50 protein-coding genes and 4 pseudogenes (1 of these 54 running past the window's edge) are annotated in these 57,671 nt (G+C 54.8%); 22 read left to right on the top strand and 32 right to left on the bottom strand.

The window, feature by feature from the left end:
• Both BR48_RS0101060 and BR48_RS0101055 read left to right on the top strand, forming a co-directional pair.
• Nucleotides 1-593: the final stretch of an alpha/beta fold hydrolase gene (locus tag BR48_RS0101060; RefSeq protein WP_027229634.1), read on the top strand. Its footprint begins 637 nt before the window's first position; only the last 593 of its 1,230 coding nucleotides appear in the window; its start codon lies off the left edge, out of view; the stop codon is at nucleotides 591-593.
• 47 nt (nucleotides 594-640) lie between these two features.
• A complete protein-coding gene (locus tag BR48_RS0101055) occupies nucleotides 641-1,120 on the top strand; it encodes a cupin domain-containing protein (RefSeq protein WP_027229633.1) in 480 nt (159 codons plus the stop codon).
• 275 nt (nucleotides 1,121-1,395) lie between these two features.
• Here the strand turns inward: BR48_RS0101055 and BR48_RS23415 are convergent, their stop codons facing one another.
• The 6 genes from BR48_RS23415 to BR48_RS0101025 all read right to left on the bottom strand — a co-directional run bounded on the left by BR48_RS23415 (nucleotide 1,396) and on the right by BR48_RS0101025 (nucleotide 8,503).
• Nucleotides 1,396-2,901, bottom strand: a complete 1,506-nt coding sequence (locus BR48_RS23415; protein ID WP_081815712.1) for an FAD-dependent monooxygenase — start codon at nucleotides 2,899-2,901, stop codon at nucleotides 1,396-1,398.
• A gap of 304 nt (nucleotides 2,902-3,205) precedes the next feature.
• Complete coding sequence (locus tag BR48_RS0101045) at nucleotides 3,206-4,531, bottom strand: amidase family protein (RefSeq protein ID WP_245273335.1); 1,326 nt, start codon at nucleotides 4,529-4,531, stop codon at nucleotides 3,206-3,208.
• A 22-nt stretch (nucleotides 4,532-4,553) separates the two neighbouring features.
• Nucleotides 4,554-5,021 carry a RidA family protein gene (locus BR48_RS0101040; RefSeq protein WP_027229631.1) on the bottom strand — a complete coding sequence of 156 codons (468 nt, stop codon included), beginning with the start codon at nucleotides 5,019-5,021 and terminating at the stop codon, nucleotides 4,554-4,556.
• A 96-nt stretch (nucleotides 5,022-5,117) separates the two neighbouring features.
• Entirely contained in the window at nucleotides 5,118-6,110 is a 993-nt protein-coding gene (locus BR48_RS0101035) for a hypothetical protein (RefSeq protein ID WP_027229630.1), read from the bottom strand.
• A gap of 14 nt (nucleotides 6,111-6,124) precedes the next feature.
• Nucleotides 6,125-7,642, bottom strand: coding sequence for an amino acid ABC transporter permease/ATP-binding protein (locus BR48_RS0101030; RefSeq protein WP_027229629.1), 1,518 nt, complete (start codon nucleotides 7,640-7,642; stop codon nucleotides 6,125-6,127).
• Nucleotides 7,643-7,711: 69 nt separating this feature from the next.
• Entirely contained in the window at nucleotides 7,712-8,503 is a 792-nt protein-coding gene (locus BR48_RS0101025; protein ID WP_197030314.1) for an ABC transporter substrate-binding protein, read from the bottom strand.
• A 300-nt stretch (nucleotides 8,504-8,803) separates the two neighbouring features.
• Here BR48_RS0101025 and BR48_RS0101020 point away from each other — a divergent pair, with 300 nt between their 5' ends.
• The 4 genes from BR48_RS0101020 to BR48_RS0101005 all read left to right on the top strand — a co-directional run bounded on the left by BR48_RS0101020 (nucleotide 8,804) and on the right by BR48_RS0101005 (nucleotide 13,039).
• Entirely contained in the window at nucleotides 8,804-10,144 is a 1,341-nt protein-coding gene (locus BR48_RS0101020; RefSeq protein ID WP_051614413.1) for an alanine racemase, read from the top strand.
• Nucleotides 10,145-10,174: 30 nt separating this feature from the next.
• Nucleotides 10,175-10,945: an aspartate/glutamate racemase family protein gene (locus BR48_RS0101015; RefSeq protein ID WP_027229626.1), complete on the top strand. Its 771-nt coding sequence runs from the start codon at nucleotides 10,175-10,177 to the stop codon at nucleotides 10,943-10,945.
• Nucleotides 10,946-10,950: 5 nt separating this feature from the next.
• Nucleotides 10,951-12,078, top strand: a complete 1,128-nt coding sequence (locus BR48_RS0101010; protein WP_027229625.1) for a M20 family metallopeptidase — start codon at nucleotides 10,951-10,953, stop codon at nucleotides 12,076-12,078.
• Nucleotides 12,079-12,160: 82 nt separating this feature from the next.
• Complete coding sequence (locus tag BR48_RS0101005) at nucleotides 12,161-13,039, top strand: LysR substrate-binding domain-containing protein (protein ID WP_027229624.1); 879 nt, start codon at nucleotides 12,161-12,163, stop codon at nucleotides 13,037-13,039.
• A gap of 145 nt (nucleotides 13,040-13,184) precedes the next feature.
• On the opposite strand, the gene BR48_RS23410 is transcribed toward BR48_RS0101005, so the two are convergent.
• Nucleotides 13,185-14,048, bottom strand: coding sequence for a helix-turn-helix transcriptional regulator (locus tag BR48_RS23410; RefSeq protein WP_155810775.1), 864 nt, complete (start codon nucleotides 14,046-14,048; stop codon nucleotides 13,185-13,187).
• 237 nt (nucleotides 14,049-14,285) lie between these two features.
• Between BR48_RS23410 and BR48_RS0100995 the strand changes: the two genes are divergently transcribed.
• Entirely contained in the window at nucleotides 14,286-15,455 is a 1,170-nt protein-coding gene (locus BR48_RS0100995; RefSeq protein WP_027229623.1) for a pyridoxal phosphate-dependent aminotransferase, read from the top strand.
• A gap of 990 nt (nucleotides 15,456-16,445) precedes the next feature.
• Here the strand turns inward: BR48_RS0100995 and BR48_RS0100985 are convergent.
• From BR48_RS0100985 to BR48_RS0100965, 5 genes are read right to left on the bottom strand one after another with little or no spacing between them, the layout of a single operon-like run.
• Nucleotides 16,446-17,837, bottom strand: a complete 1,392-nt coding sequence (locus tag BR48_RS0100985; RefSeq protein WP_027229621.1) for an FAD-binding oxidoreductase — start codon at nucleotides 17,835-17,837, stop codon at nucleotides 16,446-16,448.
• 40 nt (nucleotides 17,838-17,877) lie between these two features.
• Entirely contained in the window at nucleotides 17,878-18,573 is a 696-nt protein-coding gene (locus BR48_RS23405; RefSeq protein WP_051614406.1) for an ABC transporter permease subunit, read from the bottom strand.
• A gap of 4 nt (nucleotides 18,574-18,577) precedes the next feature.
• The gene (locus tag BR48_RS23400) at nucleotides 18,578-19,255 is read right to left on the bottom strand and encodes an ABC transporter permease subunit (RefSeq protein ID WP_081815710.1); all 678 of its coding nucleotides are present in this window, start codon (nucleotides 19,253-19,255) and stop codon (nucleotides 18,578-18,580) included.
• 24 nt (nucleotides 19,256-19,279) lie between these two features.
• Nucleotides 19,280-20,062: a transporter substrate-binding domain-containing protein gene (locus BR48_RS0100970; RefSeq protein ID WP_027229620.1), complete on the bottom strand. Its 783-nt coding sequence runs from the start codon at nucleotides 20,060-20,062 to the stop codon at nucleotides 19,280-19,282.
• A 26-nt stretch (nucleotides 20,063-20,088) separates the two neighbouring features.
• A complete protein-coding gene (locus BR48_RS0100965) occupies nucleotides 20,089-20,874 on the bottom strand; it encodes an amino acid ABC transporter ATP-binding protein (protein ID WP_051614404.1) in 786 nt (261 codons plus the stop codon).
• Nucleotides 20,875-21,398: 524 nt separating this feature from the next.
• Here BR48_RS0100965 and BR48_RS0100960 point away from each other — a divergent pair.
• The 7 genes from BR48_RS0100960 to BR48_RS0100930 all read left to right on the top strand — a co-directional run bounded on the left by BR48_RS0100960 (nucleotide 21,399) and on the right by BR48_RS0100930 (nucleotide 27,609).
• Nucleotides 21,399-22,220: an ATP-binding cassette domain-containing protein gene (locus BR48_RS0100960; RefSeq protein WP_051614425.1), complete on the top strand. Its 822-nt coding sequence runs from the start codon at nucleotides 21,399-21,401 to the stop codon at nucleotides 22,218-22,220.
• 40 nt (nucleotides 22,221-22,260) lie between these two features.
• A complete protein-coding gene (locus BR48_RS0100955; protein WP_027229617.1) occupies nucleotides 22,261-22,980 on the top strand; it encodes an ABC transporter permease in 720 nt (239 codons plus the stop codon).
• Nucleotides 22,977-23,786 carry an ABC transporter permease subunit gene (locus BR48_RS0100950; RefSeq protein ID WP_245273330.1) on the top strand — a complete coding sequence of 270 codons (810 nt, stop codon included), beginning with the start codon at nucleotides 22,977-22,979 and terminating at the stop codon, nucleotides 23,784-23,786. The genes BR48_RS0100955 and BR48_RS0100950 overlap by 4 nt, the downstream gene beginning before the upstream one ends.
• Nucleotides 23,787-23,808: 22 nt before the next feature.
• Complete coding sequence (locus tag BR48_RS23395) at nucleotides 23,809-24,585, top strand: aldolase/citrate lyase family protein (protein ID WP_051614402.1); 777 nt, start codon at nucleotides 23,809-23,811, stop codon at nucleotides 24,583-24,585.
• 102 nt (nucleotides 24,586-24,687) lie between these two features.
• Entirely contained in the window at nucleotides 24,688-25,461 is a 774-nt protein-coding gene (locus tag BR48_RS0100940; protein ID WP_027229615.1) for a transporter substrate-binding domain-containing protein, read from the top strand.
• A 96-nt stretch (nucleotides 25,462-25,557) separates the two neighbouring features.
• Nucleotides 25,558-26,067, top strand: coding sequence for an acetylxylan esterase (locus BR48_RS23390; protein ID WP_051614400.1), 510 nt, complete (start codon nucleotides 25,558-25,560; stop codon nucleotides 26,065-26,067).
• 384 nt (nucleotides 26,068-26,451) lie between these two features.
• Entirely contained in the window at nucleotides 26,452-27,609 is a 1,158-nt protein-coding gene (locus BR48_RS0100930) for a M20 aminoacylase family protein (protein WP_036812972.1), read from the top strand.
• Nucleotides 27,610-28,018: 409 nt separating this feature from the next.
• Here the strand turns inward: BR48_RS0100930 and BR48_RS0100925 are convergent, their stop codons facing one another.
• Nucleotides 28,019-29,533 (bottom strand): aldehyde dehydrogenase family protein, encoded by a 1,515-nt coding sequence (locus BR48_RS0100925; protein ID WP_027229613.1) that lies wholly within the window; start codon nucleotides 29,531-29,533, stop codon nucleotides 28,019-28,021.
• A 93-nt stretch (nucleotides 29,534-29,626) separates the two neighbouring features.
• The gene (locus tag BR48_RS23385) at nucleotides 29,627-30,385 is read right to left on the bottom strand and encodes a GntR family transcriptional regulator (protein WP_051614395.1); all 759 of its coding nucleotides are present in this window, start codon (nucleotides 30,383-30,385) and stop codon (nucleotides 29,627-29,629) included.
• 93 nt (nucleotides 30,386-30,478) lie between these two features.
• Here BR48_RS23385 and BR48_RS0100915 point away from each other — a divergent pair, with 93 nt between their 5' ends.
• From BR48_RS0100915 to BR48_RS0100900, 4 genes are read left to right on the top strand one after another with little or no spacing between them, the layout of a single operon-like run.
• Nucleotides 30,479-31,243 carry a 5-oxoprolinase subunit PxpA gene (locus BR48_RS0100915; protein WP_027229612.1) on the top strand — a complete coding sequence of 255 codons (765 nt, stop codon included), beginning with the start codon at nucleotides 30,479-30,481 and terminating at the stop codon, nucleotides 31,241-31,243.
• Complete coding sequence (locus tag BR48_RS0100910; RefSeq protein WP_027229611.1) at nucleotides 31,236-32,840, top strand: urea amidolyase family protein; 1,605 nt, start codon at nucleotides 31,236-31,238, stop codon at nucleotides 32,838-32,840. Before BR48_RS0100915 ends, BR48_RS0100910 begins: the two co-directional genes overlap by 8 nt.
• Complete coding sequence (locus BR48_RS0100905) at nucleotides 32,837-34,546, top strand: biotin carboxylase N-terminal domain-containing protein (protein ID WP_027229610.1); 1,710 nt, start codon at nucleotides 32,837-32,839, stop codon at nucleotides 34,544-34,546. The genes BR48_RS0100910 and BR48_RS0100905 overlap by 4 nt, the downstream gene beginning before the upstream one ends.
• Before the next feature lie 48 nt (nucleotides 34,547-34,594).
• Nucleotides 34,595-35,455, top strand: a complete 861-nt coding sequence (locus BR48_RS0100900) for a DUF1989 domain-containing protein (protein WP_027229609.1) — start codon at nucleotides 34,595-34,597, stop codon at nucleotides 35,453-35,455.
• A 201-nt stretch (nucleotides 35,456-35,656) separates the two neighbouring features.
• On the opposite strand, the gene BR48_RS0100895 is transcribed toward BR48_RS0100900, so the two are convergent.
• The 5 genes and pseudogenes from BR48_RS0100895 to BR48_RS23380 form a co-directional block, all read right to left on the bottom strand.
• Complete coding sequence (locus tag BR48_RS0100895; protein ID WP_027229608.1) at nucleotides 35,657-36,472, bottom strand: enoyl-CoA hydratase-related protein; 816 nt, start codon at nucleotides 36,470-36,472, stop codon at nucleotides 35,657-35,659.
• Between the two features lie 40 nt (nucleotides 36,473-36,512).
• The gene (locus BR48_RS0100890) at nucleotides 36,513-38,570 is read right to left on the bottom strand and encodes an acetate--CoA ligase family protein (RefSeq protein ID WP_027229607.1); all 2,058 of its coding nucleotides are present in this window, start codon (nucleotides 38,568-38,570) and stop codon (nucleotides 36,513-36,515) included.
• Nucleotides 38,567-39,508, bottom strand: coding sequence for an acyl-CoA dehydrogenase (locus BR48_RS0100885; RefSeq protein ID WP_027229606.1), 942 nt, complete (start codon nucleotides 39,506-39,508; stop codon nucleotides 38,567-38,569). The genes BR48_RS0100890 and BR48_RS0100885 overlap by 4 nt, the downstream gene beginning before the upstream one ends.
• 173 nt (nucleotides 39,509-39,681) lie before the next feature.
• Nucleotides 39,682-40,878, bottom strand: a complete 1,197-nt coding sequence (locus tag BR48_RS0100880; RefSeq protein ID WP_036812969.1) for an acyl-CoA dehydrogenase family protein — start codon at nucleotides 40,876-40,878, stop codon at nucleotides 39,682-39,684.
• A gap of 256 nt (nucleotides 40,879-41,134) precedes the next feature.
• Nucleotides 41,135-41,601 (bottom strand): annotated as a pseudogene (locus tag BR48_RS23380) (3-oxoacid CoA-transferase subunit A); the annotation flags it as partial.
• Between the two features lie 197 nt (nucleotides 41,602-41,798).
• Here BR48_RS23380 and BR48_RS0100870 point away from each other — a divergent pair.
• Complete coding sequence (locus BR48_RS0100870; RefSeq protein WP_027229603.1) at nucleotides 41,799-42,596, top strand: 3-hydroxybutyrate dehydrogenase; 798 nt, start codon at nucleotides 41,799-41,801, stop codon at nucleotides 42,594-42,596.
• Nucleotides 42,597-42,689: 93 nt separating this feature from the next.
• Here BR48_RS0100870 and BR48_RS0100865 read toward each other — a convergent pair whose 3' ends face one another.
• Both BR48_RS0100865 and BR48_RS23375 read right to left on the bottom strand, forming a co-directional pair.
• Complete coding sequence (locus BR48_RS0100865) at nucleotides 42,690-43,574, bottom strand: 3-keto-5-aminohexanoate cleavage protein (protein ID WP_027229602.1); 885 nt, start codon at nucleotides 43,572-43,574, stop codon at nucleotides 42,690-42,692.
• Nucleotides 43,575-43,766: 192 nt separating this feature from the next.
• Entirely contained in the window at nucleotides 43,767-44,687 is a 921-nt protein-coding gene (locus tag BR48_RS23375) for a LysR substrate-binding domain-containing protein (RefSeq protein ID WP_197030313.1), read from the bottom strand.
• A 147-nt stretch (nucleotides 44,688-44,834) separates the two neighbouring features.
• Between BR48_RS23375 and BR48_RS23370 the strand changes: the two genes are divergently transcribed.
• Nucleotides 44,835-45,785, top strand: a complete 951-nt coding sequence (locus tag BR48_RS23370) for a 3-hydroxyacyl-CoA dehydrogenase NAD-binding domain-containing protein (protein WP_051614392.1) — start codon at nucleotides 44,835-44,837, stop codon at nucleotides 45,783-45,785.
• Nucleotides 45,785-46,225: a thioesterase family protein gene (locus BR48_RS0100850; protein WP_027229601.1), complete on the top strand. Its 441-nt coding sequence runs from the start codon at nucleotides 45,785-45,787 to the stop codon at nucleotides 46,223-46,225. Before BR48_RS23370 ends, BR48_RS0100850 begins: the two co-directional genes overlap by 1 nt.
• A gap of 552 nt (nucleotides 46,226-46,777) precedes the next feature.
• On the opposite strand, the gene BR48_RS0100845 is transcribed toward BR48_RS0100850, so the two are convergent.
• The 9 genes and pseudogenes from BR48_RS0100845 to BR48_RS0100805 form a co-directional block, all read right to left on the bottom strand.
• Nucleotides 46,778-48,418 (bottom strand): Na/Pi cotransporter family protein, encoded by a 1,641-nt coding sequence (locus BR48_RS0100845; protein WP_027229600.1) that lies wholly within the window; start codon nucleotides 48,416-48,418, stop codon nucleotides 46,778-46,780.
• A 365-nt stretch (nucleotides 48,419-48,783) separates the two neighbouring features.
• Entirely contained in the window at nucleotides 48,784-49,599 is an 816-nt protein-coding gene (locus tag BR48_RS0100840) for an inositol monophosphatase family protein (protein ID WP_051614391.1), read from the bottom strand.
• Nucleotides 49,586-50,320 carry an ABC transporter permease gene (locus BR48_RS23365; protein ID WP_036812967.1) on the bottom strand — a complete coding sequence of 245 codons (735 nt, stop codon included), beginning with the start codon at nucleotides 50,318-50,320 and terminating at the stop codon, nucleotides 49,586-49,588. The genes BR48_RS0100840 and BR48_RS23365 overlap by 14 nt, the downstream gene beginning before the upstream one ends.
• Nucleotides 50,317-51,015 (bottom strand): ABC transporter permease subunit, encoded by a 699-nt coding sequence (locus tag BR48_RS0100830; RefSeq protein ID WP_027229598.1) that lies wholly within the window; start codon nucleotides 51,013-51,015, stop codon nucleotides 50,317-50,319. Before BR48_RS0100830 ends, BR48_RS23365 begins: the two co-directional genes overlap by 4 nt.
• 77 nt (nucleotides 51,016-51,092) lie before the next feature.
• Nucleotides 51,093-51,869 (bottom strand): transporter substrate-binding domain-containing protein, encoded by a 777-nt coding sequence (locus tag BR48_RS23360; RefSeq protein WP_051614390.1) that lies wholly within the window; start codon nucleotides 51,867-51,869, stop codon nucleotides 51,093-51,095.
• A 51-nt stretch (nucleotides 51,870-51,920) separates the two neighbouring features.
• Complete coding sequence (locus BR48_RS0100820) at nucleotides 51,921-52,691, bottom strand: ATP-binding cassette domain-containing protein (RefSeq protein ID WP_027229597.1); 771 nt, start codon at nucleotides 52,689-52,691, stop codon at nucleotides 51,921-51,923.
• 125 nt (nucleotides 52,692-52,816) lie between these two features.
• A complete protein-coding gene (locus BR48_RS23355; RefSeq protein ID WP_051614389.1) occupies nucleotides 52,817-54,295 on the bottom strand; it encodes a PLP-dependent aminotransferase family protein in 1,479 nt (492 codons plus the stop codon).
• 687 nt (nucleotides 54,296-54,982) lie between these two features.
• Nucleotides 54,983-55,126, bottom strand: a complete 144-nt coding sequence (locus BR48_RS26050) for a hypothetical protein (protein WP_155810773.1) — start codon at nucleotides 55,124-55,126, stop codon at nucleotides 54,983-54,985.
• 375 nt (nucleotides 55,127-55,501) lie between these two features.
• Nucleotides 55,502-55,690, bottom strand: a pseudogene (locus BR48_RS0100805) (methyltransferase); the annotation flags it as partial.
• Between BR48_RS0100805 and BR48_RS26540 the strand changes: the two are divergent.
• Nucleotides 55,691-56,255 (top strand): annotated as a pseudogene (locus BR48_RS26540) (LysR family transcriptional regulator); the annotation flags it as partial.
• A gap of 381 nt (nucleotides 56,256-56,636) precedes the next feature.
• Here BR48_RS26540 and BR48_RS0100800 read toward each other — a convergent pair.
• Together BR48_RS0100800 and BR48_RS23350 are read right to left on the bottom strand one after the other, a co-directional pair.
• Nucleotides 56,637-56,936: a UxaA family hydrolase gene (locus BR48_RS0100800; RefSeq protein WP_036812963.1), complete on the bottom strand. Its 300-nt coding sequence runs from the start codon at nucleotides 56,934-56,936 to the stop codon at nucleotides 56,637-56,639.
• A pseudogene (locus tag BR48_RS23350) lies at nucleotides 56,936-57,671 on the bottom strand (UxaA family hydrolase); the annotation flags it as partial. The pseudogene BR48_RS23350 and the gene BR48_RS0100800, both read right to left, overlap by 1 nt.

The raw sequence follows: 57,671 nt of genomic DNA, 5'->3' as shown, positions 1-57,671 counted from the left end.
GGGAGGCAGTAATTACACCTGTGGTTGATTTCCTTCTCCGACGAGACGACGTCGGTTCGCATCGCCTTGCTATATACGGTGTGAGCCAAGCCGGTTACTGGGTACCGCGTGCACTGGCGTTCGAGCATCGAATTACCGCAGCAGTCGTCGATCCTGGTGTCGTCGACGTCTCGACGTCCTGGATAGAACATCTGCCCTCAGGGCTGAAGAAGCTGCTTGCCGAAGGCAACGAGCGGCTGTTCGATATCGAGATGTCCGTCGGTATGAAACTGTCGGGTGCCACGTCCAGGATGTGGAATTTCCGCGCCAGGCCTTACCGGCAAGACGGATACTTCAAGACACTCCAGGAAGTCTTGCAATACAATCTGACCAAGGTCGTTGGTCGCATCCAGACACCGATGTTCATCTCTGATCCGGAGGACGAACAGTTCTGGCCGGGTCAGGCCAAACAGCTCGCTGCCATGCTGCCTGGCGAGAAAATGCTTTCATCTTTTACAGCTGCGGAGGGCGCTAATTTTCACTGCCAACCGATGGCGCGTGCACTTACCGAACAGCGCATTTTCGACTGGCTGGATGACATTTTGAAGCGTTAACCTGCAACCATGCGACGCTTTTCGCTAACGAAAACGAAGGTACGCCTATGACTATTGAATTTCGGTATTCCGATGCATCCGAACCCGTTCTTTCGATCCCCGCGATTGGACTTGTCCTTCACGTTCGCTTTCCACCCTCTGCAAGCGACGGCGCCTTCTCAATTATTGAGACGATCAATGATCCTGGCTTTGGCCCACCCCGACACCGACATCGCGAGGCCGAAATATTCAGAGTGCTGGAGGGGCGCTACTTGTACGAGGTCGACGGACGCCGCTTCTACGCCGAGGTGGGCGATGTTGTCAGCATTCCCGGCGGAGCCGAGCATGGATTTGTAAATGTCACTGACAAGCCGGCACGGCAGTACGTTCTCATCACACCTGCCTTGGATGCAGCCGCGTTTTTTACTGAGCTAGGGTTAGTCATGGCGACCGGAATACCCGACAAGGCCGCGCTGAACCGCTTCGGCGCGCAATGGGGGATGGAATTCCTTGGGGCACCGCTGAAGCCTACCGACATACCGACTTAGGCTTTAGATTCCAAGTCGCTTTGGTTCTGACAGGAGCCAGTTTCTGGTATGTTTTCGATCGTCCGCTTTTGGCATTCTGCAATTTTGTTACAATGTCTGCATCCAGGGCGCGAAGCAGCCGTTGTTAGTTTGGTCGCTTTAATTTCTGTTATTGTGCAAATTATCACTCGGAATGAGAGGGGAATGACAGGTCTGTAGTCCACCCCGTTCGAGACGTACCATAGAAATTAATCGGGATTGTAGACATTATCGCTGAAATCGGCTTATCGGCATTTTCAAAAAAAGGGTTCGACCTTAGCCCTGTTCTGAAATGCACTCAAATATCGCCGTGCACTTGCCAGATCACCGCTTTCAGTGAGCAGACCGACATATCCATCCGGACGGATGACACGAAGTCCTGAGTGGAAGGGCGAGCCATCGGAAGGGGTGCTCGTCATATGGGGATATTCTGCATGCAGAACCTGGGCGTCGTTTTCATCTGCTGCGATCATGAACCGCGCATTCTCACCGACTATCGCCTGGGATAGTCCTTCGAGGGCGGGGGAAACCCGTTCCCCCGCGGCAGGACCGTCATCCGCATTTCCGTTGAGGACGGTGACACTCAGGGGGCTTTTCGGATAGGCGATATCCGTTTCGGCAAAGGTGCGCACGGCGCGTCGCTGGACGCTCGAAAAGCTTAAAAGCAAATGGACGAGATCATTGCGGATTTCCTGGGCGACCAGGTTGCGCAATAGGGCTGCGGCGGTCATCCGGCTGGCATTTCGCAATACCATTTCGCCAACGGCACTGCGTTCAAGTGAGTAGGTAGCAAGCAGGTCTTGGTTGCCTGCGCCACTGCATACCAGTGCCAGTTTCCAGGCAAGATTAAAGGCATCCTGCATCCCTGTGTTCATGCCTTGACCGCCGGCAGGACTGTGAACATGGGCGGCATCGCCTGCGAGAAAGATGTTTGCGCGATTGTAGTCCTTCACCTTGCGCTCGTTGATGCGAAAGCAAGTAAGCCAGACGGGATCTGTAACCCTGATATCCCGGGGACCGCGCCGATTGATCAGCTCCTGAACGTCGCGGATGGTGGGGTCACCGCGTTTGTTTGTGCCCTGAACGGGCCCGAGATCGGCAATCACGCGAAACCGCCCCGACCCCATGGGGAATAGCGCGAGAATTCCATCGGAATGCCAGCCGATCTGAAGTGTGTCTGACGAGACATTGCCTTCGAGATGTACGTCTGCAAGCGCCCAGTCGCTCATCTGCGTGGACCCGGAGAATTCGAAGCCCAGGCTGTGACGGACAACTGAATGAGCTCCATCGCAACCGATAAGCCAATCTGCCTCGATTTCGCTTACCGAACCATTGGAGACGGTGCTTGCAGTGATTTTTCCGCCCGCTTCGGTGAACTTGGTAAGTTCGACGCCTCGCTCTACCCTGACGCCCAAGTGGTTGAGATGCTCTTCCAGTACTCGCTCGGTTTCGCTTTGCGGGATCATCAACGCGTAAGGATAGGACGTATCGAGCTCATCGAAATTAACCGAAGCAAGTTGTCGCTCTCCATTCATGATTTGTGCGGCCCGCACCTTGCTGCCGCCCGCCGCAATAAATGCCGGTGTTAGCCCCGAGCCTTCAAAAAGCTCGAGAGAGCGGCTCCAGAGCACAAGAGCTTTGGATTTGTCGGTACGCGTCGGTGACTTGTCGATAATCCTGACAGGAACGCCAAACCGGGTCAGCTCGATAGCCAAGGTAAGGCCCACAGGGCCTGCACCGCAGATTAGTATTGAAACAGTCATCGTCTTTCCCCCTCACTGACAGAGATTTTCGCCGGTGTTAAAACCAGTACCAAAATCACTTCCCATCACTCGTTGCAACGAGGCGGGAGGGTTGTCATAACGACATTTCTAAATTGCAAATACCGGACATTTTAACTTTGCCGCTACAGAACTTTGCGGCATAAGCTAAATTATGGAACTTTTCTAGCGCCAATGCGAATCTTGCACACCTTTACACGAACTCACATTCGCCAATCGGGCTGTGGTTGATGCCTGCTCGCACGATCATAAAAGACTTGGCGGGGTTACTTAAAGTAGACCGCAGTTACCTGATTTCGCGCTCGATCCGGCAGGCCAGGCGCAGAAGTCGCACGTCATCGCTGCGCCTGCCCATTAACATTAACCCTACGGGCGCGTCCGGAGGAACAGATATTGGGATTGAGATCGCCGGAACATCCAGAATACTGGCGATCAAAGTGTTTCTGAGAGCAGCGGCGTTCGCTACGAAGAAAGTACTGTCGTCGTCCAACTCCGCAAGTCTCGGGGGTAAGATCGAAACAGTTGGAAGCGCAATGGCGTCGACGTCCCGAGTCAGTTCGTCGTACAATGAACGAAGTCGAGAAATCTTCTGCTTAGCGAGCAGATAGTCAGTTGCTCTGACGGCCTCTCCCGCACGCATCCGAGCGACGACTCTAGGATCGTATTCGTCCGATCTGCTGAAAAGTGATCCATGATGAGCCAGCGCCTCCACAGCGGTGATCTGGCCTTCGCGCAATGCTGTGGACGGAGCTTCCCAGTCGTACTGACCGGTTTCCGATATACTTAGCCCTGCTCGGTTAAGCGTGTCGATTGCGTCGCTGAAGCTCTTCTCGACCGCAGCGTCGAGCCCCCCCATCGGCATACCCCGCAGTAGCCCTATACGTATTGAAGGGAAGTCAAGAATGGGTGCACTCCAGACCGAACGACCGGTTAAGATGCTGTCCAGCATTTGGCAATCGGCTACTGTAGCGGCCAAAACTCCCGGCGTATCGAAGCTGACGGCTAAGGCAAATGCGCCCTTTGTAGAGATTCGCCCCTGAGAGGGTCGCCAGCCGGCTATACCGCAAAACGCAGCCGGTATTCGCGTCGAGCCGCCGGTGTCTGTACCAAGTTCTGCAACTGACAGCCCGCTTGCCACCGCGACAGCTCCACCGGATGTCGATCCCCCCGGCGCGTGACCACGATCATTATCCGCGTCGCGGCGCCATGGCCCTCGCAGCGGTGGGCTGTGGAAATTCGTGCCCAACGCCGAGTAAGCAAACTCAGACATATGGGTTCTCCCAATGTTTACAGCGCCCGCGCTACGGAGCATACCGACAGCCTCCGCATCAGTTTCCGCCGGCTCATTCCCGCGAAGCACCGTTGAACCTGCAGTCGTAACTTGCCCGCTCACGTCGAAAAGGTCTTTCGTAGACACTGGCAAACCCATTAACGGGAGTCGACTACCGCGTCGCCGCTCACGGTCGGCAGACCGTGCTGCCGCTAAGACTTCGTCTGGGTTGAACCGGAGAAATGCATTTCGGTAGTCTGGTAATCCCTTCTCTACGCGATTGATGATTGATGAAACGAGCTCAACCGACGAAAGCTCGCCCCTTTCTAACTTGGACAGCACCGCAAGCGCTGAGATCGGGCCCTCACTCAAGAAGTTCAAAAATCGCCTCCACTTCTACGACCACGTTGCTTGGCAACGAACCGGCACCAAATGCGGAACGAGCGTGGCGTCCGGCGTCACCGAAAACATCAACAAAAAGATCTGACGCCCCATTCACCACATGGGGGTGGTCCGCAAAATCCGGCGTTGCATTAACCATGCCGCGGACATTCGTCACCGACAGCTTAGATAAATCTCCGACGGCTAGCTTTGCGACCGCTATTAGTTGTAGCGCGCAGACGCGCGCGCAAGCATAGCCTTCTTCGACAGAAACATCCTTACCTAACGTTCCTTTCAAAGCCACGCCATCCGCGTCATATGGCACCTGTCCCGAGAGGAAGAGGAGCGGTCCCGCCTTCTTGAAAGCGGTATAATTGGCGACGGGTTTAGGAGGAACTGGCAATTTAAGTCCCAGTTCCTGCAGTCGCAGTTCGGGGATTGATTTGGTCATAGAAGCGTTCCTTTCAAACCGGTGGCTTTCCACGCCCCTGTACTCGCAGACCTTAGATCAGAGGAAGCCACCGGAATCGGCAGCTCTTCCACATAATCAGCCTGACACTTTGTTAAGTCCGCGAGACTCTCTGACGCGCGCCCAAGCGAGGAGCGCGATGGCAGTATCCTGCACACCAAGCCCAGTCAGGTCCGCGACGGTAATGTCGGTGTCGCTTCCCCGTCCAGTTACAGATCCTGAGATAACGTCAGCCAGTTCCACTGCTGGAAAATCAGAAGCGATCACACCCGCTGCTATAGCCGCGCTTAGCTCCGATAGATTGCGGCACTGTTGCACTCGATCACAAACGTAACGCGTAACCGACGCTAAAACCTCGGGATGGAGTTCAGACTTGCCCGGAGCATCGGCACCCATAGCCGTGATGTGCTGTCCGGCCGAGAGCCATTCCGACTTAACTATCGGCTGTTTGGCTGGCGTCGCAGTAACGACAATGTCTGCGCCACGGACGGCGCTCTCGGCATCTCTGACTACTTCGACTTCGATGCCAAGCTGCTGGGACATAACGCGAGCGAATTGCCGATTTACATCGCTGTCTACGCTCCACACTCGAGCACGTTCGATTGGGCGAACCGTCTTCAATGCGGCGAGCTGAAGGCGAGCTTGTCTTCCGGCGCCTACAATTCCAACAATTTTAGATTCCGGTCGAGAAAGATGCCGAGCCACGACTGCTCCTGCAGCCTGCGTTCGTAGCGCTGTCAGGTATCCGTTGTCTAGCAAGATGCATTCAACCCTGCCGCTCGAGCCGCTGCAAATTAACATTAGCCCGCTGGCGCTTGGCAGGTTGAGATTGTGGTTTTTATGAAATGTGCTTGCAAGCTTGACGGCAAAATATGGTGCACCAACAGTGTACGCCGATTTGACACAAGTCTGACCGTGTACATCTTCAATGTTGATCTGCATGACCGGCGGCATAATGACAATGCTTTCTCCCGCAAGAGAAGCGAACGCCGCCTCGATCGTATTGACACAATCCTGGTCGAATTCCAGTGCGTGTCGAATTTCTTCTTCCGTAATGATTTCTGGTAGCATTAATTACCCTCATTTTAATGGGAAGATTGATGCAGGAAAGCAGCGATACGGTCGTCACTTTGGGTAAATAGTTGCTCAGGCGCCTCATCAGCCACGATACGCCCGCTATCCATGAACACGATGCGATCGGAGATCCGACGTGCGAAGCGCATCTCATGCGTGACGATCACCATCGTCATACCATCGAGCGCTAGCGCCTCGATGGTTCGCAGAACCTCATTGACAAGCTCGGGATCGAGCGCGGAGGTGGGCTCGTCGAACAGCATAACCCTTGGCTCCATAGCTACCGCCCTGGCGATAGCAACGCGTTGTTGTTGACCACCAGAAAGCTGATGAGGGTACTTCTGTGCATGATCGCGCATTTCAACGCGTCCCAGCGCTGACATTGCCCGTTCGCGTACAAAAGCACGATTGCCCCTGTTGTGATATCGAAGAGCGAGCGCGACGTTACCCAGGACGCTCATGTGCGGAAACAGATTAAAACTCTGAAATACCATACCAATGTCCGTGATTCTGGCATCAAAATCCGCGGCGCGACGGTAACAGCCGGAAACCGCACTGAGCCATTCTCCTCCATCAAAATTGATAACGCCTGCGTCGATGTCTTGCAGTGCATTGATCGTTCTAATAAGTGTGGTCTTTCCGGATCCAGACGGTCCAATGATTGACAATACTTCGCCTTTTCTGACTTTTAGCGAGACGTCCGAGAGAACACTCTTGGCCCCGAAGCTCTTTCCAACTGCTTCGATGGAAACGACGGTGGGCGCATCCGGTGCAATCGTAGATCTGCGCGAATTAACAGCTGGGAGCGTTTGCAAGCCCTCCATCGCTTCCTTCGGAGGTAGCACCGCGCGCCGCTGCGAGACATCAAGACGTCGCTCTAGTAGCGATATAAGCGCGTTAAAAACTGTCACGATCATAACATAGAAGACAGCAACAACGATGAGCGTATCGACTACTTTGAAGTTTTGAGTGTAAAGGCGCTGGCCAACCAATAGTATTTCATTGAGTGAAATTATCGAGACTAGAGACGTCAACTTCACGATCGTTATGAATTCGTTAGCCAAACTCGGCAGCGCAATCCGGAAGGCTTGAGGAACGATAATCAGACGCAGGCGGCCGACGAATCGTATTCCGAGGGCGCGCCCGGCTTCGTGTTGCCCTTTTGGCACACCAATCAATCCACCTCGATGGATTTCGGCAATGTAGGCCGTTTCGCTCGCGATAAGGGCAATCAAACCTGCTCTGAAGGGATCTGCAAGTACAGTCGTAGCAGAGGGCCATAACTGGGGGAGATTATAGACGAAAATCAGCAAAACCAGAAGCGGAAGGCTTCGGAAAAACCAAACATACACCGATGCACTTAGTCGTAACGCAGCAAAATTTGAATCTTTGCTTAGCGCTACCCCAAGCCCCAAGATCAGTCCGATGCCCCAAGTAAGCACAGAAAGTACTACTACGGTAAGGCTTGCCCACCAGAAGTCTGCGTCCAAAAAGAGTTGTATTACGTATTGCCAATCGATATTCGCCATATCTCACCTGCTCCCTCCGCGCAGTTTATTGGCGACACAACGCGCCACATAGCGCTGTGCCGCACTACGTCATTGGCCGATTGCTGCTTTGTATTGCGCTTCGGTAGGTGCACTGATGTTGTAAGCTGTAAGAAGCTTTTGATATGTCCCATCAGCTTTGATCTGATCGAAGGCGGCTTCGAGCGTGGTTTTCATCTCCGGATGAGATTTCGAAACTCCGATTCCCAAGACAACGGGATACAAAACTTCCTTCGTGGTTATGACCAACCGACCGCCGGTCTTGTCTTCAGCGACCTTTAAGACGGCCGCATCGTCCGCTTGAGCATCAACGTTGCCTGACAGAACGGCTTGGGACGCCTCCGCTGAACTAGGAAACTCACGGATGTCGACAGAATTGCCATTCTCGGAGCAAAGGTTCCTGATCATATCAATGTACGCAGCACCTTTGATGATCGCGATTTTCTTGCCGCAAAGCGCTGCAGCGTTTTCGGGTTTGAAATCCGATGTCGCCAGCGACGCAAACCCGAGGCCGGCGTTGCCATACGGTATGAAGTCAATCTGCTTGGCGCGTTCTGGTTTGATGAACATCGAAGATGCAATGACATCAAACTTGTCTGCCCCGATCCCCAGGATAAGGTTCTCAAATCGCGTATCAAGAAACTCAATTTTGAAATTACCTGCTTTACCAAGCAAAGACATGAATTCCGCGTCAAAGCCGGCGGGAAGCTTGTTGTCATCGAAATAGATGTAAGGCGGCGAAGTGATGTCGCTGCCAACGCGCAGGGTCCTAGGCAACTCACTGCTCTGGGCGTGACCGGCAAAAAGAATGGCGGCAAGTGCCGCTGTTAAAAAGGCTTTCATCGTGTTCCTCATCTGGTTGGTGCGGTTCTCGCGCCGCGGCCGACGTTCCGGCCAACGAGAAGTTCAAGACGAGACCCATGCTCAATGCAAACGGCATTTCCTCACAATGATGTTGCGATTTCTTACAGCTCGGGCGGCCGTTTGAATATTAAGGTTGGTGACGGCTCCCATATCTACAATGCGCGACATGTAAGAATTCGTGACAGATTCTAAGGATATTATTGCTACGCGGCGTTAGGTCGTGACCGTAGGATCGATGAGCCCTGCCCATGTCGGGCGGTCTTTTTGTTAGGTCTTGGTATGGATAATGATAGCCGAAGTGCCGGTGAAATAGAGCGACTGAAGGAGTGGCTGGGTCATTCTCACGAAGAGAAGCCCGATGCGCTTTGCAAGGGTCTCCCAAACAGCTTCAACGGCTCATATGCGGACATCGGTTCGCAAGGTTTCGCGCTCGGTGACGCACACCTTCCCATGCCATGCGCGTTTCTGCGGCAGGACATAGTTGCGCAGAACCGACGTTGGATGTCCCAATATCTGAGCTTGACCGGCGTAAAACTGGCGCCCCACGGCAAAACCACTCTTTCTCCGGAAGTCTACCTCATGCAAGTAGAAGACGGCGTTTGGGGTCTGACTGCTGCCAATGCGCAGCAGCTTGCATTTTTTGCACATATCGGAATCGAGCGTGTCATTCTGGCCAACCAGCTTATCGGTACTGGCAATATTGCGATCACGCTCGACTGTGCAGAACAACATCCCACTCTCGATTTCTATGTTCTGGTAGACAGCCATGCTGGCATCGCGCAGCTCGTTGCTGCGCTTAAAGAGCGAGCAGATCCACGCCCTATTAAGCTGCTGATCGAAATCGGCGTAGAGAAGGGCCGAACCGGCGTGCGGGATTTGACCGAGGCGCTCGCCCTCGCCAAGGCGATCCATGATGAGCCACTCGTTATCCTTGCCGGAGTCGAGGGTTACGAGGGTATAGCACCTGGACAAGACCATGCCTCTCGCGAGTCTGCCGTGGTCGCGATGATCGATAGACTTGTCGAGTTTGCTGAGCTTTGTGATGCGGAATGCTTGTTCGATGATAACCAAATTCTGCTAACGGCTGGGGGCACGGAATTCTTTGACTTGTGTAGTCGCAGACTTTCCAGTTTCGCTGGCTCGCGACAAAGCCAGGTCGTCATCCGGCCTGGTTGCTACATCACCAGCGACAGCATTGCTTACACCCGAGCGTTTCAGCGTATCTGCGAACGATCGCCAGACGCGGCGGCAGTCAATCAAGCTCCCCCGAAAGGAGCATTGGAAGTGTGGGCTGCTGTCCAGTCTCGACCCGAGGCGACGTTGGCCTTCGCAACATTGGGTAAGCGCGATGTGTCACACGACTGGGATTTGCCGGTACCGCTTAGCTGGTTTCGCCCGGGAAAAATGACGTCCGTTGAGCCTATACCGCAAGGCCATCGTGTGACGCGGCTAAACGATCAGCACGCGTATCTGGAAATTCCGAGAGACAGCCCGCTGATGGTCGGAGACCTAGTCGGTTTCGGGATTTCACATGCATGTACCACCTTCGATAAATGGCGCCAAATATACTTCGTGGACGAGAAGCACCGCGTCACGGGCACGCTGCGAACGTACTTTTAAGCGCGCAACGTTTAACCGGAGCATCACAATATGAATTATGTTTCACCAGTGCTTCATGAGACCCTTCTCGAACTCGGGGAGCCTTATGGCTGGCGCGCACGAATCGGGTTGATCGTGCTTTCAACCGACCCGGTGATAGAGCGAGACTTTCACAAGCTTACGCCAGACGATTCAGTCGCCGTCTTCTCAACTCGTATTTACCTGGAAACGCCAAACACCGATCGGACCTTTCTTGCTCTTGCAGAAGAGCTTGAACCGGCTGCCGGATTGATCATCCCGGATTCGCGTCTTGACGCTATCGTCTTCGGCTGCACCTCCGCCTCAACACTGATAGGACCCGACAAGATCGAGGCTCTCGTCGGACGAGGCCGGCCCGGGGTCAAAGTTACCAACCCGGCTACTGCCGTCTTGGCTGCTCTAAAGACCTTCAGTGCCAGGCGAATTGCGCTGGTCACACCCTATACTCTGTCAATGACGCAGAACGTAATGCGCTTCCTCGCAGATGACGGCATCACGTTTACATCTGTCCGTGCCGCAGGATATGACACCGATCATACCATAGGTTCCATCTCAGCAGATTTCTTCGTTGAAGCAGCCAAGGCGTCTGTCCTTGAGGGAGCAGATGCGATTTTTATCTCCTGCACCGGTACGAAAGCACTGAACGTTATCGAGACGATTGAATCTGCGACCGGTCTGCCAGTAATCGTTAGCAATCAAGCAGCCTTCTGGCACGCTCTGACCCTGACGGGATGGTCTGCGGCAGTTCCTGGCTTCGGCCAGCTCCTTCGTGAAAAATGGTAGAAAATATGACAGAGACACTTGACCTGACGAGGGCCCTGATTGCCCAGAATACTATCGACCCTCCCGGCAACGAGCGTCTAACCGCTATGATTGTTGCTGAGAAGTTACGATCTGAGGGTGTCGAAGCGCTTGTATATGAAGTTGCTCCAGGTCGAACGAACCTTGTAGCTCGTATCGCCGGGACTGGTGAGAGGCCTGCATTGGCGTTTTCAGCGCACTTCGACACCATCGGCGTCGAGCTGGATAGATGGAGTGTTGATCCGTTCGGTGGCGAGGTTCGCGGCGGTCGTTTGTACGGCCGAGGGGCAGCCGATATGAAGGGCGGCATGGCGGCTATGACGGTTTCCGCACTCAAGATCGTTCGATCGGGTGTTCGCTTGAAGGGAGATCTTCTTCTCACCTTCTCGGCCGCTGAGAACTCGAATTGCTTGGGCGCTCACCGTCTTGTTGAAGATGGTCATTTTGAAGGAGTGGGCGCCCTGCTGGTCTCCGAGCCGACAGGTAACCGTGCCTTTGTCACTGAAAAGGGTGCTCTTTGGTTGCGGGTTTCCGCTAAGGGCGAATATGGGCACAACGCATTTTCGGAGGACCGGTCGGGAGATAGGGGGAACGCAATAATCAGGCTGGCTCGCTATTTGGACAGGGCACACGATCTTAAGCTCTCCGCTCCTGCCCACCGTCATGTGAAGCCGCCTACGATCAACATTGGTCTCATCCGCGGAGGATTGTCGACACCCCTCATTCCTGGGGATGCTTCTGCGGATGTTGACGTCAGGTTGGTGCCTGGTCAGTCGTCCGAGCAAGTTCTTCAGGCGTTTCACGATATCGCCGATGAGAACATCACGATCGAACAGTTGGATCTAAAGTTGCCGGTCGATACGGCCGATGATCATCCCTTCGCAAGGCTTTGCGTTGAAGCCTGCCGAGCCGAGGGTACTGCTGATCCAGGCCCGGCCGGAGTTGCCTATTATTCAGACGGAGCGGTAATTGCACCCCGACTTGGATTGCCGATGGTCATCATCGGTCCCGGTGAGGTTGGAATGAGTGGTGCGATTGACGAATATGTCTATGTTGAGAAGCTTGAAAGCTCAACGCGTATTTTCGAGCGCGTTGCGAAAGACTATCTGTCTTAACAACTAAAGGCTTTAGCTCTGATCTGATTGCTTTCGCACAAGCCGAGCCATAGATTGGCTCGGCTGAAAATTCGGAGCATCAATGATACTGCCCCCGCTTAATACTTTACAAGCCTTCGAGGCAGCCGCGCGCTTGCAAAGCCTGTCCAAGGCAGGAGGTGAACTGAATGTCACGCACGCAGCGATAAGCGGCCAAATCAAGAAGCTTGAATTATGGATAGGACGGCGCCTTTTCGAGCGATCTGGCCGAGGTGTCATTCTTACTCCCGCCGGCGCAGAGTTTTTTCGGACCCTTCAACCCTCCCTTCTCGCAATTTCCACTACGGCCCAGTCGCTTCGAATTCGCCGGGAACGCAATAAGCTGATTGTCGCGTGTATACCCTCAATCGGTACCAGGTGGTTGATCCCGGAGCTGCCACGTTTCTCCGCCCTATATCCGGACATCACTATCGAGGTGCTTTATTCCCGGGCCCACGAGGTGTTCGATCCAGAACGCCAAGACGTTCTCATAACTCATCAAAATATCGTGTCTGATGAAATGTCATCCACCCTTCTTTTTTCCAGAATCGCTAAGCCTGTCGCCAGTCCCAGATATTTGGAAATGAGTAAATGTGATGAACACCTCAACAACGCTACCATTCTACACGACGAGGTCATCTCGTCTTGGGAAGACTGGTTCGAAAAGGCTGGGTATCGGCCAACCGGGCTGATACACGGGCCTGTTTATCAAGATTTCAATTTGCTAGCGACGGCGGTTATCGCGGGACATGGAGTGGCACTCTGCCCCATCGAGGTCTTCCGACGGGAGCTGGCCCAAGGGGACCTGGTAATTTTGTCGAACACCTCTACCCTTTCTGACCAAGGCTATCTTTTGATATGTGACAAGAATAGCAACCGAGCAACCAAGGCGTTCAGCGACTGGTTTATTAAGGTATGTGCGCAATATAGCGGCTCGAAATAGTAGCGCTTGCTGTTCCGAGAGTGCGTAAGCTGGAAACACAGACTCGATTTTTAATTCTTCCGTTCCCTTGTGAGAAACTCAAACCGGTCAGAGCTGGCGTGGAGAACCTGGATTGCTAGCAATGGCGGTGTAATGATTTCGGCAGTTAGAAAGTGGCGGGGCCACGCTCGGCAGTTTCCAGTGAAAGTGCGTAGAGTTCGTACTGGGTCGCAATACCTAGCTTCGCATAACTATTCTTCCGATGAGTTTTGACCGTCGTGGGCGAAATATCCAATTGTAAACTAATCGACAGGGTCGAATGACCTTTCAAGAGCAACCCCACCACCTCACGTTCACGAGGACTGAGTTCAGCGAAGCGGTCAATTGTTCGCGCGGGGAGTTCTTTTCGTTCCACGCGACGCTGAATATCCGCCCCGACCGATTTCCAGTACCGGTTCATCGCGGCCTGCAGGAATGGAACAACTAGCACCAGTCCCTCTACTTCGGCCCGCGAGAATCCCGTCTCGCTCCATGGACGAGAAAGCGAGATTTCCCCGCACAGATGCTCTGGGAGGCTCAAGGCAATGCTAACCTCTTCGCGTGCGGCCGGCCAACCGCGCGTCAGATAACCTATCTCCTCGGCCTCGCTTCGCAAAACCGGGTACGATGGAAGGACGTTGTTATCATCCACGGTGCGAGCAAGATCACGCATGCGATATGCGCCAGGATGGATCCCGGAACGGTAGCGACGATAAAACGGATCAATCGCATAAGTTTTACTAATGTAGTTCTGGAACCCGACGGCGTGATGCTGTCGAAACGCTCCTTCAAAGAGATTGATCGGCCTTGAGTCCCGACTGTAAACGAATTGTATACAGCTATCGAACGGCAGCAAGGTGCTTAGCCCTTTAACGAGTAATTCCGGTAGGTTTGGTTCATCGACCCGCTCCATGATTTCAGCGCTCGCAAACGCCCAATCAGCCGGAAGATAGCGCTTTGGTGTGTTAGTAAACTCTACTGCCAGGGTCACGGCGATACCTCTGCAAGAACGCAAAATCTTGCTTCGATGTTAGACTGTTTGAATGAAAAAGACCAACACGTGACCAATTAATCGGTACGCTCGAAAGCTAATTTTTCAAGAAATCGTTCGATTTTTCAATTTTATCCTCTCTTAGGAGGATGGCGCCCTATAGGTCGACAATTCTAGGTAATTGACGAATAGGGCTGCCTGAACATTGATGCAGGCCGAAAAGACTGGAGGATCCATATGTTACTGACATCCGCTCTGAGAAGAGAAGCTCGCGAAGCTCCCGTAAGCGATCTAGAAGCCGTTTCGAACTACGGTCGCGAGAAGCCCGGCCTCATCCCGATGTGGTCCGGTGAAAGTGATCTCACGACACCCGACTTCATTCGCGATGCCGCGCATAAGAGTTTGGCGGCTGGCGAAACATTCTATACTTGGCAAGCGGGATTGCCTGAACTTCGTCAGGCGTTGTCTGACTATCACCTCCGGCATTTCGGCAAGAAGATCGATGCCGAGGAATTTGTGGTTACGAGCGGCGGGATGCACGCCATCACTTTGGCACTTCAGGCGACAAGCGGGCATGGAGACGAGGCGCTCTATTTGAGCCCTGCTTGGCCTAATTTTGCAGGCGCAGCAGGCCTTGCCGGTGTCCTTCCTGTGCCGGTCCCACTTGTCGAAGACGACCTCGGATGGCACTGCGACATTGAGAGGCTCGAGGCCGCGATCACGCCGCGCACGCGGTCTATATTCTTCAACTCGCCCTCCAACCCGACGGGTTGGACAGCCGACGTCGACACATTACGGGCGATACAAGCGCTCGCGCGTAAACATGGTCTCTGGATCATCGCTGACGAGGTCTATTCTCTCTTCCATTTTGATGGAAATCGCGCTCCGTCATTTATGGATATTCAGGATCCGGCTGATCAGATTATTTATGTCAATACCTTCTCAAAGAATTGGGCTATGACAGGCTGGCGTGTTGGGTGGATGCGGGGCAACACCGAGTTGTCGCGCACATTCGAAAACCTTATCCAGTATTCCTCATCAGGTGTAGCGGAATTTCTGCAACGGGGCGCAATCAGTGCGCTCGAGCATGGTGACGGATTTTTGAAAGAGCAGATCACGCACGCTGAAGTGGCTCGCGACATGGCGTGCAGAATACTTGGTGAGTCCAATCGGGTGCGATTTTCCATGCCGACCGGCGCCTTCTACCTCTTCTTCCAGGTCGAGGGCGTTAAAGACTCCAACAGAGCCGTTTTTGACATCGTCGATAAGGCAAATATTGGCCTAGCGCCTGGTCGCGGTTTTGGCGCGGCTGGCGAAGGATACTTGCGAATGTGTTTTCAGCGCAGTCTTGGACAGGTCGAGGAAGCCTGCGATAGGCTCTATCATTGGATTGCGCACAATTCTTGAGGGACCGTGAGCTTGCGAACGAAGTTAAGGATTTCGAACGCTGACAGGTTTAGTCACGTGGTTATACTCTTGCCGCGATGAAGAGTTCACTTGCATCGTGGCGGAAGTCGGCGACCTCAACCGCGCTAGATCCACAATTCGACGGCGAAGGGGTGGTCTTACCAGACGGCTTCTCATACCCCCATCCGAGGAATGGTCTCTTCTGATCAACTGCAGATTTCAGTTCCGCAATAAGCGTGGCGGCCGATCCGGATTGACGTTCGCCAACTTCAGGCCCTCTTCTTAATAGAATCCGCTGAATCGCCCATCCAGTCAGCTGGGCGCGTCGGCATAACGGCCAAGCGGAGCCGTATCCCCGCTCTCCAGCGATTTTGTGCAGTCAGAATTTTTGAAGGCGGTCCAATCCGGCAAGCCCGGGGCAGAACTTTAGCAGTTCTTTCGTGTACCACCAGCCTTCGACGACCTTCCCACCCGTCGGCCCGTAGCTCTGAACCTTTCCGGTGGCGGGAGCAGCGTTTGTCAAATCGGGTACCGTCTTCCACGCACTAAGCGTGATATCTAAGATTCCGTTTTCCACTGCAATAAATTGCGCAGAGGAATCCGACTGAATACTTCTCCCCATAACTGTATTCCTTGATGACTTCGCCATAGACTGCGTTGATGAAATCGCTGTTTGAAGAGCCGATCGTTGAGCCTTTCATCGGCTCGCGCGTCTCCGGAGCAGACTGGGCTTCGCTTGATCGCATCTCTTTACATCTGACTTACGCGCAAAGCTTACGGAACACTTAGGCTAACGACAATCAATGGGCGCAAACCAAAGTATAACCAAAAGTTACAGTGATTCAATCTTGATCTCCGATAATCAGGAAATGAAACGGCTGTAGCGAGATCCGTGGCTTCGGTCGCATCGGTTCAGGTTTGGCGGTTGCGTGCTTTAGGCAGTGCGGGTGGGCGATGGGCGTCTCGGAAGACGTGCGAGCGGAGCACCCGTTACAATACGGGTTTCGCAGTGAACACCCTGTCCCGGTTCAAAATTGCATGAGGGTCGAGCGCGGTTTTAATCGTTCGCATGAGTTGCAGTTCCTCTTCCGAACGGGTGTGCAATAAGTGTTTAAGTTTGGCGACACCGATGCCATGCTCGGCGGACACACTCCCACCACATGCTTTCACCGCGTCGTAGAACGCTGTCTCAAAGGGGATGATAGCCTGAGCGGCGTCGGCAGGATAGATAGCAACGTGCAAGTTGCCGTCACCAAGATGACCATACACGACGATTCTACTGCCAGGCAAAGTTTGGCGGGCACTGGTTTCAGCGAAGTCGACGAACCCGGCAATACGATCGAGCGGGACGGCGATGTCGTAATGGATTTCCTTCGAAGCATGACGATAATATTCGTAGTTTGCTTCACGCAGTTGCCAAAAACGAAGGCGGTCACTTTCCGACTGGGCGATCAGTGCATCGTGCAATAAACCGTCCTCCAACATTTCGAAAAGTGTGGTTTCAAACAATGCCCGAGCAGCCTCGTCCATCCCTAACGCAGCCTCAACCAGTAGCGTTATATCTGGAGCCGTGTTGAAGGGAGCAGTCAACAGACCCCAATGCTCGCCAGCCTCCATGTAATTGCGCCACATCGCCTCATAGGTAACCAGTTTACCATCAAACTTTTCCTGCAGCCGGCGGCAAACCAGAAGTGCGTCTTCAATCGAATTTGCGGCACACAAAGCGGTCAACAAGGGCTTGGGGGCGACCATCAGGTTTAGGCAAACGCGCGTGATGACCGCCAGCGTCCCTTCGCTACCCGCCATTAGCTGCGGCCAATCGTAGCCCGTATTATTCTTCATGACTTTGGACATGGAGGATATCACCGTACCATCGGGGAGCACAGCCTCAACGCCAGCGATGTGCCTACGCGTCGTCCCATACCTCAGAACCTGTACACCGCCTGCGTTAGTCGCGACGTTTCCACCGATTGTGCAGGAGTTCCGAGCACCAAGGTCGACGCCATAAAAAAATCCAACGCCCGAAGCTGCCTCTTGGACCTGCGCCAAGGTCGCGCCAGCCTGCACGGTAATCGTGCGATTGACGACATCAATTTCCCCAATGGCGGACATGTTCTCCATGGTGATGGCAATTTCATCACCTTTCGGGTGTGCCCCACCGACAAGACCAGTCAGTCCACCCTGTACGACAACTGGCTGCCGAGCAGCATTGCAGAGCCTTAGTATATTGGAGACATCCAAAGTCGTGGACGGTCTGACAAGGGCGATTGGCACTGTCGGGGGAAAAAGAGAGGCGTCTGAGAAGTGTTTGGCGGGGATCTGCTCTCCAACGCTTACCTTGTTTTCACCCAGTTGTTCGGTGAGTGTCTGAAGCAAGGTCATAGAAAACTCCTGTTGTCGCGCGCGATACTCAATGGGGTGCTTATACCGTGCTGGGGATCGCTAAATGCTTTTGGACTCGAGTGACGGCGTAATCGATAAGCTGGACGATGACCACATACACAACGCCGACAGCAAGCAGCGGCGTGAGAGGATCAAGGTATACCTTACCCACCACGGTTGGCCCGCCCATCAAGTCGTGGACCGTAATGACACTCGTGATCGCCGATGCCTTCAGGACCGCGACAGTTTCGTTCCCAAGGCTTCCGAGCAGCGAGCGGACGGCAATCGGTGCATGGACTCGGAAGAATGCCCGGCGCCGGGTCATTCCGACCGCCGCAGCTGCTTCCAGCATCCCGGGGGAAACCATTCTCAGGCCCCCCCTTATCATCTCTCCGAGATAAGCCGCATTGTTAATGCTCAGAACAAAAACTGCGGTCCGAAAAGGGGAGGAGAGAACCAGATCCCAGAACAGGCTTCCACGAAGCCATCCGACACGCGGCAACCCGTAGTAAAACAGAAATAATAAAATTAGGAGCGGAACGCCGCGAAAGATAAAAATGTAAAGCTTAGCGAACAATTTAGCGTATAAACCACCGTATTCGTGCATCGCGGCGAGTGCTCCGCCAAAAATAAATCCGAATACCATGCTAAGAAGCGTGAGCGCGACAGTTATGACGAGCCCGTTGGCGACAGCCGACCAAAACTCGTGTGTGGTGAGAATCGCGAAATTTAGCATCGGTTCACCCTTGGTTGGCGGTGGCCTCTAGGCGGTACTGGATCACGCCAGCGATTGCAGAAATTCCCAAATACATCACCGCGGCCACCAGATAACAGGTCAGTGGCTCACGAGTGGATCCGGAGATAATACTGGTGGCCCTGCTTAATTCCTGGACACCGATGAGCGACGCGAGAGCTGAGATTTTCAGCATAACGAGAAACAGATTCCCAAGGGCGGGCGTCGCCGACTTCAAAACAATTGGAACTACGATACGTCGACGTATCTGGAAACGTGTCATGCCGATCGCAGAACCCGCCTCGGCATAGCCCTTGGGCAGTACCGAAATCCAGTCCCTGAAAATCACCGCTGCATAGGATCCAAACTGAATGGCAAGGGCAGCTACGGCCGCAACCACTGGATCCGCACCTCCAATTCGGAGGCCAATGAGCGACCCTAAGCTGCCCAAGAGTATGTTTGAGCCGTAGAAGATGATGAAAATCACCATTACCTCCGGTAGCCCGCGGAACACGTTGATATAAGCGGCCCCCATGAGGGCCACTGACCTTGTTGTTGAGAAGCTGGCGAATGCAACGGCAAGGCCGATAATGATGCAAATCGGAAATGCGATCGCAGACAGTATCACCGTGAGGGCTGCGCCCTTCAACCAAAAACTCATATAAGGCGCAAGGATATCAATCATTGCTCGTCACCTTGCGCTAGAGACCTATTGAGATGTGAGATTCGTCTTCAGGTACTTTTGTCCGAGCTCGTTGAGCTTTCCAGACGCAATAACGGTATCCAAGCCCTTGTCGATTTTGGCAACGAGTTCCTTTGAGCCTTTGCGGAAAAACCACCCCCTGCCCTCACCCACGAACCGCTTGTCGAAGCTGGGTTCAGCGACGAGCTTGTATTTGCCTGTGCTTACGAACTGCTGCTGGAGTTGCAGATTGTCGTTCTGGAACGCAGCAATACGCCCTGCATCCAGATCAAGCACAGCAGCATCAGGGCTGTCATATCCCTGAATTTGCGTGTCGTTGCCAAGAGTAGCCTTGATGAAATCGTAATAGGACTGTGTACCCACAATAGTGCCGATGGATTGCCCCTTCAAACCCTCGATCCCCTTCGAAATGTCGGCGCTTTCCGGGACAAGGTAGGCATAACCGACTTTGTAAATAATACGTGTCGCATCGTACTTCTCCAGGCGCGGCCCAGTTTCGGTTACGGTGGTGCCGATCATGTCGATCGTTCCTGTTTCCAAGGCTGTCCAAATGCCGTCCCACGGTACATTCGTAATTTGGCAGTTCAGTTTCGCCTCGGCACAAACCGCCTTCGTGAGATCGACTTCGAGACCTGCCAGCTCGCCATTTGTGTCAACGTACGCGAACGGCTTGTAAGCAGCGTCAATGCCCACTTTGACGACTTCGTCCGCATATGCATTCGATACCGTCAAAACGCTTGCGCTCGTCAGAATGACGGCGGCGGCAGATAGGATTTTGATCATTTTCATTTTTGATTCCCCTTGTATGTGGTTGATTATGATCGGTAACGTTTTAGAAAAGCCGCAAGCGCTGGCGACTGCGGCGCTCCTAAGACGTCATCGGGCCTGCCTCTTTCCGCGATGCTGCCCCCTTGGAGGTAAACAACCTCTGAGGACACTTCTCGTGCAAAGTGCATCTCGTGGGTGACGATCACCATCGTGCGCCCTTCTACGGCCAGATCTTGCATCACAAGCAAAACCTCGCCGACGAGTTCTGGGTCGAGAGCCGAAGTCGGCTCATCAAAAAGAAGGATTTCCGGCTCCATTGCGAGCGCACGTGCTATCGCCACGCGTTGCTGTTGTCCGCCCGACAGCTGAGACGGGTAATGGCGGCTTCGGTCTGCGAGGCCCACCTTTTCCATGTACCCTTCGGCGCGCTGTGCCGCTTCCGCCTTCGACATACCGAGGACCTGAATCGGACCCTCCATGACGTTCTCGATTGCGGTCCGGTGCGGCCAGAGATTGAAGGACTGGAAAACCATCCCAACCTTCCTGCGCAGAGCGACCAGATCAGCTGACTGTTTTCTGGTGCGTTTTCCACCGGCAACAGCCGGAAAGACTGCCCCGTCGAGTATGATCTCGCCATGGCTTGGTTCCTCGAGGAAATTAATGCAGCGGATCAGCGTGCTTTTCCCGGACCCAGAACTCCCGATTAGCGTGAGGATGTCGCCTTTGCTGGCATGTAATTCGATCCCCTTAAGTACTTCCAGCGGACCGAACGACTTCCTTAGATTGCGGACTTCCAGGAGGTATTGTGGCCGTACCGCGCTGTCTGTATTCATATCGGGTTTCCAAGGTGAGAATGCTCGTAATCTACACTGGCGGCATCAGCTCGGCGAGTGATTGCAAGGGCTGTGCCAAGAGACATTTCGTGTAGGCCATGCTTGAGCATAGCGACCCCCACAACAATTGACTCTTTCGCATGATATGTGAGTATTATTTACGTAAGATGCTGTTGATGGTTTCCTCCCTATAGCTCCATTCGCCTGATGGACGATCGGTGTCCTCACATATCAATAACATTTAGAGGGCTGCGCCACTGGGCCTCTTGGATACTCGTACTAAGCAAAGCGTATGTTGGTTTCGTTTTGGTATCTGATCGGCATCGTCGTGGCTTTGGTCCCGAGAGATCTAACTGTCGATATAATTCACGTTTCATTCCGCAAAGTACCGGGTGATCTTCGGCAACGACCTTACAATGAACCCAAAACCTATGCGGTGCCGAAGGCTATCCTCCCCGAGGAGGATGGTTGATCGCCGCCAGACAGAATAGATAGGCCAAATAAAAACGATGGGAGGTGGAATGATGTCACGGGGTCAAGTCAAAAAAGATGTTCCAACCTCTTTAGTGCCCACGGAGGCGCGCGATCAGAACGCGATCCATCTCATCGATCTGCATAAAAGATTCGGCCCCCTGCACGTCTTGAAAGGTGTTTCCTTGTCCGCAAAACAAGGCGACGTCGTTGCGATCATTGGAGGCAGCGGGTCTGGCAAATCGACAATGCTGCGCTGCATTAATTGCCTGGAAACACCGACTGAAGGAAAAATCGTTATCGGTGGCGAGGAGGTTCATCTACGGCGCGCGCATCAAGGGCTTGTACCTGGCGATACAGCGCAATTACGTCGGATTCGATCTCGCTTGGCTATGGTATTTCAAGGCTTCAATCTTTGGAGCCACATGTCGCTGCTTGACAATGTCACGTTGGCACCGGTTTCGGTGCTTGGGATGCGCCGGGATGAAGCGGTAGTACGTGGCGAACAACTCCTCGATCGTGTGGGCCTTAAAGACAAGAAGGACGCGTATCCTGCGTTTTTATCGGGCGGCCAGCAACAACGTGGGGCAATCGCTCGCGCGTTGGCTGTCGATCCGACCGTCATGCTGTTTGACGAGCCGACATCAGCCCTAGACCCAGAGCTCGTGGGCGAGGTTTTGAAAGTTATTGGAGACCTGGCTCGAGAAGGTCGAACGATGTTGCTGGTCACACATGAAATGAAATTTGCGCGTCAAGTTGCCACGCATGTCGTGTTTCTTCATCAGGGCGTTATCGAAGAGGAGGGTCCGCCGGAAGCCGTGTTCGGGACGCCGAGATCTGAACGTCTGCAAAAATTCCTCGCGACGGTTAGATAACTGCCGCTCGGTGACCGAGAGCGGGAATAGGACACATTTCATGCAGTCAACAGTAGCTGACCTTTTATCACTCAGTCCGCCTGGCTGGGGCACACCGATGCTTTGGGCACTCTTTTCGTCGCTTCAAATCGCTATCGGTGCGTTCAGCCTAGGTTTGAGTCTCGGCATTTTTGGAGCTTCCGCGAAGATTTACGGAGGACCAGTTCTCCAGGACATCCTCAAACTCTACACGACAATCGTAAGGGCTGTGCCTGAGTTGGTCCTCATTCTCATCCTGTACTATGGCGGCACAATTAGTCTGAATGCAGGTTTGGAGGCGCTTGGATACCCCGCAATAGACATCAATGGCTTGGTCGCAGGTATCATCGTGCTCGGCTTTGTCCAGGGCGCCTATGCTACGGAAATTATTCGGGGGGCAATCCTTGCGATCCCCCATGGAGAGATAGAAGCCGCCCGATCATTCGGTATGACGTCAAACACGATCTTTCGAAAAATCACAGCGCCAGCCATGCTGCCAAATGCGCTTCCTGGTCTTTCCAATCTTTGGCTGATGGCGACAAAAGACACCGCCCTTCTCGCGGTGGTCGGCTTCCAGGAGTTGACGTTGCAAACCCGTCAGGCAGCCGGATCGACAAAAGCGTACTTCACTTTCTTCATCGTTGCAGGCGCCCTCTACTTGGCAATTACCGTGATTTCGAGCGCGCTGTTTTCTCTCGCAGAAAAGCGGGCCCGACGTGGCATGCCAATGAAAGGCCGATGATCATGACCGATTTACTTTCTGCTGCTCACGGCCCAAGGTTGAGGCGGGTCTCGCTCCACCACTTTGCGTTTGGTGTTTTCGTCGCGGCACTATTAGCTTTCATAGTTATCACGATGCGCTGGGACTGGATCCCGGTTTATTGGGAGTTGCTCCTGCGGGGTCTCTGGACAACCCTGTGGCTCCTCTTGGTAACGTTTGGACTTGGGTTCAGCCTGGCTATCATGCTCGGATTAGCGAGGAATTCTGGCCGGCTTTGGATGTCGCTACCTGCGCAAATTTACTGCACAGTCATCCGCGGTACCCCACTTCTCCTTCAGCTTTGGCTACTTTACTACGGCCTTGGATCACTGTTTCCGCAGTTCCCGGCGATCCGACAGTCGGAGCTTTGGATTTATCTCAGGCAAGCATGGCCTTATGCCGTTGTCGCTCTCACCCTCTCCTGTGCCGGCTACCTCGGTGAAGTTATGAGAGGTGCGCTGGCAAACGTACCCGCTGGTCAATTGGAAGCGGCCAAAGCGTTTGGTCTAAAGAAGTCAACGATCTTCTGGAGAATTCATCTACCACAAGCAGTCTACCGCGCTCTCCCAACGATTTCAGGAGAGGCAATTCTGCAGCTCAAGGCAACGCCACTCGTTGCGACGATTAGCGTTGTTGATATTTTCTCGGTGGCCAGCCGCATACGGCAAGAAACATACCTCACTTATGAACCGCTGCTCTTTGTCGCCTGCATTTATATGAGCATAACAGCCGTCCTTGTGCTCGCGTTCAATTTGATCGAGCGCCGGATCCCACGCCGCGTCGGTTGAATAAATTTTTTGGAGAACTACAATGAACACAATGAATATCGCCGGGAAAATTCGTTCCCGTGAAACTACCTTTGGCATTTGGATGAGCATACCCCATCCGATCGTTGCTGAAACGCTAGCCCACACCACCGCGGACTTCCTGCTGGTCGATGGAGAGCATGCACCGATTCCGCCCGACAGTCTCATGCAGATACTTCCAGCGACGGAGCGGCATGGCATGCCTGTTATCTACAGGGTGCAAGGAAAGTCTCCTGAACTGATCAAGGCAGCTCTGGATCACGGCGTGAATGGCGTGATGGTACCTATGATAAACTCCGCCGAGGAGGCTCAAAAGTGCGTTGCTGCTGCAAAGTATCCACCCCTTGGGATTCGTGGTGCTGGCGCATGGCGGGCTTCAAAATATTATATGGACCAAGCCTCTTACCTCTCACGTGCTGACGCCGAGACAGTCGTCGTTCTTCAGATTGAGTCAAAAGACGCTATTGGAGATATCGAGGCAATCTCGAAAGTGAAGGGCGTTGACGCGCTTTACGTCGGACCAGCAGACCTGTCGCTTTCGTTGGGCGTGACGCTTGGAGAGCTTCACCCGGAACTGCTGGCGGCATGCCGGCGCGTTGCGGACGCTGCTAAACGCAACGGTGTGGTTGCCGGTATTGACATTGTGTCGCTGGATTTCATCCCCGCATTTTATGCGCTGGGTTTCACCCTCTTTACCTACGGTGGGGATGCGGGCTTCGTAATCGAAGGTGGACGCGCAGCCATGGCAGACGCTCGTGCTCAATGCGCCAATAAGCACTAGGCAGCTTGTACGGCTGGCAAACCCTCTCCTCCCCCAGGAGGATGTGCAGCGGGTTTAACATCGGAAACGATGATAGTTGTCGATACCAACATGGGAACTGAAATGAAAAAAGTACGAACGCTTATAACAGCTGCTATTGTCACGCTCGCCGCTACTGGGTTGGCGTATGCGCAGAATTACAAAGTAGGGGTCGCCGCCGAGCCGTTCCCGCCGTTCTACGCCCCGGATTCTAATGGTCACTTCACCGGCTGGGAGATTGATTTCATCAATGCCGTATGTGCGAAAGAGAAATTGGAGTGCACCATCACTCCCGTTACTTGGGATGGCATCATTCCCGCCCTTCAGGCAAAAAAGATCGATATGATCGTCAGCTCTATGTCGATCACCAACGAGCGAAAAAAAATCATCGACTTTTCAAACAAGTACTATGATTCGCCAATTGGCATTTTGGGCCCCAAAGGTCAGTCGTTCGGCGTGACGGCTGCGGATATGAAGGGCAAGATCGTCGGGGTACCATCGGCTTCGACACATTCGGCCTACGCCAAGAAGCATTTTACTGAGGCCGCCGAAATCAAGGAATACCAAACCGTCGACGAGGCGTTGCAGGACCTAGCTGCCGGCCGTATCGACGCTGTTCTTTCCGACCGGTTTGGCCTTGATGATTTCACGAAGACAAGCTCGGGGGCATGCTGTGAGCTAAAGGGGGAGGTCCCGACCGATCCGGATGTTTATGGTCCTGGTGTTGGTGTTGGACTTCGACAGGAAGATACCGCACTGAAGGCAAAAATCAACGAAGGTATCAAGGCGATCCGCACAGACGGCACCTACGACCAAATTACCAAGAAGTATTTCCCCTTCAACATTTACAAAGAATAAAGCCACTATCGATCTGGCGCAGGCTTTTGCTGCGCCAGATCCTCACCGGAACGTCAAGGCGAGGCGAAAACCCTTCGGAGTAGAAAATCTTACAGCATGCGCGCGTATAATACTCACTGGGAAGTGTCGGATCCCGCTACGCTGCGGTGGCCTCCATCAGACTTTGTCGACTTTTGGGAAGACAGCCTTTTAACAGCACGACGGATCACGGCTGAACCGATATTTGTTTCGATCGTCTCTCCGGTCAAGTTATTGGAGGTCTTTGACGTCACCTTTCCAGGTTTTGGCGGCCATCCGATAAAAGGATGGCTCGTGTTGCCGAAATATTCCAAGGGTCGGCTACCCCTGGTGGTTCACTTTCTCGGCTACGGACGCGGACGGAGCGTCGGCACGAGCAACTTCATTGGGCGGCATCCGGCCTTGCATATTTTCGCACGGATAATCGCGGAAGGAAGCGATCTGAGCGTCGGAAGCACACCAGATCCAGTTGGGGCTGGTCCATCTACGATGGGAATGTTCACAAAGGGCATTCACAGCCGGGAAGACTATTACTTGCGACGCATTTTTGTAGACGGGGTCCGTGCAATTGATCTCTTGTCGGATTAAATCGTATCGATGCCTCGTGCATAGCGGTCTGCGGAACAAGCCAGGGTGGCGGCATTCGCTGGCTGTTGCCGCTCTAGATAAGAGTGCGCGCCGCAATGATTGACATACCGGCGCTTTGCGATTTTCCGGCTGCGCTCAAACTCACCCGACTGGATCCTAATGGTGATCCTTCGTTACCTTGCCCAACACAGAGGGCCAGGGCGTAGGCGTGGGGCTGCGCAAAGGCGACACGGAGCTGAAGGCTAAATTAACGCCGGCATAGAAGCAATTAGTAAGGATGGGACCTACGATCGGATCTAAAAGAAGTATTTCGCCTTTAGCATCTATTATTAGTGGGCCTCCTCAGGCGGCCTTTTCCCCACCTGCATTAGAAAGCAAGGCCACATGATCGATCTTGGCTCTCATATGGACGACCTGGTCATGATCCGTCGAGACCTCCATGCTCACCCGGAACTTGGTCTTGAAGAGGTCAGGACGTCAGATCTAATCTCACGGGAACTCGATAGACTTGGTTTTAGAGTCCACCGAGGCCTTGCGAAGACGGGCGTTGTCGCTACCCTCACAAGAGGTACGAGTCAGCGCGCATTGGCACTGCGCGCGGACATCGATGCATTGCCTATCAGCGAGGAGACAGGCGCGGACTACCAAAGCCGAACGCCCGGTCTGATGCATGCGTGCGGCCATGATGGTCACACCGTGATGCTTCTTGGCGCTGCTCGATTAGTTGCCGAAAGAGACAATTTTGACGGCAGTCTACATTTGATCTTTCAGCCCGCAGAAGAAAATTTCGGTGGCGCGCGCATGATGGTCGAGGAAGGGCTGTTTGACCGCTTCCCCAGTGATGCGGTATTTGGCATGCACAACGCCCCGCATCTGCCATTTGGAAAATTCGCGACCCGCCCCGGCCCGATCTGTGCGGCTGTTGACGAAGTGTTCGTCACAGTCGACGGGAAAGGTGGTCACGGCGCAGAACCGCAGTCAACGGCGGATCCCATTTTGTGTGGCGCGAGCATCGTCACCGCCCTTCAGTCAATCGTCGCACGTAACATTAGTCCGAATTCCTCCGCTGTCGTTACGGTCGGTGCGTTTAACGGCGGCTCAGCCAGCCATATCATTCCGTCCAAGGTGAAGCTCATCATTGGTGTACGATCGTTCGACCCAGTCGTTCGTGGCGAAGTGGAAAAGCGAATTCGTCTCATCGTCTCCTCCCAGGCGGAGAGCTTTGGAATGGGAGCGTCGATCGACTATGTGCCATTCTATGACCCGACTGTTAATCACCCTGACGAAACCGCATTTGTCGCCTCCATCGCACAAAACATGCTAGGTCATGAAAACGTTGTGGAGCTTAGCGCCCCTTGGATGGCTAGCGAAGATTTTGGCTACATGCTCAAAGCCTGCCCCGGCGCGTATTTTTTCCTCGGAAGTTCAGAATCGACCGATACTCCACCGCTCCACCACCCCGCTTATGACTTTAACGACCGTCTACTGCCCGTGGGCGTTTCGCTGTGGACTGAGCTTGTCGAGAATTACCTGCGCAAATAGTTCGCCCCCCTCGTTATAACTGAAGTCGCAATCTGGAACGATACCAACTAAGACGGGCCAACAGTCCGCCCCCTTGTTGCGGACAAAGTCAAAAAACTAAGTGCGCGTGGCGCCGGCCCTAACGCTGCTTTCGAACTCAAGTTTTGGCGCGGGTTGCTTCGACAATACTGCAGAAGGTTATCAGGTTATTCGGCTGTCGACGGATTCGCGTCTCTATCCATCTGGTCTTAAGCTACCCACTTGGTAGCTTTCGCCTCTTCGAAGATCGTCCCTTCGATTTTTGTGTAACACACGCGGATGAATACTGGTGAGAATGCAAATCCGTCCGTCAAGTTCGCACACGTGACAAAAAAGGCTGCCGGTCATCACAACCAACTGCCCGCCGCGGTTTCATAAAATGATGTCACGCTTAGCCTACACCGACACCCGATACGAGAAGCGTCTTCGTTTCAAGGTATGCATCCATTTGTTCGGCGCCCATGTCTTTTCCAAAGCCCGACATGCCGAGCCCACCAAACGGAAATGATGGGTCGAGAAAGCCGTGCCCATTTACATATATCGTGCCGGCATTCAGCGACCGTGCCGCTCCAAGGACACGCTGGATATCGCGCGAATAGATTGCCGCAGCGAGACCATAGCGCGTGTCGGCCGCTTGACGGACAATATCTTGGCTGTCTTGAGCGCGACTAAGCGCAAGAACGGGGCCGAATACTTCATCGCGCCAAACGGCATGGTCGTGTGGTGGGTTTTCGACAATAACTGGTCCTACGAAATAACCCGAATTCTGCGTTTGCGCTTGGTCAAGAGCGAGCGTCAGTTTGTCAGCGCGAGCGAGGTTCACAAATCGCATGACAGAATCACGGTGCGTGCTAGATGCCAACGGTCCCATACCACTTTCCGGGTCGAGGCCCGGCAGAATGCGGACTGATTTGGTTCTTTCGACGAGCCGGTCAAGCACCTCATCGAAAATTGAGGCATCAACGATAGCACGGGATGTCGCGTCGCAGACCTGTCCAGTGTTGAAAAATATTCCGTTGTAAAGTCCCTCAACGACGACGTCGATGTCACTATCGGCGAAGACAAGCGCCGGCGATTTCCCGCCGAGTTCAAGCGTGAGGCGCGTCATATTTTGTAGTGCTGCTTCGCCGACTTTGATGCCTGTTGGGGTCGAGCCGGTGAAGCTGACTTTATTGATCCCTGAGTGCGCAACCAGTGCCGCACCAGTATGGGATCCTTTCCCGTTTACGACGTTGAAAACACCATCGGGGAATCCTGCCTGCGTGATTAGCTCGGCGAGCCGCAGGGTGCTTACCGGCGTGGTGTCGCTTGGTTTGGCGACGATCGTGCACCCAGCTGCCAACGCAGCGCCGATCTTCCAGACAAGTGTTTGGAACGGGAAGTTCCAAGGCGCGATGGCCGCCACTACACCAACGGGTTGGCGAAGCGTCATTCCCAGAAACTGTTGATCATAAGCGACCATATCTCCGGTGCGGCCTGAGATCTTCGTCGCCCACCCAGCAAAATACCGAATCACGTCAATGGCGCCGCCAATGTCGATAGGAACCGCCTGCGACAACGGTTTGCCGACGTCAATAGATTCAAGCAGGCCAAGCTCTTCCTTGTGTGTCTCCATCAAATCGGCAAGTCTGAAAATGAGGCTCTGCCGATCGAGCGAGCGCATCGCACTCCATTCTCCCTCGAAAGCTCTGCGTGACGATCTTACAGCTTGCTCGACAATTTCAGCTCCACCATCGAATGTATCAGTCAACGTCGCACCCGTGCTCGGCTCGTAAACCGGTATGCGTTCACCCAATTCCACCGGCGCACCGTCGATCCAATGAGCGATGGGCCTCGTTACGAGCTTGACAATTTCTCTCGAGACGCCCCACTTTTCTAGATATTGCAAAACAATTTCGTCGGCCATAACGGTTCCATTCGTGAATTCGATCGTGGGGGATCTTGCGGATTGGTCTTAGAAAAAAAACCCAAAATTGTGGTACAATTCTGAAAGAGAAACTTACATGTCTTTTGATGCTGGATATGAAATCTTCCCAAGACTACGCCGTCTCCGTTCGGCGCCGACCGCCGCGTCCGTGTGTTCAAGCCCGCCGCGTACACGCTGAAGCGCCGCCAGAACTCCTCTTTCTGATTTGAAAAGGTAGGCATCAAGCTGTAAAATCGCATCGTTGAGATCGCCTTCGGCGAGAACTCTCGTCAGACTATCATTGAGATCGAGATACGGCTCGTGGAGATGAGCGGTATCTTCTAGTTGGCCAAATACAAGCCGCAGTTCTGCCAAAACCAGATCGAAACTGGCACTCAGCCGAGGACTATCACAAAGTTCCACCATTGTCCTATGGTACTCCATGTTGTTCGTCCCAACGGAGCGCCAATCGCCAGCGGCGCCGAGTTCCTTGCCTCGGTCTGAAAGCATCCGCATCCTCTTCAGGGCCGGATGCCCCTTTGTTGCCGCTCGAATAGCACCTGTCTGGATGACGGTTCTCACGCGATAAATATCGATAACAGCGGCTTCGTCCGGTGCTGCGACAAATACACCGCGGTTTGGAATGTAAGTCAGCAGCCTTTGGGTCGTCAGCAGCCGAAAGACTTCGCGAAGCGTATTTCGCGAGATCCCAAATTGTCCCGCAACATGATGTTCCGACAGCTTCTGGCCAGGCTGAAGTTCGCCAGCGGTCAAGGAGTCACGCATGCGTTTTGCCGCGCTCTCCACAAGCGAACGATCATTTGTGTCCAGATTCGGCTGCTCAATAATCATGCGACCACCGTTTTGAAGCTGATTCCATATTGTTGAACAATACACGGTATGCTATCCAACAACAATAGCCACATTAGCGGACAAGGTTCGGACATGCCCAGCATTGATCTCAATAGTGATCTCGGTGAAAGTTTCGGCTCTTGGCCGATGGGTGACGATATCGCTATGCTTTCAATTGTCACCAGTGCGAACATCGCTTGCGGCTTCCATGCTGGCGACCCTGCTGGCATCTTGAAGGTTCTCAAAGAAGCCAAACAGCGGGGCGTTTCAGTCGGCGCACATGTGGGCTACCGTGACCTCGTGGGTTTTGGTCGGCGCAACATGGACCCGACGAGCGAGGAGCTGGTCGGCGACACGATATACCAGATTGGCGCCTTGCTCGGACTTGCCACTGCGGCGGGAATGAACGTGACCTATGTCAAACCCCACGGAGCGCTTTACAACACGATAGCGAGTGACACGCGGCAAGCCGCCGACGTCATCGCCGCAATCAAGGCGATCAATCCTTCTCTAGTTCTGGTAGCCCTTTCGGGCGCTCCGATCGTGCAGCAGGCTCGCTCGGAGGGTTTAACCGTCGTATGCGAAGGGTTCGTAGATAGAGCATATAATGCAGATGGAAGCCTTGTCAGCCGTCGCCTGCCTGGCGCAGTCATTCACGATCCTAGCGCGATTGCCGCCCGGATGCTCCGTCTTGTAAAAGAGGGAACGGTCACAGCAATTGATGGGACGCAGATCGCACTCGATGTTCAGTCGATATGCGTGCATGGCGATACGCCTGCGGCCGTAGTCATTGCTCAAGCGGTTCGCCAGGCGCTCCTCGCCGATGGCGTCGAACTGAAGAGCTTCACCAATGCTTGAGTTTCTTCGCTTCCTTCCCGCCGGCACTGCCGCGATGCTCCTAGAACTGCCCAATCTCGAGGCGACCATTACTTTGCTCGATGCTCTGCAGACCAGGCCCGTGCCGGGAGTGGTAGAAATTGTGCCTGCAGCTCGCACACTCCTAATTCGGTTCGACGCTTTCGAAACGGACCGATCCGCTCTGATAGACGCCATCTCCAAGATTGATCTCTCCGTCCGATCCATCCGCCAAGGGAAGTTGTTTGAAATACCCGTAGTCTATGATGGCGAGGACCTGAACGAAGTGGGGGATTTGCTTGGCTGGTCGGTCGATAATTTGATCGATCGTCACACTGCCGCTACTTACACAGTTGCCTTCACGGGGTTCGCGCCCGGCTTTGCTTATATGGCATGCGATGATCCGGCGTTCGATGTGCCTCGGCGCAAGAGCCCGCGAGCTCGGATCCCAGCCGGCGCCGTCGCTCTTGGCGGCAAATTTGGTGGTATTTATCCGTCGGAAGGCCCGGGGGGTTGGCAGCTACTGGGGCGGACACCACTCAAGATGTGGGACGTGGGCAGGTCACCGGCAGCGTTGCTTGCTCCTGGAGACCGCGTGCAGTTTCGAAATGTGACAAGCGAGGCAGCGGTTCTCTCACCAAAAGAGATTTTTGGGGTTGAGACCGTCACAAGAAAATTGAGTGCAGAAGGCCTACTCATCACGCGCGCAGATCGACCAGCACTTTACCAAGATCGCGGTCGGCTTAAGCAAGCGAGACAAGGTGTATCGGAATCAGGCGCGCTCGACCGTAAGAGCTTCATCGAAGCAAACCTCTGTGTCGGAAATCCGCGAGGTGCGACTGTCGTTGAGATTGCATACGGTGGGTTTGCTCTCAAGACAGATCGACCGGTGACGCTTGCACTCTGCGGCGCAACAACGCCTGCGACGATCCGAACAAATTCCGGGAAAAGTGTTTACGCTCCCATTGGACAACCTTTCGCTCTCGATGCAGGCGACGAGGTAACTCTGGAATTTCCGCCCGAAGGGACGCGCACCTATCTGGCAATTCGTGGCGGGTTCAAGGTCGAAAACGTTTTGAATTCGGCAGCGTCAGACACCTTGGCGAAAGTGGGGCCGCCACCAATCTCGGTTGGTGATGTTCTGGTGCCTGCGCTTGAGGTGGTCTCAGCCGTTGACCCCTATCTCATGAAATCGAACAGGCTACCAACCGCCGATGAGGTCGTTAGTCTCGATATCGTGCTCGGTCCGCGAACCGACTGGTTTGCCGCTGCGGGGGTATCTACTCTTACTACGCAGCAATGGCAGGTGACGCAGGATTCGAGTCGCGTGGGTGTGCGTCTTGCTGGTGAGAAACCTATACAGAGATCAGATTCGGCCGAATTGCCATCAGAAGGAACGCCGCTTGGCGCTATCCAGGTCCCCCACGATGGGCAGCCTATTCTGTTCCTTGCCGACCACCCACTCACAGGTGGTTATCCGGTGATCGGCGTCGTTGCTGATCATCATCTCGATCTCGCTGGCCAGGTCCCGATCGGCGCGAAGATTCGCTTTAATGTAATCGCAGCATTCGACCCGAGCACCACGGAAACAGAACGATGAAGAAACTCCTGATTGCCAATCGTGGCGAAATAGCCATCCGCATCGCACGCGCCGCCCGCGACTACGGTGTCGCTTCAATTGCTGTTTACTCCGACGCGGATGCAGGTTCGCTCCATATTGAATTAGCAGACGAAGCATTTGCTCTCGGCGCTGGCCGACCAGTGGATACTTATTTGAACATAGAGAAAATACTGGAAGTCGCACAAAGGGCTGAAGCGGACGCTGTTCACCCTGGATACGGCTTCCTATCGGAACGCGCCGAATTTGCCCAGGCCGTGATCGACGCCGGCCTCATTTGGGTCGGGCCAGCACCGCATGTGATCCGCGCCCTTGGCGACAAGGTTGAAGCTCGCCGGATCGCCGCCAAGGTCGGGGCTCCACTTGTTAAGGGGTCAGACGGCCCGCTGGCGTCAGGGGCGGAAGCTGTGGCATTCGCAAAACAGGCGGGATTGCCGATTGCGATTAAAGCTGCATTTGGCGGCGGCGGAAGGGGAATGAAGGTCGCGTGGAAGCTCGACGAAGTCGCTGAACTGTTCGAGTCGGCTGTACGGGAGGCTACCGAAGCTTTCGGCCGTGGTGAATGCTACGCCGAGCAGTTTCTCGATAAGCCTCGTCACATCGAAGCACAGGTCATTGCGGACACCCATGGCAATACAATCGTGTTGGGCACCCGAGACTGTTCACTTCAACGTCGCAACCAGAAGCTCGTCGAGGAAGCCCCAGCTCCGTTCATCACGGAGGGGCAACGAACCCGGATTCACGATGCAGCCCGCATGATTTGTGCCGAGGCCGGATATACGAATGCAGGCACAGTCGAATTCCTTCTCTCCGGAAACGGAGTAATCTCCTTCCTCGAAGTTAACACGCGCCTCCAGGTCGAACACCCGGTAACCGAGGAGACCACTGGCGTTGATATCGTCATTGAGCAATTGCGCATTGCCGATGGCCTTCCGGTCTCGGTGAGTGAAACACCGCCGATCCGCGGGCATGCATTCGAATTTAGGATCAATGCAGAGGATCCCGGCCGTGGTTTCCTCCCGACGCCGGGACTGGTCAAGCGTTTTCGGGCGCCGGCCGGTCCGGGCATTCGAGTCGATGCTGGCGTTGAGACCGGTTCCGAAATCCCTGGCCTCTACGATTCCATGATGGCAAAGCTAATTGTGACCGGCGCTACCCGCGAAGAAGCTTTGGTTCGAGCACGACGTGCACTTGCTGAGTTTCAAATCGAGGGTGTCCAGTCTGTCATTCCATTCCATCGAGCCGTTGTTGAGGAACGGGATTTTACCGGAGAAGACGGTTTCAATGTATATACAACGTGGATTGAGACCGCGTTCCGCGGGATTGAGCCTGCTCCGCGTGTCGATCCGATCGAAGTCGGTATCATCAAAAGTTTCATTGAAATTGATGGGAAGCGGCACGTCATTGGCCTGCCAGCCACAATTTTCTCCAATGTCGCGAACCCAAACACTGCAGTGCAATCGGCTGCGGTCGGCAATACAAATGCTGTTACAGCGCCGATCCCGGGCACGCTGCAGAGATGGCTTGTCGAGGATGGAGCTCAGGTATCAGACGGCGAAACCGTCGCTGTGATCGAAGCCATGAAAATGGAAACACGGGTACAAGCGCATAAGAAGGGACGACTGCGTGTTTCGGAGCAAGCCGGGACGATGGTCGCGCTGGGAGCGGAACTTGGGACCATAGAGTGACATAGTCATCGCCCTCCATGTTAATTATTAGATGAGACCGACAACACAATGAAGCCCAACTCCATTACTTTGGCACCCCTTGACGCGCAGGCGCGCAAGTCAATAGAGCCTGTGATCTGCTATCCTACTAACAGACTGCCCCGGCCCGACCTCTCGAAGTATGCGGCACTCCGGGATGATTTAAAGCTTATAGAGACCGTTACGATCCCGCCGCGCGACGCGGCAACTTGGGAAGTTCCGGCCGGTCATTTCTGTCGCCTGGTGTGCTCTGACGGTTCGCAGGTCGGCGACCTTAACCTCTTCAATCTCCGTGACATCAATGAGCGTTTCTACAGCGGCAAAACACGCGCCCTCAATGGCACCCATGTCGGGCGCGGAGATCAGCTGTTTTCCAACTTTCCCTATCTCCGACCGATCGCGACAATTACCCACGATACGCTTGACTGGTATGGGTTCGACGAATTTGGCGGCTCCGTGCATGACGTGATTGGGACGCGCTGTGACCCCTACACGCATAACCTTTTAAGTAATGGTGGCCAATACCACTACTGCTGTCACTCGAATCTTACACGCGCCCTTGCGAAAAAAACCGGCCTGCCACTTAACGAGGCGGAAATTCACGTTCATGACGTCCTAAATGTCTTCATGTGCACCGGGTTCACCCGCGACTCTGGCGAGTACTTCATGAAGGCGAGCCCGGTTCGTCCTGGCGACTACCTTGAGTTCTTTGCCGAGATCGATCTCCTTGGATGCATGTCAGCTTGTCCTGGAGGCGACTGCTCCGCAGAGCACTCCTCCAATTCGGCTGCATGCTATCCACTGGTCGTGGAAATCTACCGAGCGAAGAATCTGCCGGAGGGATGGGAGCAGCCTTCAGTCAATGGCTACGACCGAACCCATGGAATGTGAGGTAAGTTCGTAACGATAGACGTCGATGACCACGATCGCGGGCCGGACCGCTCACATAGCATTTACGTCCCGCATCTACGGTAGCAGGCCCCGCCTCTCGCTCGCGGAGCAGAATCACAAAGGCACTCGATCCTAAATCTGAGGCGGTAAGGCATCATTGGAACGCTAAGAAAGTCTCATCATTCAGCACGCAGGTGACTCCTATTTGCCCTTCCAAACAGGAGCTCGCTTCTCCAAAAAAGCGCGAGGGCCTTCGACAAAGTCTTCCGAGCGCGACATGCGCTCGTACATCTCAAGGCCGCTCTTACCGGGTTTTGTTAATGCCATGGCATCGCTGGTGGGAAGCGTTTCAATGTGTGTCAGAACCTCTTTCATGGCCTGAAGCGCCAGAGGAGCACCTTTACCGATAAGGGTAGCTAAATCGAGTGCGGCCTGCCGCAGTTTCTGGGGTTCGTGAACAGAAGATACCAGGCCCCACTTCTGCGCCTCCTGAGCCGACATCCGGCGGCCTGTAAGCAGCATCTCTTTCGCGACATTATAAGGGATTCGTCTCGGAAGTCGTTGAATTGCGCCGCTATCTGCAAGAAATCCCCGCTGCATCTCCGGCAACTCAAAATAAGCATTTTCGGCAGCGATGATCACATCGCAGGCCAAAGCTATTTCAAAGCCACCGCCGACGGCGGCGCCGTTGATCGCCGCAACCACGGGCTTATGCAATCGTCGAAACTCAGTAATACCCGCGAACCCGCCTGGCCCGTGGCCTAATTCATGGTTCGCCTCAGACGTCGGGTCGAATCCAACCGCCGCAACATCTTTTAGATCCCAGCCTGCCGAGAAAATCCGCTCGCCCAATCCGACAATGACACCGACACTGAGTTCGGCGTTGTCCTGAAGCAACTTTAGAGCAGCGTAGATCGCCCTGCTCATTTCTGGATTGATCGCGTTGACAGGTGGTCTGTTGAGCACGATCTCAAGGACGTTCCCACTCTTGTTTGTTTGGACTAGAGCTTCTGGCATAAGTGACTCCCTCGATGGAAAGTTCTGAGAAGAGGACGCGCTAAATCGAACTGCGGGAAATTAGCGCATCTACCGCAAAGACACCTTCCGGTGTCGCGATGAGTGGGTTGATGTCAATCGCTGTAACAAACTGCGGGTACTCGCTAATGAACCGTGACAAATTTGAAATCGCTTTAGCGATCTCCTGCCTGTTGACCCCCGGTTTGCCCCTATAAGGCTCGAGTGTCGAACTTATGTTTAGAGACCGAATCATGTCGGCAGCCTCTTCCTCACTGACCGGAGCGAGAGCAAACTGGCGATCAGCCAGAAGCTCTGCTTTGACGCCGCCTGCTGCGACCATCACCATTGGCCCTGCGACGGGATCGATGAGTGCGCCTAGGGCCAGTTCAACTCCGCCTTTGAGCATCGAGGCAACCAGCACTCTCGGCCCGATTCGGGTCTCCAAGTCACGGTAGGCTGCTTTAAGCCCTGCATCGTCTGCAATATCTAAGCAAACCCCCGCCACCTCGGTTTTGTGAGCAACTGCTTCAGCGGTTTTCAAGACGACCGGATAACCAATTGCGTGCGCGGCGTGTAAGGCGGTTTCCAGGTATGCCACCGCCTTACGAGGGACTGTCGGTATTCCCGCGGCGTCGATAACGTCCAGCGCACTTGCCTCGTCATTATCCGACATCCTTGCAAGAGCCGCTTCGATCGAGGGCTTTAAAGCTCTTTCCAACCCGGTTGCGGGTGGGTAGATCTTCTTGGAGCTGTACTGACGAAGCTGCGCTAATGCTACAAATGAGGTCTCAAGCCCATCAAGGACAGGAACACCTGCGCGCTCCAAGGTCATTATGCGCTCGGAGACGAAATGGCGGGTCGAAAACCCGATTGCGAATACTGGCTTTGAGCCATTCGATACCTTGGCCACACCCTCAGCAACCCTGGTGGAGAACGTATCCGAGGCCGGCACTCCGAATTCTGTCACGAACGCTCCGATTGCCACGTCATCGTCGGCCATCACGGTAGACATGCAGTTTGCGACATGGGCGGAGATATCTTTTTCGCCGGCCCATATGTCTACTGGGTTGGTCGTCGATAACTCTGGCGCGAGAATTTTTCGCAATGCTCCTTGAGTTTCGTGAGAGAGTTTTGCGAGCGGTAGCTTCGACCGACTGGCTGCGTCCAGCGCCATGGCCCGCTGCGCTCCTGAATCGGTGACGACTCCGACTCCGCCACGATCGAATTTTATACCGGTCGACAGCAAATGAAGCGTGCACCAAAACTGGTCGAGCGTTATACATTCGATCAATCGATAGCGACGGATTATAGCTTCGAGAGCCGCTTTGCCGCCGGCCATTCTACCAGCGTGAGTGGCAATGGCTTCCGCAGCTTCAACTGTCGATCCCGGCGCAAGGACTACCACGGGGACACCTTTGCAGGCGGCCTGCGCGAGCGCTTCGCCTAAAAGTCGGCTGTCGCTGACGCTTTCAAGATAAACGCCTATGACACGCGTCTGCTTATCCGCGAGCGCTTGATAAATCATATCGACCAAATTCACGTCGAGTTCTCGACCAAGATGCACTGTCAAGCTAAACGTCAAACGCGGATCGATGGAATTGGCGTAAGAAAACAGTGCGCCCGATTGCAAAATCAGCGCAATACCACCTGCTGTTCGGTGGTTTTCAGGGGGCATGGCCCAAGTTGAAGCGAAGCCGCCAGTAAAGTCGACATATCCAATGGAGTTGGGACCAAGAAGGACCGCTCCGGCGTCCGTCGCGAGCGCTGCAAGGCGAAGACTGTCTTCCGGTCCGACATCACCGATGACATGAAGTGCGCGAGCACCAACCGAGATTGCACTTAAGGCATCGTCGATGACACGAGGCGCACCACTCGCGATAATGCCAAGATCAATTTTTTCGGGAATGTCACCGACACTGGAGAAGCATTTGATTCCATCAATGTCTTTGTAGTTAGGTGTCACCGGATAGAGGCGAACTCGGCGCGGGAACGACCGCAACGCTTTAATGATTTCGTAACCAGGGCGACCTTCTCGGCCGCTCGCTCCGAAAATTGCGATAGCTGCCGGCGAAAATAGAGGTGTTAAATCTCGTTTCATTGGCCGGTATCCTGCATCTCTTGAGACAGGCGCTCTAGGTGCCAATCGCTGCCCCCGTAATCGAGCTCAATTGCAGTCAACCGCTGAAGATAGCGACCAAGCGGGTATTCATCCGTCATCCCGATTGCACCATGCATCTGTAGTGCCTCTTGGCCCAAGATGCGCCCCAGCCGACCTACATACGCTTTAGCGCGAGAAACAGCGCTTGCGCGGTCCCCTGGTGGGACGTCCTCTCGGAGAAGGCAGACAGCCTCATGAACCAGCGACCAAGCGCACTCTGTTGATGCATACATCTCGACAAGACGATGCTGCAATGCTTGCATTTTAGACAGGGCCGTACCGAATTGCTCGCGTGTCTTTAGGTATTTAACCGTCATTTCAAGCGCCCCGTCCATCAGACCGACGGCTTCTGCGAGTGACAGCGCAGCTCCAACATCAAGGGCGTACTCGATCACTTTTTGAGCGTATCCGTCATCCATCCGGCTGTTTATTGGAAGCTCCACATTGCGAAAGATTATGTCAGTGATCGTGCGTCCGTCGCCCGATGGATAGCTTTTTGTCTCAACACCCTCCAAATCGGCAGAGACCAGAAATAGGGCTGGATTTCCATCAGACTGCGCAGTCACAAGAAAAGCGGCGGCTTGATCTCCCCAGCGCACAAGCGTTTTCGTGCCTTCGAGCCGCCAGGCGTCGGCATCCCGGATAGCGGTTGTTAGCTTGGGTACTCTGTTCCAGCCTCGCCCCACCTCGGTCCAAGCCATTGCCGCGCCTGCTCCAGCATTTGCTGCCGATTGGAGATGTTTCCGCAAGTCTTCGCATTGCGGATAAAACTCGGCCACCGCGGCCGGCACGCAAAGTCTTTCAACAAAGGGTGTTACAAGAGCTTTGCGCCCAAGCGGTTCCAGAACCAGCAATGCCGTGCCAAGGCCCTCGCCCATACCACCAAGCTCCGCGGACAACGGTGCTGCTAGAAGACCCGAATTTGCCAACGACCAAAATACCCTTTGGCTTAACGTCGGAACAGTCCCGCCTGCGCTCGCCACATCCGAAATGCATGCGCTAACAGAATCGCGAACCAAGCACTCTGTCCCATTTAGCCCCAAAGCCTTGATCATAGACCAAGCACTCCCTTCGCAAGAATGTTACGCTGCACTTCACTTGAACCGCCGTAGATCATCGTTTTTCGATAGTTCATGTGAGCTTTTAACGCGTGGCTCGCAGCGGAATATTCAGCGGATGCGGCTAAATCGTTCTCATCCAGCAGGAGTGCCGCCGACGGCCCCCGAAGATCGATAGCAGCGGCGAGGATCGCATTCTGGACCTCCGTTCCGCGCAGCTTGAGGAGCGCCGCCTCTGCTCCAAGTTCATCGCCGGCATGGAAGAGGAAGCGAAGCTCCGTCCGTTCGACTGCCTGAAGAGAAATTTCGAGCTCGACAAGACGTCTCGCGACGATCGGGTCTCGAATTAAGGGGGGTCCGTCAATGCTGGTCTCGCGGCAGTAGACCTTCAAGCGCTCCAGCGATGCCATGGAACGTGAAACCTCGGCATTGCCGAAGCGTTCCGCGGTGAGCACCGATTTGGCGATATCCCACCCCGCCCCCTCGTCACCGAGACGCTGATCAAGAGGAACCCGTACATCATCGAAAAATACTTGGTTAATTTCGATCCCAGTTCCATCGAACGTTCGGATGGGTTGGACGCTTATCCCCGGGCTACGCATATCAAGAAGCAAAAAGGTAATGCCCTGTTGCTTTTTTCCAGAGGAATCTGTTCGAAAAATCCCGAACATCCAGTCGGCAATATGCCCTTCACTGGTCCACATCTTGTGGCCGTTTATAACATATTCGTCACCGTCGCGCCTAGCAGCGCATTTCAGACCAGCCAGATCCGAGCCGGCACTGGTCTCGGAAAAGCCTTGGCACCAAAAGGTGTCTCCTTCCAAAATACCAGGCAGAAATCGGTCCTTCTGCTGCGCTGTTCCTCGAGCGATAAGAGCGGGACCTAGCATGGTCACCCCGTAGATCATAGGACGAGGGGCTCCCGCAAGCGCAAACTCGCGTTCCAAAATGTAAAGTTCATGATCTACGAGGCCCGAGCCGCCATATTCCACTGGCCATGAGGGGCAGGCTAACCCGTGAACTCGCAGTAGTTTATGCCAGGTACGCTGATCTTCTTTGGAAAGATCCATTTTTTCCTGCGCGACCTGAACCCGAATTTGCTGTGGCAAATGCTTGGCAAGAAACCCAGTCACTCGATCGCGGAACGCAGCGGCCTCAAACGAGCTCAGGATGCTGTCCAGTCGTTCCATTTATCTGACCCTCCGCTACGGGTCAGGCTAGAGAACGGCAGATCAATCGTCACTTTACTTAAACGAGCCGACATGTGAATAGGATCGACATGTTGAGGTATCGGCTCTAGGATGGTCGCGTCTGTAGCACCGCCGATCTCGCTGTCGGTAGCGCCTTCGGCAAAGTCACCAGTTTCAGTCCGCCGGTGACGAGTCGAGCATACCAAGATTCGTGATGATACTATCAACGACATTTACTCACGTGAGCGGCAAGGTGCACGTGGATATGATCGGGGTCGAGACTCCCGATGGGCACAGTTTCCTCGACCTCGGCCACGCAAATTCTCCCGCAGGTCGTCGTCGGCGGATTAAAGTTGGGCGCGGTCTTGCGAAAAACGAGGTTGCCTATGTTCCGCCTTCCAGGCTTTCACAATAGAGAGTTCCGCGACAATTCCGGTTTCGAGGACATAGTTCTCGCCGTTAAAGCTCTTAATCTCTTTGCCCTCAGAAACGAGTGTCCTAAGCCTGCAACGCCGGCGCCACCAGGTCGCATGCGCTCGGCGAAATTGCCTTGAGAATTGAACTCCCACTCCATTCGCCACTTAGATATTGGCGCATGAACTTGGCCTTCTCATCGACATAAGAGGAAATCAACTTCATGATCTGCTTGGTCTTCAACAATGCACCAAGACCGAAGTCGTCCACACTGCAATTGTTGGAAGCGATCGTCAGGTCCTTGGTACCATAAATTGTCGCGGATCGCGCTGGCCGGAAACAGAGATGTCACACGCTGATCTTGTGGAACTTATTCGTCGGGCTCTAGCATCGGTTGGAACCCCTGTCAGGTGAATTGTAGTCACGGTCCATGGCTCAGATTCACTTGTACTCGGCATCTTTAAGGGGTGTGAATCGAACTTCACTATTACCGGGAGGGTCGAAAGATGGATGTCACTGTGCCTTTGGAAGGCAAAGTTGCTCTTGTAACGGGATCAACGAGCGGCATCGGCTTAGCCATCGCACGCGCACTCTCATCAAATGGCGCCGACGTGGCGATCAACGGGCTAGGTTCTCCCGAGCAGATCGATGAGGTCGTAAAACGTCTGGCTTCCGATTCTGAACGTCGAGTAGTTCACTTTAGCCACGACCTTTCGGCCATCGCTGAGGCCGGGGGGCTCGTCGAGGCAGCAACCGCTGAATTTGGCCGGGTTGACATCTTGGTCAACAATGCGGGTGTGCAACATATTGCTTCGGTTGATGAGTTCCCCGATGAGCAATGGCATCGCCTTATTGCTATAAATCTTACTGCGGCCTTCGCGACGACAAGAGCCGTCTGGCCCCAGATGAAGGACCGCGGCTGGGGACGCATCATAAACACAGCGTCAACCTTGGCCTTCACAGCCGAAACGCGAAAGTCAGGTTATGTCGCGACGAAGCATGGAATATTGGGATTAACGCGAGAGATTGCGCTTGAGGGTGCGCAACTTGGCATCACGTGTAACGCTGTCTGCCCGGCTTGGGTACTGACGCCGTTAGTGGCAAAGCAGGTTGAGGAAAAAGCAGCAGAACTTCAATATTCGTTCGAAGAGGCTGCACGGAACTATTTCGTCACCGATATTCCGACCCGCCGATTTGTCGAGACGGACGAAATCGCCGCGAGCGTTCTGTTTCTATGCAGTGAAGCCGCGAGGTCCATCACCGGCATCGCCCTCCCAGTCGATGGCGGTAGTCTTATCGTCTAACGCGGTTCGACCTAAGTGTTCAGTCGTGCGTTTAGGTCGCCACTTTAAAACCGGAAAGGGGCCCCACCTCGTGAACGCCCTTTCCTGGGAGGATCAGCCTCGCGGCTGAAGACCTAGCAAAGTGCGGGTGTCCGCAGCAGTGCGGATTTTGGCTCCCAATGCCTCGACAACTTGTCGTGCTTTGGTAACGAGCTGAGCATTAGTGGCGAGCACGCCTCGATCAAGGTACAGGTTATCCTCGAGCCCTACCCTGATATTTCCGCCGAGCAAAACGGCTTGTGCGGCCATTGGAAGCTGCAAAGCGCCAAGGCCGAACCCAGCCCAATTGGAATTGGCGGGAAGTGCATTCCGCATTGCGATCATTGCATCGGGTGTTGCGGGTGCGCCATACTTGATACCAAGGCACAATTGAAAAAGAGCCGGCTGGTTGATGTGGCCTTCCTTGATCAACTGTTTTGCGAGCTCGATATGACCGAGTTCAAAAACCTCTATTTCAGGAAGGACTTTCTCGTTTTTGTAAGCCGTCGCCATTTCTCGCAACCACGTCGGCGTCGTGGCATAGAGCGCATCGTCGAAATTCAGAGAGCCGGTGTCCAAACTCGCAAGTTCCGGCTGGAGCTCCAAAATATGATTCATTCGTTGGGTTGGACCAACGAAATCAGTTCCGGTAGCGGGTGGCAAAGGATGTTGTGCGGAGCCGAACAGTATTTCGCCACCCATTCCACCGGTTAGGTTGATAATCACATCCGTATTGCGTTCGCGAATAATCGTCACAAGCTCGCGATAGAGCCCAATGTCTCTGCTACCGAGGCGGGTTCTGGGATCGCGCACGTGCAGGTGCACGACCGCGGCGCCCGCTTCATGCGCTTCCAGGGCGCTATCTGCGATTTCCATGGGAGTCACTGGAACATGCGGGCTTTTGCCTGCAAAATCGCCTCCACCAGTCACGGCACACGTAATAAATGGTTCGCGGTTCAAATATGTCTCCATTCGTTGGCATGCGCTACCCGTCGAAACTCGATCTGTCCGAAACAAAGTAGTCGATGCGATGCGGCCAAGGTCGCCGACGTCGTGTCGAAGCGTATGCAAGCTAACGGAGAATTCGGGTCTCACGACAAGTGAAAAGCGGCCGCGAGAGTTGACTCAGAGAGACCAGTCCTGGACTCAGTCTTACTGTAGCCCCTTGGGAACGCCAATCTTCGTAGTCCCCGGAAGTGACTGCAACCAGTGCGCAAACAAAAGAGCGCTCCGCGGAACCGGACGTTTTTTTGGAGTGAGCAAGACGTATGATTGTTCCTCTTGTATAGCAACGGTTGACAATGACACCAAGGTTTTCGCGCGCAACTGCGAAAGCACGACGCTTCGCGGCAGCAGGGCAGCCCCCTCTCCCGCAAGACACGCGGCTAACGTCAAATTACCATCAGGAAAGAGTGGGCCCGTATCGGCCATACTCAGGTCCACGTCAAAGTCGATCGAAATTTTTTTGAGCCACAAATGCCAAAACTCGCGGGCGGCGTCATGCAGCAGCGTCAAATTTTTGATATCTGCGGGTGATTGGTAATTGCTGCGCTCCAAGTATTCGGGAGACGCGACAGGCACCGTTGACCCGTCTAAGAGCGGTATCGCTACGAAGTCGGGAAAATCGCTTGGATTTCCGTGCTCTATTACGACATCTACGGCATCGGGATCCAAGGCCTTCTGGGCCCTTGCGTATTGTATAGCCACCTGTATGTCAGGGAACTTACCCCAAAAGTCGTGCATCTGTGGCATGAGCCAAGCAACTGCGAACATCGGCAGGCAAGATACCCTTACAAGGGGAGACATATTTCTCTGCCGCAGAAGTTCGGTCTCAGCATTGATACTTTCGAATGCTTCGCACACCTTAAACTTATAACGTTCGCCTGCCTCCGTAAGTCGGATGCCTCGGCCATTCCGCTCTATGAGCGGGATTCTAATCCACTCTTCCAGCTTCTTGATTTGATGACTAACCGCCGAGTGTGACACGCATAGTTCATCTGCTGCACGTGTCACGCTCAGAAGACGGGCAACGGCCTCGAACGACCGAAGGGACTGCAAAGGCGGGAGCTTCATGAGCAACTCGTCTATCATATTCACATATCGTCGCGCAATACGAACCGGTGACGGCACCATTTCAGCTGTACTCATAAGCTGTAACAAAGGGCTGTAAGGGACGTGACCCCAAGCGTTTGGCTAAGACAATTGAACTGGAGCGGCTTAATGAAACATCCCATTACACAGGTAACTTGCGTGGGAGCGGGGCTGATCGGCTCTGGCTGGGCGTCTCATTTTATGCGCGCGGGTCTTGATGTGGTCGTTCATGACCAATCTGCCGATCGCGAAGGATACTTGAGGGCCTCTGTTGAACAAGCGATGCCGTCGTTGGAGACGCTCGGGCTCGCGCCAGGTGCATCTCCTGATCGCATCAGATTCACGACTGACCTTGAGGAGGCTTTGCGAACCACCGATTTTATTCAGGAAAGCGCAACAGAAGACGTCGATGCAAAAGTTGCACTCGTCGCCGAAATCGATCGTTTGGCTCCGCTACACGCTGTGGTCGCGTCGAGCTCGTCAGGGTTTCTTGCCAAGGACTTGCGTCGAGGCGCACGTCATGGCGAGCGCATCATCATCGGTCCCCCGTTTACCCCGCCATACTTGGTTCCGCTGGTCGAACTGGCTGGAGGCGATGTCGCCAAGGACGCAATTGCCATCGCGAGGGAATTCTACACCAAGACGGGTTGTGAGGTTGTCGAGCTCAAGCGCGAGATCGACGGTTATATCGGAAACCGAATCCAATTCGCCGTCTTTCGCGAGATCCTATACCTACTGTCGCAAGGTGTCGCTGATCTTGAAGCGATTGATCGTGCCGTTGCTACGGGACCTGCTATTCGGTGGGCTGTGATGGGGCCCTCCTCGGTATTTTATTTGGGTGCACGCGATCCGTCCCTCTACCAGGAATTCGTAGATCTACTTGCTCATGAACTTGATAGCGGTTACACGGCCCCGGCAGACTTCGCACCGGACAAGGCGTTGATGGCCGCCTATGCGAATGAGGTTAGAGCAACTATAGGGGCTAAAGGCCGAGACGATCTGATTGAACTGCGTAATACTGGCGTTGCTCAGATCAGGGTCTTTCTAGAAGCCCTAAAGCAACGGAACGAGCGTTCCTGATGGGCTGGGTAAGTTGGTCGGGGGTGGTGGACCAAAGTTGGATCGATGAGCTCGACCATGTGAATTTTCTGGAATATCAGCGTGTCGCAGATCACGCGTCTCTCGCTGTCTGGAAGCAACTTAAAGGTACTCTTGACAGTAAGCTCGAGTTTGTAATGTTGGAAACTTATGTCCGCTATCGCCAGGAGCTCCGGCTTGGAATGGCTGTTGATGTCGAGACCCAACTTGTCGCCTATGACGACAAGCGGTTCCAGCTGCTTCATGATATAAAATGTGACGACGACACAGTGTGTACGGTGGAGACACTGAACCTGTGCTTCGACCCCATATCTAGGAGAGCCGCGAAGTTCGCGCCTGAAATGATCCAAGCTCTCGGATCTATTCCCCCACCAGCTTTCGCGCCGGAAACGAAGCTCACTATCGCGCGCAAGCAAAGATAACCGCTTTGTCCGAGCGTCAAGTCTGAACTAATGGAGTTGCACCGCTGTCTCAGCTGAATGCGTCGTCCACATTGAAGGCTCGTGCTGCGTCGGCGCCTGATGTTGACCGCGAAGACAACATTCGCGGCAGCGATCTCCAGGATACCAACTCCCTCACCTTGCATTCATGATGAGGAACATTTCGCCCACACAGCTATGGGCGTACTCAAAGAAGCCGGCGCGCGAACCTTCGAACTCGTTTAAATGACCAGCCACGTCGGGTCGGTTTTGCAGCCGACTTCGATTGAGTACAACTCCGAGGTGGAATGGTGAGAAAAGTAGTCGCAGGCAAGCTCCATGGCATGCACCAGGTCTTCTTCGCCATACTCAAGCCTTTAGGGATCACCCATCGACCAGCGCCGCGTGATGAGAAGTACCTCGACCGCACAATCGGAACCCGGCGAAGACCGAGCCGGCCGACCGGACAGCAGTATCTTCTCCAAAAATGAGACCCACGCACCGCGTCCATAACCGTCATTCCTATGATTTTTGTTAAATGGGCTGTCACTGTCGTTATGCATCCTTGAGACGGCTTTCGATCAAGAGGCCGCATTCGTCCAAGATCGGGTGGGCGACCGAGACGATATGGGCGTTGATGCGCTTCAGGTCGCGCAGAATGTCAAGATGCAGCGAGCTCGTCTGCAGGCTGTCGGCACGACCGTCGCGCAGGCGTTCCAGATGGCGCTCCGAGGACTGTTTCTCCATGCGCCGGACCTCGACCTTCACTTCCATCATCTGCTTGGCCAGCTTAAAGTCGCGGGTGACAAAGATCGTTTGGGCGATACGCAGGTTGTCTATGGTCAGATGGAAGAGCTTCTTCAGCTCCTCATAGCCGTCCTCGGAGAATTTCAGCCCGAGGGAGCCCTTCTTGGTGACCTGAGGCAACAGGCCCTTTTCGATGATGTCGCCGATATGTTCGAGGTTGATCGCATAGTCGATGATAACGATCGAACGGCGGCCGTTTTCCTCGCTCATGCCCTCGCGGCCGAGCTTGGAGAGATAGATCTTCACGTCCTGCTGCAGGCTATCGACGCGGTTTTCCAGCAACGGGATTTCCTTGAGCTTCGAGAGATCGTCCTTTTCGAAGGCATCGGACGCGCGCATCAGCATGCGTTCGATGAGATCGCCGACGCCGAGCGTTTCGCGGGTGGCGCTGGCAAGAGCCACGACCGGCGTAGAAAGCTCGCCCTGATCCAGATATTTCGGCGCATTGTCGGGCTGCACCTCTTCAGGGACTAGCTGCAGCATCAGGTTCGACAGCAGGCGCGAGAAGGGCCAAGCGAGTGCGGCGAGGATCAGGTTGAAGCCGAGATGGGCGTCGACCGGAAGCTTGGCGGTCGAGAGCGGCAGCATTTCCAGGATATCGGCGCCATAGCCTGCGAGCGGCAGGGCGACGGAGCAGCCGATGGAGCGCACGATCAGATTACCGAGCGTGACGCGCTTTGCCGAGGGCGGGCCGGAAAGCGAGGCGACGACTGGCGGAATGGCGCCGCCGAGATTGGCGCCGAGCACCAGCACGATGATCAGGCCGGCCGAGAGAGTGCCGGTCGAGGCCAGCGACAGGATCAGCACCACGGCTGCGAGGCTGGAGGACGAAATGAAGGCGATGCCGGCGGAGAAGGCGAGCGCCACCGGCCAGGCATTGTCGAGCAAGCCGATGAAGGCGGCGAGTGCTGGCGACTGGCGCATCGGTTCGGTGGCGCTGCTGAGGAGATGCAGCGACAGCAGCAGCAGGCCGATGCCGATTAGCGCCGTGCCGCCGCCCTGGCGGGAGGTCGAACCGCTGCGATAAAGCACGATGCCGGCGAGGATGACGAGCGGCGACAGCCACTCGATGCCCGTCGCTACGATCCATGCGGTGACGGCGGTGCCGACATTGGCGCCGAGAAGCACGATCTGCGCCATGCGCGGCTTGACCAGCTCTCGCTCGACGAAGGAGGCAACCATCAGCGCCGTGGCAGTCGAGCTTTGCAGCGCGATGGTGGCGACGAAGCCCGAGAGCAAGGAGCGAAGACCGCTGCAGGTACTCGTCATCAGCCCAGTTCTGAGCTTGGCGCCGAAGGCCCGCGACACGCCGTCCTTGACCTGCGCGAGGCCGAACAGCAGCAAGGCTACGGCACCGAACAGATTTATCATGACTATCGTAGATTGCATGGGCTTTATTCCGTCAAGATCAGCGCTAAGTCCATCTGTCAACCAAAGGAACCGCTCTCAAGAGCCTGCGACCCAACGTGATTGCCACGTCATGTTTGTTGGGCGGCAGCACTCCCGCGGAGAATGGTGCCGACGCAAAAAGCGCCGCATGAAGCGAATAGTCACACATCGCCGCCTCAAATTTCGATCATCTGAAACTTTTTAATTGGCGGTCTCATCGCGGGTCGCATTGGTCGAGCGTGTCTATTCGGCGGGCTTTATCCCCTCTTTCTGTCCTGGTGATCAGCATCTCGATCTTAAAAGGTACGATCTATTGTGACCTCGCACGTCAGACTTTGCAGCGCGCCCAGGAGATATGTATTCCCCTAGCTTTCAGGCACCGGCGCGGCGGCAGAGTTGGTAGCGGCTAAGATAGTAAGCACAGTGTCATGTAGCATGGGGCCAGCGCTGGCTACGACGCAGCGGCTTCCAGAGCGAATATTCAATTGGCCTCCTTGCCAATCCGTCATAACTCCGCCAGCGTTGCGGACGATTGGAACAAGGGCGCAATAGTCGAAAGCATCTAGCGCGCCATCCACATTAATGTCCAATGCGCCGTCCGCGACGCGGCCATACGCATGGCAGCCCCCGCCGTAAACGCCCCATCGCGTATGACTGCGCAACCGTTGGAACGCCAGCATTTCGCCTTCGTTGAAAGATTCCGGGTTTCCGTTGCCGACTAGGGTCTCGCCAATATCACGCCGCGCACGTGTACGCACAGGCTTGCCGTTAAGGCTCGTCGGGACGCCGTCGGCTCCCAGCCAGCGCTCATTGGTGACAGGATTGTCGATTATGCCGAGCACCGGTATGCCATGATGCGCGAGCGCAATTAAGGTGCCAAAGGTCGGGATCCCGGTGATAAACGCCTTCGTCCCATCGATCGGATCTATGACCCAAACCCATTCTTCATCAAGGCCGAAGGATTCGAATTCCTCGCCTAGGATTCCGTGGTCCGGATGGGCTTGCCGTATGCGCTCGCGCAGCCTCTCCTCAACTTCGCGATCAATCGCTGTAACCGGACTGGCGTCTTCCTTTGTGGCAAAGGTCCGAGTCTTTCCGAGCGCGCGCTGCACAGTGGCCCGGCTGGTGTCGGCCAGCGAACCAGCGAAAGCTGTCAGAACTTCGAGATCAGGCGTTAGCATGGTTGGCCTCCTTGGCAAGCGATGGGGTAATACGATTGAGAGGGCGCAAATGGCGCGATAACCGGTGCTCGAGAAGACGCAGCGCAGTTACGAGGAAATAGGTAATGGCAAGGTAGATCAACGCCGCCGTCACGAAGAGTTCATAGGGGGAAAAGGTACGGGCGACGATCATGTTGGCGGTGCCGGTCAGTTCCATCACCGTAATCGTGGAAGCGAGCGACGTCGATTTCAGAATGCCGATCACCTCGTTACCATACGCGGGAAGTGCAATGCGAATGGCGCTCGGAAGGATGATCGTGCTGCAGGTCATCGCTTTCGACATACCGCAGGCGTGCGCCGCTTCGATTTCGCCAGGGGAAACTGCTAGCATTGCACCGCGCAATATGTAGGCAGTGTAGGCTCCAGAATTCAGGCTGAATGCTAGGATGGCGCAGACCCAAGCCTGGCGCAAATATGGCCATAGAAAGCTGTCGCGCACGATTTCAAACTGTCCGAGGCCATAATAGACAAGGAAAATTTGAACTAGGAGAGGCGTGCCACGAAAGAAATAGATATACCAGTGAAGCAGAACACGTAGTGGTCCTGGGCCGTTGACGCGTAGGATCGCAACGGGAAGCGCAATCGTCATACCAAAGACGAGCGCAGCCACGAGGAGCACAATCGTCGTTACTGTGGCCGCCAGGAGGGCAGGCAGGCTTTCAAACATAAGCTCGAAGTTCATCGTGCCAGCTTTCTTTCGCCCCGCGCCGCGCGCCTTTCAAGCCCATCAACGATCGAGGTGTTAAGTATCGAGAGCAACAGATAGATTAGCGCAGCCAAAAGATAGAAGCGGAAGGGTTCGCCATTCACCTGCGTCGCAATTGTGGAAATACGCATCAACTCCTCAAGGCCAACAATGGAGATCAGCGATGTATCCTTGATGAGCGATATCCAATTATTGCCGAGACCGGGAAGTGCATAGCGCCACATCAATGGCAGGCGGACGTGGATGAAGCTGGTGGTGCTCGACAGGCCGAATGCATCTGCAGCCTCGATCTCTCCTTTTGGGATGGCGAGGCAGGCGCCGCGCAACACTTCTGCTGCGTAACCGCCAAAGACCAAGCTAAGTGCGAAGACGCCGGCTGGCATAGCAGGGATTTCGAAGTATCGAGTACTTGGGTTGATCATCTTAGCAAAACCGGTCAGCGCCACTGTGCCGCCAAAGTAAACGATTAGGATTACTAAGAGCTCCGGCGTGCCACGCACGACAAGCGTGAAGCTTCGTCCAAGTGCGCGGAGCAACCGGTTAGACGAAAGCTGCGCTAGCGCGCCAATAATGCCCCAAAATAGGCCGACTATTAGCGACAAGAGCGCAACCTCAACCGTCGTCACGAGGCCGCGCGCTATCTGCCAACCCCAACCCTGGAAAATATCCATATTCCCGCTCCGCAGTCTGCAAGCCGAATCGTAGCCGGTCGCTTTGCCTGAAACGACCGGCGGCAAATTCCAGACCGCTACTTTGATGCTGGGGGCAGGACGTTGAACGACCAATATTTATCGTTGATCGTCTTGAATGTTCCGTCGTCGATCAGAGCTTCGAGAGCGCTATCGACTTCTTGGCGCAGTCCAAGATCGTCCTTCCGTATGCCTATTCCGATACCAGGTCCGAAATACGTGATATTGTTGATTTCCGGCCCAATAAACTTGTAGCCCTTGCCACGTGGTTCATTGAGAAAATCGTTGGCAAGCTTAATCGGGCCGGCAAAGACCAGATCGACACGCTTTGACATCAAATCGAGCAGCATATTATCGGTAGTGTCGTAGAATTGCAGGTTGGCGCTGGGAAACTTCTCGCGCATGTAGTTCTCATAAGTAGAGGCGCGCTGAAGTGCGATAGTCTTACCTTCCATACCACCCGGATTGGGTTCCCCGTCTTCCGTCAGCGGCTGAGCATCACTGTCATCTGGGCCAACGAACCGGGCGGTGGACGAGCGGTAGGGAACCGAGAAGTCTATACTTTTCTTGCGCTCATCGGTGATTGCCAGGGACGCGACAAGAAGGTCGAACTTTCCGGCGAGCAGACCGGGGATTAGGGAGTCGAAGGGCTGGCATACAAACGAGATATCGGCGCCTAATCGCGTGACGACGCCTTTTCCGATGTCGATGTCGAAGCCGAGTAGGTTGCCATCGGCATTCTTGTAACTGAACGGCGGATAGGTGCAGTCGCTGCCAACACGCAGTTCGCGAGCCGAAACTTGTGTGGCGAAAGCCGCGGAGCCGGCGGCTAGCATCAAGATAAGCCTTCTCATTATTTTCCCCTATGTTTCTGATTAAACTCTGTTTCACAGCACGCGCTGCAGAAAGGCCCGGCACCTTGCCGAATCCGGATTGCCAAAGACCTTTTCGGGCGGTCCGCGTTCCTCCAACATGCCTTGGTGGAGAAAGAGCACCTCACGCGAGATCTCACGCGCAAAACTCATCTCATGGGTAACAACGATCATTGTGCGTCCCTCCTCCGCAAGGGTGCGCATTACTGATAAAACTTCTCCTACGAGTTCGGGATCGAGAGCGGAGGTCGGTTCATCGAACAGCATAAGCTTCGGCTCCATGGCCAGCGCGCGGGCGATGGCCACACGCTGCTGTTGACCGCCGGATATATGGGCCGGATAGTGGTCACGCTTGTCGAATAAGCCAACCTTGGCCAAATAGCTTTCAGCGCGATCCTTGGCGGCTTGTTTCGACAGGCCAAGCACCTTGACGGGCGCCAACATAACGTTCTCTAGCACAGTGCGCTGGCTCCATAAGTTGAAGCTCTGAAACACCATGCCAATGCGGCTGCGGATACGGTTGATCTGACGAGCGTTGAGCTTTGTTCGTCCCCCGGCCCGCTCCAGCTTCAACGCCTCGCCTTCTATTACGATCGTTCCCGCGTCGGGAATTTCCAGGAGGTTCATGCAGCGCAAGAAGGTACTTTTTCCCGAGCCGCTGGCGCCAATCATGGTGATGACGTCGTGCGCTCGCGCAGTCAACTCGACCCCCTTCAGAACTTCGAGAGCACCGTAGCTCTTGCGGATATTCTGTGCGCATATGACCGTGTCGACGTCCGTTTCCATCTCGCGCCTTCTCCCAACTTGCACGACTGCTCTAGAATGGCCTCTGAGCACGCAGCGGCAAAGAGCCAATTCTCGGGATCAGCAGGGGACCAATTCGACGTGGGGTTGTGTCAGCCGGAAACCGTTCAGCCAAGCTCCAGCACCGTCTGTGCGACGACGTCGACACAGTGCGGTATTCGGCGGATTGAGGTATTGCCAAAACCAAGTACGAGGCCGGCCGGTACGATTTGGCTACGCGAGTACTGCGAAAGCGGAGGGCAATCGAGGCCCTTTTTAAGCAACGCTTGTGACACTGCCACATCGTTAAACTCGTCGCGGGCATGGATGGTCATGTGTAGGCCGGCCTGGATGTCAGGAACTTCAAAGCGTTCACCTAGCTTATTGCGCAGGCATTGCGTCAAGCAGGCAGCGCGATCGCGATAGACCATTCGCATGCGACGCAGATGGGAGGCGAGCCGCCCCCGGTCCATGAAATCGGCCACCAGGGCCTGGTCTGCCAACGGCGCGTAAAAGGAGAAAATACGCTGCGCCAGCGCGAAAGCCTCAACTATTTGCGGCGGAGCGACCATGTATGCCAGCCGCAAGCCTGGCGCTAGCATCCGGTTGAATGAGCCGGTATAGATTACGCGCTCTGGATCGCACGCTTTGAGGCTCACTTGCGCCTCGCCAGACCAACGGATCTCGCCGTTGGAATCGTCTTCGAATATCCACGCGGCATTGCAGGCCGCCCAATCAAGCAGTTTTTGACGACGCTCCGGCGTCATTGTGCAACCATACGGCCATTGTTCCGCAGGAGAGACGACGGCCAGCCGTGCCTCTAGCGCAATCTCACCGGCACGTTCAATGTCGAACCCATAGCTGTCGAGCGGCACCGGCACAGTGCTCAACCCAAGCGCTTCCAACGTGGCAATCTCTGTCACGTGGCCGGGGTCCTCAACCAAGACGGTATCGCCGCTATCGAGGAGGACATGCGCGGTTAGCGCCGCAGCTTGCAATGTATTGCTGATGACAATAATCTGCTCTGGCTGACAAAGGATGGCCTTGGTTTCTGCCAGATAGGCGGCGATGCGGCTGCTGAGAAGAGGGGCCCCACTAGAATAATCGTAGCCGGTATCTACGCTAGTGTGTTGGCGCCAGCGGCGACTAGCAATCTGAGCGAATTCTTCATAGGGAAACTCATTCAGGGCCGGAACGCCTGCGCTAAGGTCGTAGGTGACTAGACGCTCGGGAAGCAGCCCTTTCCTCAAGAGCGCTTGCCCGCGGCGCGATAGTACAGGTGCCGGGTGCGGCTCCACAATTGCCGCCACCGAATCGGGCCCGGGGTAGTGATCCTCTGGCAATGTAGTTTCCACGAAGGTGCCAGCACCAATCCGCCGCGTAACGTACCCTTCGCTGGCAAGGCGCTCATAGGCCAGGACCACGGTATTGCGTGAAAGCCCAATTTCCTCAGCCAAGGCACGGCTCGGCGGCAGTCGCGAACCGGCCCTGAGGGCGCCGTAGAGGATCCAACGGCGCATCTGTTCGAAAAGTTGCTCGTTCAGCGGCCGATGGCTGCTGCGGTTCAAGACGATCTTATTCCAGCTCGGATAGTTAAAGATTGGCATGTCTTTTCCGCAATGATTGGCACAATATTGAATAGCAACTTTGATCTGCCAATTCGCGTTCGCAAGCGATCGTCGGGTGTTAAGCTATCGAGGTCGATCCTCGGCTGGCGTTCCATATCACCTCGTCTCTTCTGGAATGCCGCAGAACGCCGCCGTGCAGCCAGCTGCGCCGCAGCACTCCCTTTAACTTGATCACGTTTGGCGAAGTCCGACGCCTGACACGACGACAGTCTTGGTTCAAGGTAGGCATGCATTTACTCCGCGTCCAGGTCTTTTCCGAAGCCTGACTTGCTAAGCCGCCGAACGGGAATGATGGTCCAGTAGGCCGTGCCCCTTTATCTATGAGCGTTCCATTCTTGAATTTGTATGCGTGAGATTCTGCGGATTGGACTTTGATAAGAAAAGCCGAAATCGACGTACAGATTTGAAAGAAAAACTTACATGTCACTTGCCAAGGAAGATCGCAAATGGCGGGTATTTTCCAAGGAATGGCTTGGATTTGGGGACGCCCCTTTGCAGAAAGACTGCGCACGTGCTTTCAGTCACGCACGGCAACGCGCTAAAGCGCTGCCAGCACTGCCCCGCATCGTGAAGATGGTCAGCCGCAGGTAACGTCTCGGGTGTCCATGGCCGAAAGCTACCATGTCGCATGCAGAAAACCCAACCAAAACAGAGGAATGCAGGCGGTCAGCCTGCCTTCGAAGGTCGTTGCGTCCAGCGCGGGTTGCGCCAGTCGATTCCCTCCAGGAGATAGCCGAACTGCGCCGCCGACACCGGCACGGCGGAGCCATTTTGGCTGACCGGCCAGACGACTTCCCAGCTTCCAGCCACTTCAAGTGAAGCGCATGCCGACGCCGTCGCAGGGGCTGTGAATAGCGGTGGTGGCGCGTAACTTCGACCCACAGCGTCGTTGCGGGGAATGTCAGCTTTCAGTAAACGGCCAAACCGTTCCTACGACCGACATCAGGGCGCATAGCGCTCAATTGCAAACTTCGGAATTGGAAACATCCGTGGAACGGGCCGCACGCACTCAGATTTGAGTATGCTCAGCTAGGGCCGGAAGCGGACGATCGGGTTTCAATCAACTTCTGCGGTGAGCTGTCGTTCCAAGATAGACTCGCAAGCGGTTGCAGGGCCAAAGACCCTTCTGCGGCCGATACCCGCCTCCTACGTAAGCCGACCCCATCGTTGGCGAATGGCTGGATTTTAAATCTTTGAGAATCGGTAGGCGAAGCGATCGGTTGCGCCCTTGATCGAGGGATCGAAGACCTTGATCGTGTGCGGATCGTCCAAGTTTGCTAGCATGGTGGTCTCCGCGTCCAGTATGAAGCCGGCCGCCTCCACCTCCTCGCGGACGGAGGCAGGATCGATCCGATGCAGCGATTGTGCGTCGCTATCGCAGATTTTACGCGTCTGCATCCGGACATCGAGATGGAGATCAAATCGCCGGCGAGGTCGTGAATCTAACCAACCGGGAGGCGGATGTGGCGATCCGGATGGTCTCCGATCGCACGACCCTACCGCTCAATCTTCATGGCTTGAAAGGTCCGGCTCTGCTCGCGGGTGTTTATATATCCCGCGATAGTCTGGCCGCGTGGCGTGCGGGTGCGCCGAATCCAATCCGGCCCATCGTCATCGGCGGTCAGGCTGCCCGAACTGGGTCAACCAAGGGGAGTTTCGCGCGACAGGGGTTCCGTTCAAGACGCCGGACGCCGACGCGCAGATCGCTGCGGCAAGGCACGGGATCGGCGTGACCAAACTGCCATGTTTCGTCGGAGATGCCGATCACCTGCTCTCGAGAGTACCGGGCATCGATCTGAAGTCTCCCGCCACAATCTGGCTTCTCACGCATGGGGAGACACGCAAGACGAAACGCGTGCGGCTTTTCACATAGTTCATATCGCACCGACTCGCCCCGTACGCTCCGCTCCTCGCCGGGCGTTCCATATCGCGCGGCTGACGTCACGTGCCAAACGCCACAAATGGGCTAGGGAAATTGATGTTGGAGATCGGCATTCCCAAGGGGAACAGGCCGCGGAGTGGTCGCTTCAACCGGAGACGCCCGATGGAACAAATTATAGACGCCAAGGTTGGGAGCACCTGAGTCGCGGGGCACACCTTGCCCAATTCACTTGGAGGTGCAGCATGAGCAACTTTGATTCAACTCCCGGGTTACTATCCGCGCCATCAAATACCCTGACCGCATTTTACGAAGACCGTGACACGGCGGAAGAAGCCGTTCAGCGGTTGGTGGCCACGGGTATGAATCAGGCCAGCAATCGTCTCGTCGAAGGCGATGACGCCCTGGATGCATCGGCAAGATCGCGCGCTTTAATGCTGATTACAAACTCGCCCTGCCACTTTTTAAATTGTGAACATGCACGTGAGTGCCGATCGCGATGTCGCTAGCAGCGGTACCAATTGGCTGCCCGTACTTTAATACTGGCTGGCCTTTTGCTATCGAGCGAATTGCCAATTTATGGCCGGACGGAATGTTTTCGTGCAGCTCTACCGAGAATTCCTCATCGCCTCGTTTAACCCGCGCGTTGCCGCTGAGATCATCGAGTGCGACCGCGATGTTGTCTTGATGATCGATGACGACCGCGTTCCACCCGGTTGAGAATTTTTCTTGTGCGGACATCAGAAGGACCCTCCGAACCGCGAGAAGGATTCGTTGCCCTCGCCGTAGATTTCACCCCATGTGGCAAGGCCCGACGCCACTTCGATCAATCGTTCCAGCAGACGTTCCGCCATATCCGGCAGCCACGCTTCAGCGCGCCAAAGTGCACTTGCATCGAAATCGATCTGTTCCATCCTTTGCGACGCATGTGGGTGCGCACTGATTTTGATCGTAGGCGCCAGCAGGCTGCAGAAGCTGTTGCCCTCACCAGTGGTAAAGAGCGTCAACTGCGCGCCCGCGGCCGCAAAACCGGTCATTGATTCCGGCGAAAAACCCGGCCCATCCATAACATGCTGGCCGTGCGTAGCAGGGGGCTCGGCGAACTGGAGGACCGACTCTATCGGGGTTGACCCTGCTTTGGCTATGGCGCCGAGGCTTTTCTCTTCTATCGTGGAAAGGCCACCGCGCACATTCTCATAACCAGGATTGTTGTAGAGAAGGTCTACGCCGAGAGCGGAAACCGATTTCTCACGATTTTCAACGGCCGAGATTATCGCCTGGCTGATAGCGGAGTTGGCCGCCCGTGCCGCAAGCGCACGCTCGGCACCCAGCCATTCCAGCGTCTCGCCAATGACCGACGTTCCACCAAGGGCGATCAGACGATCGGCCACGGCGCCTGCAAGCGGATTGCTGAAGAGGCCAGATGTTGCATCGGAGTGACCGCACTCCACTCCAATGAAAAGGTCGCTGACCGCC

The sequence above is a fragment of the Phyllobacterium sp. UNC302MFCol5.2 genome (genome assembly GCF_000686005.1).
GTDB lineage: Bacteria > Pseudomonadota > Alphaproteobacteria > Rhizobiales > Rhizobiaceae > Phyllobacterium > Phyllobacterium pellucidum.
This window is presented reverse-complemented; position numbering and strand designations above follow the sequence as displayed.

Coding starts and splice junctions, on each gene's coding strand:
- BR48_RS23395 (WP_051614402.1), top strand. CDS start 23,809: ATGAACACAATGAATATCGCCGGGAAAATTCGTTCCCGTGAAACTACC.
- BR48_RS0101010 (WP_027229625.1), top strand. CDS start 10,951: ATGACAGAGACACTTGACCTGACGAGGGCCCTGATTGCCCAGAATACT.
- BR48_RS0100820 (WP_027229597.1), bottom strand. CDS start 52,691: ATGGAAACGGACGTCGACACGGTCATATGCGCACAGAATATCCGCAAG.
- BR48_RS0101015 (WP_027229626.1), top strand. CDS start 10,175: ATGAATTATGTTTCACCAGTGCTTCATGAGACCCTTCTCGAACTCGGG.
- BR48_RS0100900 (WP_027229609.1), top strand. CDS start 34,595: ATGAAGCCCAACTCCATTACTTTGGCACCCCTTGACGCGCAGGCGCGC.
- BR48_RS0100885 (WP_027229606.1), bottom strand. CDS start 39,508: ATGGGCGAGGGCCTTGGCACGGCATTGCTGGTTCTGGAACCGCTTGGG.
- BR48_RS0100915 (WP_027229612.1), top strand. CDS start 30,479: ATGCCCAGCATTGATCTCAATAGTGATCTCGGTGAAAGTTTCGGCTCT.
- BR48_RS23355 (WP_051614389.1), bottom strand. CDS start 54,295: ATGCCAATCTTTAACTATCCGAGCTGGAATAAGATCGTCTTGAACCGC.
- BR48_RS0101030 (WP_027229629.1), bottom strand. CDS start 7,642: ATGGCGAATATCGATTGGCAATACGTAATACAACTCTTTTTGGACGCA.
- BR48_RS0100995 (WP_027229623.1), top strand. CDS start 14,286: ATGTTACTGACATCCGCTCTGAGAAGAGAAGCTCGCGAAGCTCCCGTA.
- BR48_RS0100985 (WP_027229621.1), bottom strand. CDS start 17,837: ATGACCTTGCTTCAGACACTCACCGAACAACTGGGTGAAAACAAGGTA.
- BR48_RS0101035 (WP_027229630.1), bottom strand. CDS start 6,110: ATGCTACCAGAAATCATTACGGAAGAAGAAATTCGACACGCACTGGAA.
- BR48_RS0100850 (WP_027229601.1), top strand. CDS start 45,785: ATGGGCTGGGTAAGTTGGTCGGGGGTGGTGGACCAAAGTTGGATCGAT.
- BR48_RS0101055 (WP_027229633.1), top strand. CDS start 641: ATGACTATTGAATTTCGGTATTCCGATGCATCCGAACCCGTTCTTTCG.
- BR48_RS0100960 (WP_051614425.1), top strand. CDS start 21,399: ATGTCACGGGGTCAAGTCAAAAAAGATGTTCCAACCTCTTTAGTGCCC.
- BR48_RS0100970 (WP_027229620.1), bottom strand. CDS start 20,062: ATGAAAATGATCAAAATCCTATCTGCCGCCGCCGTCATTCTGACGAGC.
- BR48_RS0100830 (WP_027229598.1), bottom strand. CDS start 51,015: ATGGATATTTTCCAGGGTTGGGGTTGGCAGATAGCGCGCGGCCTCGTG.
- BR48_RS0100965 (WP_051614404.1), bottom strand. CDS start 20,874: ATGAATACAGACAGCGCGGTACGGCCACAATACCTCCTGGAAGTCCGC.
- BR48_RS23390 (WP_051614400.1), top strand. CDS start 25,558: ATGCGCGCGTATAATACTCACTGGGAAGTGTCGGATCCCGCTACGCTG.
- BR48_RS0100895 (WP_027229608.1), bottom strand. CDS start 36,472: ATGCCAGAAGCTCTAGTCCAAACAAACAAGAGTGGGAACGTCCTTGAG.
- BR48_RS0100950 (WP_245273330.1), top strand. CDS start 22,977: ATGATCATGACCGATTTACTTTCTGCTGCTCACGGCCCAAGGTTGAGG.
- BR48_RS0100870 (WP_027229603.1), top strand. CDS start 41,799: ATGGATGTCACTGTGCCTTTGGAAGGCAAAGTTGCTCTTGTAACGGGA.
- BR48_RS23405 (WP_051614406.1), bottom strand. CDS start 18,573: ATGCTAAATTTCGCGATTCTCACCACACACGAGTTTTGGTCGGCTGTC.
- BR48_RS23360 (WP_051614390.1), bottom strand. CDS start 51,869: ATGCTAGCCGCCGGCTCCGCGGCTTTCGCCACACAAGTTTCGGCTCGC.
- BR48_RS0100955 (WP_027229617.1), top strand. CDS start 22,261: ATGCAGTCAACAGTAGCTGACCTTTTATCACTCAGTCCGCCTGGCTGG.
- BR48_RS0100930 (WP_036812972.1), top strand. CDS start 26,452: ATGATCGATCTTGGCTCTCATATGGACGACCTGGTCATGATCCGTCGA.
- BR48_RS0100890 (WP_027229607.1), bottom strand. CDS start 38,570: ATGAAACGAGATTTAACACCTCTATTTTCGCCGGCAGCTATCGCAATT.
- BR48_RS23375 (WP_197030313.1), bottom strand. CDS start 44,687: ATGAAGCTCCCGCCTTTGCAGTCCCTTCGGTCGTTCGAGGCCGTTGCC.
- BR48_RS0101020 (WP_051614413.1), top strand. CDS start 8,804: ATGGATAATGATAGCCGAAGTGCCGGTGAAATAGAGCGACTGAAGGAG.
- BR48_RS23400 (WP_081815710.1), bottom strand. CDS start 19,255: ATGATTGATATCCTTGCGCCTTATATGAGTTTTTGGTTGAAGGGCGCA.
- BR48_RS0100940 (WP_027229615.1), top strand. CDS start 24,688: ATGAAAAAAGTACGAACGCTTATAACAGCTGCTATTGTCACGCTCGCC.
- BR48_RS23415 (WP_081815712.1), bottom strand. CDS start 2,901: ATGACTGTTTCAATACTAATCTGCGGTGCAGGCCCTGTGGGCCTTACC.
- BR48_RS0100905 (WP_027229610.1), top strand. CDS start 32,837: ATGAAGAAACTCCTGATTGCCAATCGTGGCGAAATAGCCATCCGCATC.
- BR48_RS0100840 (WP_051614391.1), bottom strand. CDS start 49,599: ATGCTAACGCCTGATCTCGAAGTTCTGACAGCTTTCGCTGGTTCGCTG.
- BR48_RS23385 (WP_051614395.1), bottom strand. CDS start 30,385: ATGATTATTGAGCAGCCGAATCTGGACACAAATGATCGTTCGCTTGTG.
- BR48_RS0100800 (WP_036812963.1), bottom strand. CDS start 56,936: ATGTCCGCACAAGAAAAATTCTCAACCGGGTGGAACGCGGTCGTCATC.
- BR48_RS0101005 (WP_027229624.1), top strand. CDS start 12,161: ATGATACTGCCCCCGCTTAATACTTTACAAGCCTTCGAGGCAGCCGCG.
- BR48_RS23370 (WP_051614392.1), top strand. CDS start 44,835: ATGAAACATCCCATTACACAGGTAACTTGCGTGGGAGCGGGGCTGATC.
- BR48_RS0101040 (WP_027229631.1), bottom strand. CDS start 5,021: ATGACCAAATCAATCCCCGAACTGCGACTGCAGGAACTGGGACTTAAA.
- BR48_RS0100845 (WP_027229600.1), bottom strand. CDS start 48,418: ATGCAATCTACGATAGTCATGATAAATCTGTTCGGTGCCGTAGCCTTG.
- BR48_RS0100880 (WP_036812969.1), bottom strand. CDS start 40,878: ATGGAACGACTGGACAGCATCCTGAGCTCGTTTGAGGCCGCTGCGTTC.
- BR48_RS0100925 (WP_027229613.1), bottom strand. CDS start 29,533: ATGGCCGACGAAATTGTTTTGCAATATCTAGAAAAGTGGGGCGTCTCG.
- BR48_RS0101025 (WP_197030314.1), bottom strand. CDS start 8,503: ATGAAAGCCTTTTTAACAGCGGCACTTGCCGCCATTCTTTTTGCCGGT.
- BR48_RS23365 (WP_036812967.1), bottom strand. CDS start 50,320: ATGAACTTCGAGCTTATGTTTGAAAGCCTGCCTGCCCTCCTGGCGGCC.
- BR48_RS0100910 (WP_027229611.1), top strand. CDS start 31,236: ATGCTTGAGTTTCTTCGCTTCCTTCCCGCCGGCACTGCCGCGATGCTC.